At 42.0% G+C, this 57,671-nt stretch carries 41 protein-coding genes, 3 tRNA genes, 2 pseudogenes and 1 riboswitch (2 of these 47 running past the window's edge); of the genes and pseudogenes, 37 read left to right on the forward strand and 9 right to left on the reverse strand.

The window, feature by feature from the left end; translation table 11 throughout:
• The 5 genes from AXF23_RS10815 to AXF23_RS10835 all read left to right on the forward strand — a co-directional run.
• Nucleotides 1–62: the end of a patatin-like phospholipase family protein gene (locus AXF23_RS10815; RefSeq protein ID WP_107625306.1), read on the forward strand. It extends 931 nt beyond the left edge of the window; 62 of the gene's 993 nt are visible here — the last part of the coding sequence; its start codon lies off the left edge, out of view; its stop codon occupies nt 60–62.
• Nucleotides 63–704: 642 nt separating this feature from the next.
• Nucleotides 705–3,692 carry a SusC/RagA family TonB-linked outer membrane protein gene (locus tag AXF23_RS10820; RefSeq protein WP_107625307.1) on the forward strand — a complete coding sequence of 996 codons (2,988 nt, stop codon included), beginning with the start codon at nt 705–707 and terminating at the stop codon, nt 3,690–3,692.
• A gap of 34 nt (nt 3,693–3,726) precedes the next feature.
• Nucleotides 3,727–5,472, forward strand: a complete 1,746-nt coding sequence (locus tag AXF23_RS10825; RefSeq protein ID WP_107625308.1) for a RagB/SusD family nutrient uptake outer membrane protein — start codon at nt 3,727–3,729, stop codon at nt 5,470–5,472.
• Between the two features lie 30 nt (nt 5,473–5,502).
• Nucleotides 5,503–6,738 (forward strand): SusF/SusE family carbohydrate-binding protein, encoded by a 1,236-nt coding sequence (locus tag AXF23_RS10830; RefSeq protein WP_107625309.1) that lies wholly within the window; start codon nt 5,503–5,505, stop codon nt 6,736–6,738.
• A 132-nt stretch (nt 6,739–6,870) separates the two neighbouring features.
• Nucleotides 6,871–8,319 carry an alpha-galactosidase gene (locus tag AXF23_RS10835; protein ID WP_107625310.1) on the forward strand — a complete coding sequence of 483 codons (1,449 nt, stop codon included), beginning with the start codon at nt 6,871–6,873 and terminating at the stop codon, nt 8,317–8,319.
• A 428-nt stretch (nt 8,320–8,747) separates the two neighbouring features.
• Here AXF23_RS10835 and AXF23_RS10840 read toward each other — a convergent pair whose 3' ends face one another.
• Nucleotides 8,748–11,213 carry a TonB-dependent receptor gene (locus AXF23_RS10840; RefSeq protein WP_107625311.1) on the reverse strand — a complete coding sequence of 822 codons (2,466 nt, stop codon included), beginning with the start codon at nt 11,211–11,213 and terminating at the stop codon, nt 8,748–8,750.
• Nucleotides 11,214–11,438: 225 nt separating this feature from the next.
• Between AXF23_RS10840 and AXF23_RS10845 the strand changes: the two genes are divergently transcribed.
• The 3 genes from AXF23_RS10845 (at nt 11,439) to pdxT (ending at nt 14,875) form a co-directional block, all read left to right on the forward strand.
• Nucleotides 11,439–12,392 (forward strand): hydroxymethylpyrimidine/phosphomethylpyrimidine kinase, encoded by a 954-nt coding sequence (locus AXF23_RS10845; protein ID WP_107625312.1) that lies wholly within the window; start codon nt 11,439–11,441, stop codon nt 12,390–12,392.
• A 1,026-nt stretch (nt 12,393–13,418) separates the two neighbouring features.
• Nucleotides 13,419–14,291, forward strand: a complete 873-nt coding sequence (gene pdxS / locus AXF23_RS10850) for a pyridoxal 5'-phosphate synthase lyase subunit PdxS (RefSeq protein WP_089365448.1) — start codon at nt 13,419–13,421, stop codon at nt 14,289–14,291.
• A complete protein-coding gene (gene pdxT, locus AXF23_RS10855) occupies nt 14,288–14,875 on the forward strand; it encodes a pyridoxal 5'-phosphate synthase glutaminase subunit PdxT (protein WP_107625313.1) in 588 nt (195 codons plus the stop codon). Before pdxS ends, pdxT begins: the two co-directional genes overlap by 4 nt.
• 1,159 nt (nt 14,876–16,034) lie before the next feature.
• Here pdxT and AXF23_RS10860 read toward each other — a convergent pair.
• The 3 genes from AXF23_RS10860 to AXF23_RS10870 all read right to left on the reverse strand — a co-directional run bounded on the left by AXF23_RS10860 (nt 16,035) and on the right by AXF23_RS10870 (nt 18,715).
• On the reverse strand, nt 16,035–16,838 hold the full coding sequence (locus AXF23_RS10860) for an ADP-ribosylglycohydrolase family protein (RefSeq protein ID WP_107625314.1): 804 nt from the start codon (nt 16,836–16,838) through the stop codon (nt 16,035–16,037).
• Between the two features lie 153 nt (nt 16,839–16,991).
• Nucleotides 16,992–17,063, reverse strand: a tRNA-Arg gene (locus AXF23_RS10865).
• Between the two features lie 224 nt (nt 17,064–17,287).
• Nucleotides 17,288–18,715, reverse strand: coding sequence for a C69 family dipeptidase (locus AXF23_RS10870; RefSeq protein WP_370445515.1), 1,428 nt, complete (start codon nt 18,713–18,715; stop codon nt 17,288–17,290).
• A 796-nt stretch (nt 18,716–19,511) separates the two neighbouring features.
• On the opposite strand from AXF23_RS10870, the gene AXF23_RS10875 reads away from it, so the two are divergent.
• The 7 genes from AXF23_RS10875 to AXF23_RS10905 all read left to right on the forward strand — a co-directional run bounded on the left by AXF23_RS10875 (nt 19,512) and on the right by AXF23_RS10905 (nt 27,103).
• Complete coding sequence (locus tag AXF23_RS10875; RefSeq protein ID WP_233251293.1) at nt 19,512–20,159, forward strand: hypothetical protein; 648 nt, start codon at nt 19,512–19,514, stop codon at nt 20,157–20,159.
• A gap of 318 nt (nt 20,160–20,477) precedes the next feature.
• Entirely contained in the window at nt 20,478–21,023 is a 546-nt protein-coding gene (locus AXF23_RS10880) for a hypothetical protein (protein ID WP_146156740.1), read from the forward strand.
• A 384-nt stretch (nt 21,024–21,407) separates the two neighbouring features.
• Entirely contained in the window at nt 21,408–22,160 is a 753-nt protein-coding gene (locus AXF23_RS10885; RefSeq protein WP_107625317.1) for an FG-GAP repeat protein, read from the forward strand.
• A gap of 110 nt (nt 22,161–22,270) precedes the next feature.
• A complete protein-coding gene (locus tag AXF23_RS10890; protein ID WP_107625318.1) occupies nt 22,271–23,023 on the forward strand; it encodes a hypothetical protein in 753 nt (250 codons plus the stop codon).
• Nucleotides 23,024–23,199: 176 nt separating this feature from the next.
• Nucleotides 23,200–25,170, forward strand: a complete 1,971-nt coding sequence (locus AXF23_RS10895; RefSeq protein ID WP_107625319.1) for an AAA domain-containing protein — start codon at nt 23,200–23,202, stop codon at nt 25,168–25,170.
• A 155-nt stretch (nt 25,171–25,325) separates the two neighbouring features.
• Nucleotides 25,326–25,739: a hypothetical protein gene (locus AXF23_RS10900; RefSeq protein WP_107625320.1), complete on the forward strand. Its 414-nt coding sequence runs from the start codon at nt 25,326–25,328 to the stop codon at nt 25,737–25,739.
• 74 nt (nt 25,740–25,813) lie between these two features.
• Nucleotides 25,814–27,103, forward strand: coding sequence for an L-cysteine desulfidase family protein (locus AXF23_RS10905; protein ID WP_107625321.1), 1,290 nt, complete (start codon nt 25,814–25,816; stop codon nt 27,101–27,103).
• 165 nt (nt 27,104–27,268) lie between these two features.
• On the opposite strand, the gene ribD is transcribed toward AXF23_RS10905, so the two are convergent.
• Nucleotides 27,269–28,411, reverse strand: a complete 1,143-nt coding sequence (ribD, locus tag AXF23_RS10910; protein WP_107625322.1) for a bifunctional diaminohydroxyphosphoribosylaminopyrimidine deaminase/5-amino-6-(5-phosphoribosylamino)uracil reductase RibD — start codon at nt 28,409–28,411, stop codon at nt 27,269–27,271.
• A 27-nt stretch (nt 28,412–28,438) separates the two neighbouring features.
• Here ribD and prmC point away from each other — a divergent pair, with 27 nt between their 5' ends.
• The 18 genes from prmC to AXF23_RS11035 all read left to right on the forward strand — a co-directional run bounded on the left by prmC (nt 28,439) and on the right by AXF23_RS11035 (nt 50,571).
• Nucleotides 28,439–29,302 carry a peptide chain release factor N(5)-glutamine methyltransferase gene (prmC, locus tag AXF23_RS10915; RefSeq protein WP_107625323.1) on the forward strand — a complete coding sequence of 288 codons (864 nt, stop codon included), beginning with the start codon at nt 28,439–28,441 and terminating at the stop codon, nt 29,300–29,302.
• Complete coding sequence (locus AXF23_RS10920) at nt 29,299–29,817, forward strand: regulatory protein RecX (RefSeq protein ID WP_107625324.1); 519 nt, start codon at nt 29,299–29,301, stop codon at nt 29,815–29,817. The genes prmC and AXF23_RS10920 overlap by 4 nt, the downstream gene beginning before the upstream one ends.
• Complete coding sequence (locus AXF23_RS10925; RefSeq protein ID WP_089365436.1) at nt 29,801–30,508, forward strand: ComF family protein; 708 nt, start codon at nt 29,801–29,803, stop codon at nt 30,506–30,508. Before AXF23_RS10920 ends, AXF23_RS10925 begins: the two co-directional genes overlap by 17 nt.
• Nucleotides 30,509–30,969: 461 nt before the next feature.
• Complete coding sequence (locus AXF23_RS10930; protein WP_107625325.1) at nt 30,970–34,161, forward strand: SusC/RagA family TonB-linked outer membrane protein; 3,192 nt, start codon at nt 30,970–30,972, stop codon at nt 34,159–34,161.
• A 9-nt stretch (nt 34,162–34,170) separates the two neighbouring features.
• On the forward strand, nt 34,171–35,730 hold the full coding sequence (locus AXF23_RS10935; RefSeq protein ID WP_107625326.1) for a RagB/SusD family nutrient uptake outer membrane protein: 1,560 nt from the start codon (nt 34,171–34,173) through the stop codon (nt 35,728–35,730).
• 82 nt (nt 35,731–35,812) lie between these two features.
• On the forward strand, nt 35,813–36,850 hold the full coding sequence (locus AXF23_RS10940) for a glycoside hydrolase family 18 (RefSeq protein ID WP_107625327.1): 1,038 nt from the start codon (nt 35,813–35,815) through the stop codon (nt 36,848–36,850).
• Between the two features lie 5 nt (nt 36,851–36,855).
• Nucleotides 36,856–38,001: a DUF1735 and LamG domain-containing protein gene (locus AXF23_RS10945; protein ID WP_107625328.1), complete on the forward strand. Its 1,146-nt coding sequence runs from the start codon at nt 36,856–36,858 to the stop codon at nt 37,999–38,001.
• 29 nt (nt 38,002–38,030) lie between these two features.
• Nucleotides 38,031–39,389, forward strand: a complete 1,359-nt coding sequence (locus AXF23_RS10950) for a BT_3987 domain-containing protein (protein WP_107625329.1) — start codon at nt 38,031–38,033, stop codon at nt 39,387–39,389.
• Nucleotides 39,390–39,409: 20 nt separating this feature from the next.
• On the forward strand, nt 39,410–40,387 hold the full coding sequence (locus AXF23_RS10955; RefSeq protein WP_107625330.1) for a hypothetical protein: 978 nt from the start codon (nt 39,410–39,412) through the stop codon (nt 40,385–40,387).
• Between the two features lie 3,026 nt (nt 40,388–43,413).
• Entirely contained in the window at nt 43,414–44,046 is a 633-nt protein-coding gene (gene pyrE, locus AXF23_RS10995; RefSeq protein ID WP_107625332.1) for an orotate phosphoribosyltransferase, read from the forward strand.
• A gap of 176 nt (nt 44,047–44,222) precedes the next feature.
• Nucleotides 44,223–44,672, forward strand: coding sequence for an SRPBCC family protein (locus tag AXF23_RS11000; RefSeq protein ID WP_107625333.1), 450 nt, complete (start codon nt 44,223–44,225; stop codon nt 44,670–44,672).
• Nucleotides 44,673–44,701: 29 nt separating this feature from the next.
• Nucleotides 44,702–45,286, forward strand: a complete 585-nt coding sequence (locus tag AXF23_RS11005; protein ID WP_107625875.1) for a hypothetical protein — start codon at nt 44,702–44,704, stop codon at nt 45,284–45,286.
• 319 nt (nt 45,287–45,605) lie between these two features.
• Nucleotides 45,606–45,691, forward strand: a tRNA-Leu gene (locus AXF23_RS11010).
• Between the two features lie 18 nt (nt 45,692–45,709).
• Nucleotides 45,710–46,705 carry a TlpA disulfide reductase family protein gene (locus AXF23_RS11015; protein WP_107625334.1) on the forward strand — a complete coding sequence of 332 codons (996 nt, stop codon included), beginning with the start codon at nt 45,710–45,712 and terminating at the stop codon, nt 46,703–46,705.
• Between the two features lie 11 nt (nt 46,706–46,716).
• Nucleotides 46,717–48,258: a YifB family Mg chelatase-like AAA ATPase gene (locus tag AXF23_RS11020; RefSeq protein ID WP_089365427.1), complete on the forward strand. Its 1,542-nt coding sequence runs from the start codon at nt 46,717–46,719 to the stop codon at nt 48,256–48,258.
• 80 nt (nt 48,259–48,338) lie between these two features.
• Nucleotides 48,339–49,028, forward strand: coding sequence for a DUF4919 domain-containing protein (locus AXF23_RS11025; RefSeq protein ID WP_107625335.1), 690 nt, complete (start codon nt 48,339–48,341; stop codon nt 49,026–49,028).
• 650 nt (nt 49,029–49,678) lie between these two features.
• The gene (gene greA, locus AXF23_RS11030; RefSeq protein WP_009012608.1) at nt 49,679–50,149 is read left to right on the forward strand and encodes a transcription elongation factor GreA; all 471 of its coding nucleotides are present in this window, start codon (nt 49,679–49,681) and stop codon (nt 50,147–50,149) included.
• Nucleotides 50,150–50,172: 23 nt separating this feature from the next.
• Entirely contained in the window at nt 50,173–50,571 is a 399-nt protein-coding gene (locus tag AXF23_RS11035) for an HIT family protein (RefSeq protein ID WP_107625336.1), read from the forward strand.
• A 167-nt stretch (nt 50,572–50,738) separates the two neighbouring features.
• Here AXF23_RS11035 and AXF23_RS11040 read toward each other — a convergent pair whose 3' ends face one another.
• Nucleotides 50,739–51,830, reverse strand: coding sequence for a mannose-1-phosphate guanylyltransferase (locus tag AXF23_RS11040; protein ID WP_107625337.1), 1,092 nt, complete (start codon nt 51,828–51,830; stop codon nt 50,739–50,741).
• A gap of 188 nt (nt 51,831–52,018) precedes the next feature.
• Between AXF23_RS11040 and AXF23_RS11045 the strand changes: the two genes are divergently transcribed.
• From AXF23_RS11045 to erm, 3 genes and pseudogenes are all read left to right on the forward strand, one after another.
• Nucleotides 52,019–52,103: transfer RNA gene (locus AXF23_RS11045), tRNA-Leu, on the forward strand.
• 121 nt (nt 52,104–52,224) lie between these two features.
• Nucleotides 52,225–52,656 (forward strand): hypothetical protein, encoded by a 432-nt coding sequence (locus tag AXF23_RS11050; RefSeq protein ID WP_004342667.1) that lies wholly within the window; start codon nt 52,225–52,227, stop codon nt 52,654–52,656.
• A gap of 142 nt (nt 52,657–52,798) precedes the next feature.
• Nucleotides 52,799–52,919, forward strand: a riboswitch (FMN riboswitch).
• An 87-nt stretch (nt 52,920–53,006) separates the two neighbouring features.
• Nucleotides 53,007–53,806: pseudogene (gene erm, locus AXF23_RS11055) on the forward strand (23S ribosomal RNA methyltransferase Erm).
• Between the two features lie 104 nt (nt 53,807–53,910).
• Here the strand turns inward: erm and AXF23_RS11060 are convergent.
• Nucleotides 53,911–54,663, reverse strand: a complete 753-nt coding sequence (locus tag AXF23_RS11060; protein WP_225883635.1) for a nitroreductase family protein — start codon at nt 54,661–54,663, stop codon at nt 53,911–53,913.
• Between the two features lie 139 nt (nt 54,664–54,802).
• On the opposite strand from AXF23_RS11060, the pseudogene ribA reads away from it, so the two are divergent.
• Nucleotides 54,803–55,432: pseudogene (ribA, locus tag AXF23_RS11065) on the forward strand (GTP cyclohydrolase II); the annotation flags it as partial.
• A gap of 98 nt (nt 55,433–55,530) precedes the next feature.
• Here ribA and mobV read toward each other — a convergent pair.
• Nucleotides 55,531–56,871: a MobV family relaxase gene (mobV, locus tag AXF23_RS11070; protein ID WP_004342660.1), complete on the reverse strand. Its 1,341-nt coding sequence runs from the start codon at nt 56,869–56,871 to the stop codon at nt 55,531–55,533.
• A gap of 182 nt (nt 56,872–57,053) precedes the next feature.
• On the reverse strand, nt 57,054–57,671 hold the 3' portion of the coding sequence (locus AXF23_RS11075; RefSeq protein ID WP_004342659.1) for a toprim domain-containing protein. It continues 318 nt past the right edge of the window; the window shows 618 of its 936 coding nt (coding positions 319–936); its start codon lies off the right edge, out of view; the stop codon is at nt 57,054–57,056.

Below are 57,671 nucleotides of genomic sequence, written 5' to 3' on the forward strand. Positions count from 1 at the left end.
AGACTGCTTTGAAGCATCGGACGCAGATTAGTTCGGTGTTGAAAGGTATCGGTGTGCGATAGAACTGTTTCCCTATAAGTAAGGCGTTAGTGCTTTACGATATATTAACTAACGCCTTTCTTCATCGTTCCAAACTATCTTCTCTTATGGTACGGTTACTCCGCACAAACTGTCCGGAGGCCCCGGACAAAGTGTCCGAGTACTCCGGACAATCTGTCCGAAGGCTCCGGACAAAGTGTCCGGACGCTCCGGACAACTGAAGAGGACCATCCTCTTGGTTTCAATCTACCCTTGTGAGGCCTTAAAAACATCAATTTCTTCCCATTTCATCGATAGTTTTGGTCTTCGAAAGGGTGTGAAATATAGACAGAGAACAAGCGATTTATGGTTTTATTTGAGCAAGTTTTTGCTTACAAAGAAAGGAGGGGAGGAGTCGACTTCATTGTAAAAAATGTGTCTATTGCGCTTTTGTTAGTTGTTGAAATATGTTCTCTGCGCTTATAACTCATATTGTATTTTTTTGTATAATACGGTTTGTAAGTTGCTGATAGTCAGTGAAGAGTATTTGTAATTTCATTTATTTACCCTTTTATCCTTACCATATAGTCTAATTTTCGTGTATCTTTGCATACACCTTTTAAGATAAGGAGTTTCCGTTATAACGACAGGGAATAATTTTAAAAACATAAATCAAATTAACAATCATGAAACCATTGCAAACTGAGAGCAGTTCATGGCGTAAGGTACTTGCCCTATTGGTGGGTCTAATATGCACCTTGAACGTAGCGGCTCAAAAACTCAATGTTAAGGGATCGGTAACCGATCAGAATGGAGAACCAGTCATTGGTGCAACCATTATGGAGGAAGGTACCAAGAATGGTGTGGTGACGGATATTGATGGTAACTTCTCTCTATCTGTTGCAAGTCCTAAATCTCGACTCCGTGTGACCTACATCGGTTACAAGACACAGGATTTACCAGTAAACAATCAGACTGATTTTAAGATTAAGTTGCAGGAAGATGCTGCTAATCTTGATGAGGTTGTTGTAGTTGGTTATGGTACGATGGATAAGAAGGAACTTACTTCTGCTGTGTCTCACGTATCTTCTAAGAACTTCACACAGGTAGCAAGTGTAGACCCATCTATGATGATTCAAGGTAAGGTGGCTGGTGTTAGTATTACCAATACTGGTGCTGGTGACCCTAACAATCAGGCAAGTATCCAGGTGCGTGGTGTCTCATCTCGTGCTGCAGGACTTGGTCCATTGATTGTCATCGATGGTGTACCTGGTGGTAACTTAACCAACCTCAATCCTAATGACATTGAGAGTTATGATGTCTTGAAGGATGGTGCTGCATCAGCAATCTACGGTACTCGTGGTTCTAACGGTGTTATTCTCGTAACGACAAAGAAGGGAGCTCGTGACGGAAACCTGCATACCTCTTATAGTGGCTCTATCGCTTTAGATGTCATTAAGAAGGACCTTGATATGCTCTCAGCTGATGAGTATCGTGCCAACCGATTGGCTTCTGGTACTGGTTATGACCTTGGTGGTTCAACAGACTGGATGAAGGAAGTGAGCCGTGTTGGTGTTCGCACTGTTCATACATTGACACTTAGTGGTGGTAATATCAAGTCAAATTACCGTGCATCGGTAGACTATCGTGATGCAAAGGGTATTGATAAGTACTCTGGTCGTCAGGAGTATGGTGCTCGTATCAGCTTGAACCATACAACCAACAACGGTTTGATAACCTTCGGTTTGAATATTGCTCCACGTGTTGCCTATCGTAAGAACGCAACTTGGGATGTGTTCCGTAATGCTTTAGAGGCTAACCCTACGACTCCTATTTGGGACCCACAGAATCCTGCGCTGTACTATAACTTTAAGGGACAGCCTGCTGAGTGGAACCCTATTGAGCAGGAGAAGAGACGTAAAGATACTGGTACAACAAAGTTGATTGACTGGGATGGTACCGTTAAGTTGAATCTCTTCCCATTGTTATTGACCAATCCTGGAAAGCAGGTGTTGACAACACAGTTGACATTCGCTGACCATCAGTATGATAACTATAACCAGTGGTTTAGCCCATCAACCAACACCCGTACGATTAATGCAGGTCGTGATGGTGAAGCTTCACAGAGTTATGGCAAGGAGTCTCTCCATAGTTTGGAGTGGATTAACAACTATAGCAACTCTTTTGGTAATCACAACTTAAAGGCTATGTTTGGTTACTCTTATCAAGAGGCTCTCTACTCAGGTTTTAATGCAGAGAACAAGGACTTCCCTAACGATGCTCTTGAGGACAACAACTTAGGAACAGGTAAGTTCATGAAGAAGAAGGACGAGCTTGGTATGGGTTCTTATAAGAATGGTTACAAGCTGATTGCATTCTTCGGACGTGTAAGCTATGACTGGAAGGGACGTTATATGTTGACAGCTTCTTTGCGTCATGAGGGTTCAACAAAGTTCGGTGAGCATTATAAGTGGGGTAACTTCCCAGCTGTGTCTGCTGGTTGGCGTATCTCTGACGAGGCCTTTATGGCAGGAACAAAGAGTTGGTTGACCGACTTGAAGCTCCGTGCTGACTTCGGTGTGACAGGTAATCAGGACTTCGGTTCATACAAGTCACTTGACACAATGACTGGCTTTGGTTATTATATGTATAATGGCAAGTCTTATCAAGTATGGGGTCCTGGTAAGAATCCAAACGATGACTTGCACTGGGAGAAGGGTAAGAACTGGAACGTCGGACTTGATTGGGCGTTGTTCAATGGTAACCTCTTCGGTTCTTTCAACTACTTCAATCGTACACAGCAAGACCTCTTGGGTGATTATAATGTGACAGTTCCACCATATTTGTTTACGACAACTTTCGTGAACGTAGGTACTATGCGTAACAGTGGTTTCGAGTTTGATGTAACTTGGAATGCTATTAAGAAGAAGGACTTCACCTATACGCTCAATGTCGTAGGAGCAACAATGGGTAATGAGTTCGTTAAGTTCAGCAACAGTAAGTTTGTTGGTCAGGACTTCTATTACATGGTTGATACACAGGATCCATACCCATTCCATACATTACAGCGTATCGAGAAGGGACGCCGTATTGGTAGCTTCTATATGTGGAAGTATGCTGGTATCACTTCTGATGGTAAGTGGATTGTATATGACAAGGATGGTGATAAGATCTTAGCAGACAATGCTACAGATAATGATCGTCAGTTTGTTGGCAATGGTCTTCCTAAGTTCACGGGTTCTATGACACATAGTTTCCGTTATAAGAACTTAGATGCTTCATTGTTCTTCCAGACAGCTTTGGGCTTTGATATCTTCAATATCCATGACTTCTATTATGGTATTAAGAACTTCCAAGGTAATGTAATGGATAAAGCATACAGTAAGAACCTTGCAGTAACACAGAACCCTATTGTCTCAGACTACTTCCTTGAGCCTGGTGACTACTTGAAGCTCTCTTCTGTAAGTCTTGGTTATACCTTAGATATGAAGAAGAAGTATCTTAGCTCTGTTCGTATCTATGCAACAGCAACCAACCTCTTTACGATTACGAAGTTCTCTGGTGTAGACCCTTCTACCTATCAGTTGAATGGCTTGACACCAGGTGCTACGGGTTCACGTACATACTATCCATCAACACGCCAGTTCATGTTAGGATTGCAAGTTGACTTCTAAAACAATCGTTCAATCATTTAGATAATGAAAAGCAATGAATAAGTTATATAAATACGCAGCATTGTTAGCAGTGTCTGCGGCTCTTATGACAGCCTCAAGTTGTACTGATCTTAGTGAGACACTGTACGACCAAGTGGCATCAAGCAACTATTATAATACGAAGGATGACGTTATCCGCGCAGTACTTCGTCCATTCGAACATGGCTTCTGGAGTATCCAGAGTCGCCATGTATTGAATGAAGAAACAGCCGACCAATTGATTACTCCTACCCGTGAAGACTGGTGGGATGATGGTGGTCGTTGGGCTCGTATGCACCGACATAAGTGGATTAACACGAATGGTGAGGCTCAGTCTGAGTTCAATGGTTGCTATCAAGGTATCGGACAGGCTAATAAGGTAATTGAAGACCTTAATACACTCTCTGCGTCAAAGTTTGGTTTTTCAGAAGCAGAGTTCGCTAACCTTCGCGCACAGAACCACGTTCTCCGTGCATGGTATTATCTTCGTCTGTTAGATGCGTTCCGTAATGTATACTACTCTGTTGGCTTCAAAGACCTATCACAGAACTCTAAAGGCCAGGTTCCACCACGTCAGATTTTCGACTTTATAGAGAAAGAATTGAAGGATGCCCTGCCTGATTTGGTTAAGAAGGCTTCCCTTGGTGGTAATGGTAACATTGAAGGTCAGTGGACACAAGCTGGTGCAGCTGCGCTGTTGGTTCGCTTGTATATGAATGCACAGGTTTATGTTGGTGAAGACCGCTATGCTGATGCAGAGAAGTATGCACAGGACATTCTTGATGGTAAGTATGGTACATACGCTGTAGCTGACCGTTGGGACGCTGCTTTCGATTGGGATAATGACAAGTGTGATGAGGTTATCTTCGCATTCCCAAGCTCTCAGGGCGAGACACATTGGCACTACAAGGGTGATGTTTATTGGTGGACTACTCCATCTAAGGCTAATGACTGGCTGAAGGATAAGAAGTGCAAGGAAGGTTCACACAACCTCAAGTACTCTGCTTCACCATCTTATAACCCTAAGGGAGAGAAGTATAACTTCGAGTTAGGTATGCCTATTGCTCAATTCAAGAAGTATCCATCAGACGTTCGACTAAAGATGTACAAGAACTTAAACAATGGTCGACGTGAGGGTATGTTCATCTTCGGTAAGATTCAATATATTGATGATGACGGACATCCACAGTATTTGAAGGATCACAACGGTAGATATGTTCTTGACATACGTGATGCTGTTGGTAAGTTCGGTGCTACTGATGGTAGCAAGTGGCTCAATAAGACTGAAAGTAGACTTGAGGATGGTGACGACAACTCTGGTTGGATGTTCGCTAAGTATCCTCTCTATCCAGATACCGAAGAGGACCTTCAGCTTGAAGCAGACTACTGTGAGGTACGTCTCCCAGAGATTATCTATAGCCTTGCAGAGTGTAAGCTGCGCAAGGGAGATGCTACTACAGCAGGTAAACTCTTGAACATGGTACGCAAACGTAACTATCCTTCTTCTGATTGGAGCACTGTTCTCTATGCCCCAGAAGGTACAGCAACCCTCGATATGAAGGAGATGCTGGCAGAGTGGGGACGTGAGTTCTTCGCAGAGGGACGTCGCCGTATCGACTTGATTCGCTTTGGTAAGTTCGAAGATGCATGGTGGGATAAGGAGGCAGATGCCGATAAGCACATCGAAATCTTCCCATTCCACCCAGACATCATGGGTGCTCATAAGGACATGAAGCAGAACCCTGGTTATGATGGCAACTAATTTATTAAATGATTAAAACCTATTCGTAAGATGAAATCAATAGTTAAATATGGTATGGCGCTATTGGCTCTTTTAGCGCCAATAACCTTCCAATCATGTCATGATGATAAGGATATCGTGGTCATCACAGAAGAGCTTCCATTGAAGGTCGACCATCTCTATATGGTGGGTGATGCTACCCCTGCTGGGTGGAGCATTGACAATCCATACGAGATGACACGTGATGAGAATAATAAGTACCTCTTTACTTATCACGGTAAGCTAAGGACGGGTGAGATTAAGTTGCCACTCTCTAAGGGTGATTGGGGTGCCACATTTGTTTACGCACCTGCTGCTAATACTGAGATCAATGATAAGGGCGTAGCCAGTGATGCGATAGATATTCGCAAAGGTGGTGCTGATAATAAGTGGAAGGTGACTAAAGCTGGTATTTATACCTTCGCTGTCGATCTCCGTACACGTAAGCTTACAGTTACTTATGAGGGCGAAGAACCAGCTGGTCCAATCGTTCCTATCGAGACAGAGTGGTTGTCATTTATCGGTAATGCAACGCCCTACGGTTGGGATATTGATGGGTTGAAAGCAAAGGTACAGGACGGTTCTGCTAAGTTTGCTAAGACCTCTTCTAATCCTTTACAGTTCACTTATGAGGGTCATCTCAACGTAGGTGAGTTCAAGTTGTCATTTGACAAATCAGATGGATGGAACAATTTGATTCAAGCACCTGTAGCCGATTGTGAGTTCAACCATGATGGTCCTGCAAAGCAAGGCATGGTTGTTGGTGGCGAAGACAATAAGTGGAAGGTAACGGAAGCTGGTACTTATACGATAGTATTCGACCTCACAAAGCACGAGATTAAGGTAACGAAGTTCGAGGCTGATGCTCCTGCTCCAGCTGCACCATCACCTTGGGATACTGAGAATGTATATATGATTGGTAGCGCAACTCCTGCTGGTTGGGTAACTGATAATGGTGTTGCTTTCACTAAGTCAGGCGATCATCTCTTCTCTGTTGAGGTTCAGTTGGCTGAAGGTGAGATGAAGTTCATGCTTGATAAGTCTGGTTTCTCTGATGAAAAGCCTTACTTCTTTGCGCCAGCAGAGAATACTGAAGTGAACGAACAGGGTGTTGCTAACGATGCTCTTGCCTACGGTACGGAGAAGAGCTATGGTGACAAGAAGTGGAAGGTGACCAAGGCTGGTAAGTATAAGTTGACACTCGACTTAAAGAATAAGAAGTTTAAGGCAGAGTACTTAGGTGCATAACTCCACTAATATAATAAGGTAGCTGCAAGATTATAGGCTTACACTCCTGATACAAGAGTGTTAATAGAGATACGACAAATGTCGACTCTTGCAGTTACCATTTAATAACTACTTATGACAGAATAAACAACAATGAAGAAATATATATTTGCAAGTTTAGCATTCGCAGCTTTGCTATCCAGTTGTAATAGTAATGAGTGGGATGTCACCAGCGACTTGAGTGTCGATAAGCAGGACCCTACTGTTGGCCTTACACCTGTTGCAGAAAAGGAAGGTATGGATTATGCTCCTCTTTATTGGAGTGTATATGGTAACCTTCGAGCACAGGAAAAGGCGGGCTCATTCCCAAATATCTTCACAGAGAACGACTGGGATGAGACAATCGATTATGTAGTCACTAACCTCAAGTCACATGGCTATGATATGCTTGTTACTGATGGCTTCGCTGCCATGGGCGGTGATGATGGTTACATGACACGTTACAGTCACTCTACAAAGGATGAAGGTTCTCCAGAGATACCTTTGACTACTATCGTTGCAAAGCTGAAAGCGAAGGGTCTGAAGTTAGGTGTGTATGACAGTCCATTCTGGTTACACTATTCTAACCCTAATGCTATCATTCCAGGAACAGACTCTATCACAGTGAGCAGTCTTGGTTATGACCCAGCAAAGGACAAGGATGTGAAGTATCCTACGGCTAAAGAGCAGTTCGGTTGGGTAATGACTGACCACCCAGGTGCCGAACAGTTCTTTGAAGGTTTCTTCAAACACTATGCTGACTTAGGCGTGAAATTCGTGCGTATGGACTTCCTCTCTTGGTATGAGGATGGAATGAATTATACCGACGTTATCGATAAAGGCTTTGGTCGTGAGCGTTACGTGAAGGGTATGCAATGGATCAACAAATATGCACAGAAGTATGGTGTGTATGTTTCTCTTGTAATGCCACACTTGCGCAATGACGCTATCATTGAAAAGTACGCTGGTAACATGGTACGTATTGATGCCGATGCACTTGAAGGTAGTTGGTATCGTTTCTCAGATAACAACCGTGGTAGCCTGCGTGGTGGGTGGCCTAATTCAGAGAACGCATTTGATGGTTTTATCAACTGGTCAAAGATCTCTGGTCGTAAGAAGATACGTCTTGATGGCGACTTTATTCGTATTGGAAGCTATGCAGACGACAATGAGAAGATGTCAGTTATCTCTCTTCCTTTGATGGCAGGTGGTCCTATCTCTATCACAGATATGCCAACTGGTAATGATTTGACCTTCTTCCAGAATGACGAGTTACTCGCTTTGCAGAAGGACGGCTTTGTCGGTAAGCCATTGGAGCGTAACCTTTGGAACACAGATGGTGAGGTATGGTACGGACAGATGAAGGATGGCTCTTGGGTTATCGGTCTCTTCAACCGTGATCAGGCAGCTGCAACTCGTTCTATCGACTTGACAAAGGTAGGTATTACTGGTACTTGGTCTGCACGTGACCTTTGGAAGCATGCTGATGAAGGTACTGTAAGCGATAAGATTGAGGCAGTCATCCCTGCACATGGCTGTAAAATTATTAAGCTGACAAAATAATTTTCCTCATTACTGATTGCTTAGGTCAGGAGAAGAAAGTACACAATTGGGCCAAACGGAGCTATCTGTTTGGCCCAATTTTTTATTGTTGTGGCTATTGAGGTTATAGGATTATTGGGCCTATAAGCCCTATAGGCCTAATAAGCCTAATATTCAAGGCCAGGCAGGGCGTTATCATTATTGGGCTTATAGGGCCTATTGGCCTAATTAGCCTAATATTCAAGGCCAGGCTGGGCATTATCATTATTGGGCCTATAAGCCCTATAGGCCTGATAAGCCTAATATCCAAGGCAAGGCAGGGCATTATCATTATTGGGCTTATGGGGCCTATTGGCCTAATAAGCCTAATGTCAAAGCCAAAGCAGCCGCATTACCATTCGGAGCAATGCGGCTACGACCAAATATTCAAAAAAACAATTCAGAGAGTGTTAAAGTTTAACGCTAAGACCCACATACCATGTTGCACCGTATACTGGAGCATACATGAAGGCTGCGTCATCTGTATGCTTTTCGTCTTGAATGTAGCTAAAGATGTTCTTAGCACCTGCATAAACAGTACACATACCGAAGCGTTTTGCAGCACGACAGTTGAAGAGCATGAAGGTATTTGTCTTCTTAATCTTTGACGTTGCACCATCGTCTTCAGAGTTGTAGTCGATGTACATTCGTCCTTGCAATGAGCTTGTGAGAGAGAAACTCCATGTACCAGGGGTATAATCGAGGTCGATATCGCCAGTCATTGCAGGGAAACGAGAGATGTTACGACTATCCTTAGCATATTGCAAGCGCTGTGGGAACTCCTTTACAGTCTCATCGTTAGGGTCCGACCAGTCTGCACGCTCATGCTTGAACTTACCTTGATTGAAGGTCCAGTTGACGCCAGCATTAAAGTTGCGGAAGAGGTTTGCTTTTGCACCTAACTCCACTCCCTGTACGTAAGCATCGTCGACATTCTCCCACTGATAGGAATAACCGAACTTCTTAACCTCATCGTCTGCAGGAGAGAACTGAATCTTATCTTTCAAGTTGGTACGGAAGATGTTAATGCTGAACTGATACTTCTTTGCATAATAGTCTGCAGAGAGGTTATAGCTAATAGCCCGTTCGCCCTTGAGGTTAGATGATTTCCACACACGTGGTGAACCACTACATAGATGAAGGTCCTCAGAGAATCCGTAAGGAGCACGGAACCCTGTTCCTATATTAGCACGAAGAACGAGGGAAGGAGTAACTTCATATTTAATAGCAATACGAGGATTGACAGTTGTCTTACTGAATTTCGTTGTTGGGAAAGCACTATCAGAAACCTTTACACTGGTAGCATACTCCTCACCAGAGCTATGAGAGTCGACACGGATACCCGGTACAACGGTCAACTTTGGTGTCACGTTCCACTCATCCTGTATGAAGAAACCAACCTCGTTAGCGTGCTTCTTACCGATAGAAGTGTAAGGAACGCCATAGTAAGGACTTGTCTTCTCGTCCTCAGCAGAGATGACATAGAGTCCGGTCTCACGTAAACGAGTGAAATAACCCTGTACACCACCAAGCAATGTATGGTTGCCAAGGATAGAAGTGAAGGTGATAGATGGTGTTACCGTATTCTCTTTAGCGATGTATGGACGCATCATAGAAACGTCAGGTTCCGCACCGTCCTCGTCAGGATGTGCTGGATCCTTGTGAGAATCCATATAGTCATGGAGGAAGGTATCGTTAGTTGCCTGTCGTTTATGGTACACGTAAGCTGTCGTAAGGTTCAGTTCTGAATGCTTACCGATAGGCAAGGTATAAGCAAGGTCAGCTGAAAGGCGGTTGGTGCGGATGTCTTCTGTACCGTCAGTATATGGGTTCAAGTATTGATCATTCGTCATGACACCACCGAAACGGTGCTCATCAATCGCCTTACCACGCAGTACGAGCTTATCGTTCTTAGCGAAAGGCTGGTAGACATAAAGGCTGAAACCAAGGTTATTCATCGTCTCGTCCACACGGTCAGAGATACCATCCTTATGCTTTACTTCCTTACGTGTAAGACCATTCTGTGTGCGGTCGATAGCATCCATCTGTGTACGCTGTGCGAAAACACTCAGTCCGATGTTGTTATAACGCATAGATCCAGAACCCTTATAGCTCTTGAAGCCAAAGTTTCCGAACTGAATATCACCATTAACAGATGGCTCGAAGGTTGGTTCCTTTGATATAATGTTGATAGCACCAGCAACGGCACTACTTCCATAGAGGGCTGAACCAGCCCCTTTCACTACCTCAAGACGGTCGATGTCATTGGTTCCAATCTGTTGTAAGCCGTAGACGCCAGCCAAACCAGAGTAGATTGGCTCACCATCAATGAGTACTTGTGTGTGCTCAGCACCCAATCCCTGCATACGAACCTCTGAGAAATTACAGAACTGGCACTGCTGTTCTACACGAATACCAGGAACACCTTCAAGTGCTTCGTATAGGTTCTGCGCATTCTTCTTAGTGATAGCTTGTGATGTCAAAACCTCCGTACGGATAGGCACATCCTTTACGAAGTGGCTGGTGCGAGTACCTGTTACAACGACCTGGCTCAACTCCAAAGGGTCTTTCTCCAGTTCAAAGTAGACCTCAGTACCTTTATTATTAACCATGTCTACCTCTTTTTCCTGCTGCTGATAACCATCCAGTGTGGCAATGATAACCTGCTTACCCAGTGGAAGATTACTCAGTTTGAAATGTCCTGTAGCATCGCACTGAGTCTTGAGGTTGGTACCTTTTACTCTAATTACAGCATGCGGAAGATGCTTCCCACCTTCTTTAGCTTTTACATCACCGAAGAGCATTGCATCGGTATTTTGTGCCATGGCCACTATAGAACAAAACATGGCCGTTAAGATTAGTAAATACTTTTTCATTAGTAATTATTTGGTTTGTAAATAACATCGCAAAGTTATGCGATTATTATTAATGTGTCAATACCTAATAGTAGGTAGTTTGACTACTATAAGACTAATAAGTCTAATGGAGATGATGAGCCTGATAAAAGTCAGAAGGGTAGTTTTTCTTGTCAATTTAGGAATAACTCTTGGTGAATTCAATATTTTCAATTTACTTTGTAGGCAAATAATAATCCGAAGCTATTGAAGACAATCCTCACAATAACAGGTTCAGATAGCACTGGTGGGTCTGGTGTACAAGCTGATATCAGGACGATAGCGGCCTTAGGGGGCTATGCCGTGTCGGCTGTTACATCTGTCACAGTGCAGAACACCTTAGGTATTCAGGCCTTCTACGACCTCCCTGCGGAGATTGTAAGGGGTCAGATCGAGGCTATTATCAATGATATGCAACCCGACACAGTAAAGGTTGGAATGATAAGAACTACTGAGACGTTAGCTGTTGTGGTAGATGTACTGTTGAAGTATCGTCCTCATCATATTATCTACGACCCTATTGTCACAGCGAGTAATGGTGACCGACTGTTGTCAGATGATGTGATAACGCAGATACGCTGCCGACTACTACCTTTGTGTTCACTTGTCATCCTACGAGAGGGGGAGACGGAGAAAATCTTTAACAGTCCTTCGTTGAAGGGAAAGAAAGAGACAGATGTTTGCACCTACGTGCTCGACGACCCTTTACAACACGGTCTTGCCAATAGTTTCTCGTCGTCTCTTGCTGTCTATCTAAGCCAAGACGAGCCGATGGAGCAAGCTATAAAGCATGCACGAGAATATGTCCGCACACTTATAACAAGGAAGAGTGACATCAGTGGACGCAGTAGTCAGCTGTATTATGAATTCTTAGAAGCAGTGCAATTACACTACCGTACGAATCGTGATGTAGCTTTCTATGCTGATTGTCTGAATGTCTCTCCACGTTATCTATCGCAGGTAGCACATCGGATATCGTGTAAGTCGCCTAAAAATATTATCGATCATACACTTGCAGACGCACTTGCTTGTCAGCTTCGGACGACACAAAAGACGATTCAAGAGATAGCTTACGAGCATGGATTTGCCTCACAAGCACAGTTCTCTAAGTTCTTTAAGAAGCTGATGGGGCAGAGTCCGAGCGAATGGAGACGGACGTAGGAGGGGGGACCTCCCCCAGCCCCTCCGAGGGAGGGGAGAGCCTAACGGGATATAGTAGGGGATAGATATCGAACTCCCCAACCTATTTCTCTTAAGTAGGGGAGAGCCTAACGGGATATAGTAGGGGCAAGTCTATAATTCCCCAACCTATTTCTCTTAAGTAGGGGAGAGCCTAACGGGATATAGTAGGGGATAGATATCGAACTCCCCAACCTATTTCTCTTAAGTAGGGGAGAGCCTAACGGGATATAGTAGGGGCAGGTCTATAATTTTCCAACCTATTTCTCTTAAGTAGGGGAGAGCTTAACGGGATATAGTAGGGAATAGATATAGAATTACCTAACCAGTTTCTCTTAAGTAGGGGAGAGCCTAACGGGATATAGTAGGGGCAGGTCTATAATTTCCCAACCTATTTCTCTTAAGTAGGGGAGAGCCTAACGGGATATAGTAGGGGCAACTCTATAATTCCCCAACCTATTTCTCTTAAGTAGGGGAGAGCCTAACGGGATATAGTAGGGGATAGATATCGAACTCCCCAACCTATTTCTCTTAAGTAGGGGAGAGCCTAACGGGATATAGTAGGGGCAGGTCTATAATTTTCCAACCTATTTCTCTTAAGTAGGGGAGAGCTTAACGGGATATAGTAGGGAATAGATATAGAATTACCTAACCAGTTTCTCTTAAGTAGGGGAGAGCCTAACGGGATATAGTAGGGGCAGGTCTATAATTTCCCAACCTATTTCTCTTAAGTAGGGGAGAGCCTAACGGGATATAGTAGGGGCAACTCTATAATTACCCTACCTTATTATATTAAGGAGGGAAGGGCTTTATCAAAGTAGAGGAGAGCCTAACGAGGCAGAGTTGAGGACAGCATGAAGGCTTTTGAAGCAGGTAAATGCGAGTATTGTCCTTACGATTCTCTGCTCGTTCCAAAGTGAATTTCTATTATTAACTAATACATGTATTTCCTCATGCACATTCATTTATGAGAGTAGCAAGGTAGGAGAACTAAAAAATTAAACTATTATGGCGAATAGACAAGAACTAAACCGCAACCTTGCCCAGATGTTGAAGGGCGGTGTAATCATGGACGTAACCACACCAGAGCAGGCTCGTATCGCTGAGGCTGCAGGTGCTTGTGCAGTAATGGCCTTAGAGCGTATCCCTGCTGATATACGTGCTGCTGGCGGTGTGTCACGTATGAGTGACCCTAAGATGATCAAAGGTATTCAAGAGGCAGTGACTATCCCTGTGATGGCAAAGTGCCGTATTGGTCATATTGCTGAGGCTCAGATACTACAGGCAATAGAGATTGATTACATTGATGAGAGCGAGGTTCTCTCTCCTGCGGATAATATCTATCATATCGACAAGACCCAGTTTGAGGTGCCATTCGTCTGTGGTGCACGTAATCTGAGCGAGGCCCTGCGTCGTATAGCAGAAGGTGCAACGATGATACGTACCAAGGGCGAGCCTGGTACTGGTGATGTTGTACAGGCTGTTAGTCACATGCGTCTGATGCAGAGTCAGATTCGTGAGCTCGTTGGTAAGCGTGAGGACGAACTCTTTGAGGCTGCTAAGCAGTTGCAAGCACCTTACGACCTCGTGAAGTATGTACATGATAATGGTAAGCTTCCTGTGGTTAACTTTGCTGCAGGTGGCGTGGCTACTCCTGCTGATGCGGCATTGATGATGCAGTTAGGAGCCGAGGGTGTGTTCGTTGGGTCTGGTATCTTTAAGAGTGGCGACCCTGCTAAGCGTGCAGCAGCCATCGTTAAGGCGGTTACAAACTATAATGACCCTAAGGAGTTGGCAGCATTGTCAGAAGACTTAGGTGAGGCTATGGTTGGTATCAACGAGCATGAGATTGAAGTGCTCATGGCCGAGCGTGGACAATGAGAATAGCAGTTCTTGCCCTGCAGGGGGCGTTCTTAGAGCATGAGATGATGCTCAGAAAACTGGGTGTCGACTGCTTTGAGGTACGCCAATTGGATGATTGGGAGCAGGAGAAAGATGGGTTGATAATCCCAGGGGGCGAGAGTACCACCCAAGGTAAACTCCTTCGCGACCTTGGTTTGCTTACTCCTATTCGTGAGGCGATTGAGGGAGGACTACCTGTCTTTGGTACTTGTGCGGGTTTGATACTCCTTGCTCGTGAGGTAGAGGGGAATAGTCCGTCTGCTCCTGTCCCTCCTCGTTTGGCTACAATGCACACGACTGCTGCCCGTAATGCTTACGGTAGGCAGTTAGGAAGTTTCCATACGGAGGCTTGCTTTAAGGGGATTGAGGGCGACATACCAATGACCTTCATTCGTGCACCTTATATTAAGGAGGCAAGCGAAGAGGTGGAAGTACTCTCAGAGGTCGATGGTCATATCGTTGCCGCTCGTCAAGGAAGCCAACTTGTTACTGCTTTTCATCCCGAGTTAGACGATGACATGCGTGTGCATGAATACTTCTTGAAGATGGTGAAGAGTAGATAATCCTTAGTTCCAAAGTGTTTCTTTGGAATGAAAAAGGGACATAGATTAGATGTGTATAGGCTATTATGGATGCTCATGAGTGTCTGTAATGGCCTATATCTGTATCTGTAAGTTGCTTTAATGTCCCTCTTCTTATTGTTTGGTTTGCGTTTAATAGTGATAGAGTCTATCATTCACACTATAGGTTTTTGGGATACCCACTATAATATTATAAGGTGAGGAAGGTATATGAAAGGCGTCATGATAATGGATGAAATTTCTTTTGGGGGATGGTGTGATGCGTGAACTTATCCCTACAAGAATACTGATAGAGAGAGAAAGAATACTAACCATACGTATAGGAATTGTTGATATTTTTCGTTAATCATTTCCCCTTTCATTCGAGAAGAGGCTGATGACAGGGCAAGAAGAGGCTCTTCTACACTCAAGAACATGCCCTTCTTGGGTGTTGAAGACGCCCTTCTTGAAGCAAGAAAGGCGTCTTCTTTAACGCAGTTTGTAACCTGTTGATTTCTTGTTGGTTATAAATTCGATAATAGGAGACGTTATGCACTTATTGAGAGAGTTTTTGGTTTGTTCTTGTGTAAAGATATTTTACGCTCTTGTAGTGGTCTTCGAAGGGTGAACTGCTTATCGAGGTAGTTCATATAAAAAGACTATCAAATATGATAGGGTACGTACGTTTGGCACAAAAGAACAAATGCTAAGGCTATAAGAAACATTCGAAAGCATAATCGGAAAGACGGATGAAGCGAGTAAGATATGAAGGGGTAAGTGTTATGAAGATTGTTTTTCGGACAGCATAAAACAGTAGGGTAGAGTCGTGTTTATTGTTAGAAAGCTTATAGTACGAAACTTATAGGCATAAAAAAAGGACTACCGCTGTAGTCCAACCTTTGTTAACCTTAAATCTAATACTATGAAAAACACGATGCAAAGATATGGAGTTTATTTCATATTTGCAACTTTTTCAATAGTTATTTTAGGTTTATGTGTTATTATTGATTTATATCAAGTAAATAATATGACAATGTGATAGTTTGTAATCAATAAGCTTCAAAAAGCGTAGTAGGCCTGTTGATGCCTCAAGAACTGTTTCTCAGACAATTAAGCGACCACTTTTTCTTGTTGAAAGCTAACGTATCGACGTAGGATGAGTCTATCGCTTTTTAGGGCCACAGCTATCTTGTATGCGCTCATAGAACTGTCCGAGGATGTTGAGCATATCGTCGGGCAAGTAGCTGATAGCCTTTTCTATCATCCATTCTGGTACAGGATAATAGGCTTCAGCAACCGAACCAGCGATGCAAGCCTTCGTGTCGGTATCGCCATCACACAGTACTGCAAGGCGGATAGTATCCTCAAAACTATTAGCATCCATGAAGCAGCGCAGTGCCATCGGTACTGTTTCTTGGCAGGTACCATCGAAGTGTCCCTCTGAGCCAATCTTCTTTATGTTGCGCATAGGAGGCAATTCGTATCCAAAGAATTTCTCAACTTTGCGCTCGACATCCGACTTTGAGAAACGCATCAGTCGTAGCCAGCAGATGGTTTCAGCAATACATTGTGCACCCTTGATGCCTTCTGGGTGGTTATGAGTTACCATTGCACTCTTCTTAGCCTCCTCAATCACATCCTCCCACTCGTCGAATAGCCAGCCAATCGGGCTAACACGCATAGCTGAACCATTACCGAAAGAGTTCGTCGGCAGCGGGTTGTCTGAGTTAATCCATTGATAGAATCGATTGCCATAGCCGCCCATTGGGTCTGGATAACGCCGACACCAATCGAGTAGACTCTCCTGATAGTCACGTTCGTTCAGCACCGCATCGGCAATAGCCATGGTGCATATCGTATCATCAGTGTAAGCACAATCGGGGGTGAAAAGCTCAAAGTCTTTCTGTGGGACAGCTCTAAATTCGAAGCGTGAGCCTACAATATCTCCTATAATAGCACCAATCATAAAGTTTCGTATTTAATCTCTCTATAGTGTGAGAGGGGATTGAAAAACACTATGGGGTATATGTTTCCTGTTAGGTTGTTAGTAGTAAATCCGTATAAAAAGGATAGTTGGCCCCTTGTCTCCTGTCGATAAGAGAAGAAAAGCAGCTGTTTGTACTCCGACCGGGAATCGAACCCGGATCAAAGGTTTAGGAAACCTACGTTCTATCCATTGAACTATCAGAGCGAGCCTGTCGAGTATTACTTTACTTCTGTTAGGAGGCTGTGGAATAACTCTCGGTTGCAAAGATAGGAAAAAAAAGTAATATATAAGGTGAAATGATAGTTTTTTTACCTTTCTATGGTTGTCCTACCTTATTAATAAGCCATAAGAAGGGCTGTATCAAGTGTGTTCATACAAGTTGATACAGCCCAATGTGTGATAGAATTATCTATAATCCCTTCTCGATATTATGCTCCGTGGAAGAGATATTCCTGCTGTATGTCTTGTGTCATCAGCGTGAAGAGACGTTCTTGCAGACGGTCGGCAAGGTCGAGTGCACTGTTAAGAACCTTGTCAGAGAACGCCTGTAACAGGTCTTGTGCATGGAGAGGTTGCGTCTTATAGATGCGCAGATATTCCTCTTCCATCTCACGTTGGCGCTGGTCGGTCTCGGCTTCAAACTTCGCATACGCCTCCTTGATGACAGGAGCATACTTGTTGTAGTTGGTCATACCCAATACCATTATCTTGCGGAATTTCCAATAAGCCGAGTCAGCACTTGACTCTCCATTACCCTTTGTATAGGCTTCAGGATAAGAAGTGATACCCTGATAGAGTGGTAGGAACACACCGAGGTCGGCCATACCCATAGCAACATAGTTGATACAACCGATAGCCTGTGGCAGTTCTGGGCGTACCTGTAGGAGGTGAGTCTGGGTGGTACGGAAGATAGAGACAGGACGATAAGGTTCCTTTGGATTACTATTAAGATATGGATCGTGCTCTGTATTGTCGTAGTGGAAGCGGAACGCCGTGCGAAGCTCGGTCAGTGTGATTTTATGCGCAGGCTTAGCAAAGACAGGGAAGGTGTTTCTTGTTACGTCATTCTTAATCTCTGGAGAAAATAACTGCTGTAGACCCCATACACGTGGGTAGTTATAAGTAGTGTCAAGGACGACATCACGTGCATAGGCAACGTGGAAGTCGAATGCACCCTGTGCTGGGTTATAGAGTCCATGCTTCTCGGCAAATTCAATCAAGTCGGCTGATGCGAGGTAATTCTCCTTGTCATTAGGGTCGTAAGTACGGAAGCGACTTTGGTTGCCAGTGACGAAATATTGGTCTTTTGGCATACGACAAGCCAACCAACGATGGCCGCAAGCAGTCTCTAAGTACCATATCTCCTTGCTATCTACAAAGCCAATGCCGAAGCCCTCAGCAATACCATATTTCTCGATGAGCATACCCAATCGCTCAACACCTTCACGAGCGGTGCGTACGTAAGGTAGGGTTATGTTGAAGACAGAGTTCTCTGCCACGCCATTCTCTACTAATGGGTCGTGTTCCAACACCTCGTCACTACTGAAGATACTCTCCGTAGCGCTCATTCCCACACCTGCAGTGTTGAAACCAGCACTACCCCAATGGCCGTGAAGATTATACGGAGAGAGGGCAGTATAGCCCAAAGCCTTCTCTGGGAGTTCGCAACGGAAAGGGCTGTCCTTTGCCACGAACTCACGTGGACCATTGTCTGTATCCTCGAATATCTCGTAGTTCTTAGCTTCCATAGCGTCCCAGTCCTCTGAACGCGCTACTATCATAGAACCATCAGCAGTCTGTTCTTTCCCGATGATGATGGTTGTACACTCTGAAGGGAGGTTGTGTTCAATTTGCATTTTGTCTGTTTTCATAAGCTTAAATGTCTTAGTTCTTGTTGTTAATTACTGATGACAAAAATAGTAAATAATCGTGGAAGTGGTGTAAGAAGTTAGGATAAAAATGATAAATAAGGGCTGTGAAGAGGCAAAATACCCACTTATAGTTATGCTTCCGATGAGATAGGAGGTGATAGTACTAACTGTAATCGTAGACAAAAGGTCGGCAAGACTAAAATAGCACATCAGCGATGGGCGTGCTGACAGAAAAGTTATGGATTAAAGCAAAAGACTTTCACGACTTGATTCAACCAAAAATAAATTTGCTGTCATATCTGTCATGGGTTGTAGGTGTGCAACTGATTAATCTACAAAGGGTTGTATGAAATGTTAAAAATGACAGCAAATTAAAATTAAAAAAATGTAGTATAATAGGCTTAGAGATTTATGCTTTGGAGGTAGATGCTATGGGTGTCTTTGTAATGATATACCTCCCTTTGGTGGTGAGGGTACTTTGTGGTGCTCTCTTTTCAAGTGAATCAAGGTTGTTAACTGTATTATTTAATACATTTAGGACGAATTTCAGATGGAAAATGCTATATTTGTAGCGTGTTATATATAATATGGTCGTTTGTTGAAAGGCATTAATTATGTGATTATGAAGAAAGTTAAGCCCCTGTTCTTTTTGTTGACTCTTTGTATGATACTTTTTTCTTGTACAGAAAAGAGTTCTGTCAAGGCGGTTAGAGAAAGTGAGATTCTTAGTAAAGATAATATGTCTGAGGTGCAGAAGAAGGGGAAGGATAGCATAAAGGATATGTCGGTAAAAGATTCGAAGATAGAAAACCGTCCGTATAAAATACTTATCCCTTTCGATTATCGTCAATGTAAGGTTGATACATTGATTGATGATACTTGGGTGGAACTGTATAAGAAAGGTCAGAAATACTATCTTTCTAAGACACAATATACAATCGGTAAAGAGTGGGATGGGATTATAGGAGACTCTGTATCAACACTGACAAGCGAGAGAGACGTTATTCTATATGTTAATCATTTGCCCTCTAAAATGGGAAAAGTGAATAGTGTAGACCTTCATATTGCCCCTAATTCTTTCTTGGATTCCTTTTATTTAGAGCCAGGAACTCCGTTACGTTTTACTTTTGAGGGTAAGCATTATGAATTGATAACTAAGGAAAAGGTTTTCACGAAACATGGTAATCAATCTTATGAGGGAGTCATTCTCTTAAATGGAAAGCAGATTGTCAGAAGGACAAACTTGGATAAAGTTGACTTCACTCTTATGTTTGCAGGTGATATTGATGGTGATAGAAAGTTAGATTTAGTATTTAATTTGTCAGGTGTGTTTGGTGAAGTTCATGTTGCTTTATACTTATCCTCCTGTGCTTTACCTGGTCAACTGGTAAGAAAGGTAGCGGAAGTTGTTGATGATTTTGGGTGTTAGAACTTTCAGTAGTTGGTTCTCTATAGTATTATAAAGTCAGTATTCATACATAGAAATTAATTTTTAAATTTATAAATGAGAATTGCGTTACTTATCTTTCCTTTGTTAGTATTCTCGTTATTGTTCTCTTGTTCGGACATGAAATCAGCTAAATCTGATCATGAAATATCTGTTTCATCAAAAGATAATGCTGATTCTGTGGAAACAGATACCATGGAATCCAACAGGAATCATTTACATGTATCATCCCAAAACAGTAAGTCTCTCAATTACAAATTCCTTGTTCCGGCTCATTATCATTATATAAATCCAGGCAGGATGATTGACAGTAGTTGGGTGGAGATTTACCAAAAGGGGAAGATGTTCTATTGTGCAAAGGCACAATATACCCTTAAGAGAAGGTGGTCTGACTATATAGGTGATACCGCAAATGTATTATATGGAAAAAGGAAAGCATTCCTTTTTGTCAATCATCTACCTGCAAAGTTAGGAGAAATAGAGGCTGCAAACCTTAATTTTGATGAATATATTACCTTACGACCTAATGAAGTTTGCAGCTTTATGTTTGGTGGAAAACGTTATAATTTGGAGATAAAAAAAGAAAAGAAGAAGGATGATTCAGTACCCTTTACGTGTTTTGCCTTATTGAATGGTAAACAGATAGCAAAGCGAACGAAAGTATTTGAAGCTGCTTTTGAACTCTTATTTGCAGGTGATATTGATGGTGATGGCAAGTTAGATTTGGTGATTGACTTTAGAAGTGACACAGGTGAGTTCAAAGTTGTCTTGTTCTTATCGTCCTGTGCGTTGCCTGGTCAGTCAGTTCGACAAGTGGGAGAGATAGATGATCTATACGATTCTTAGGTCACTTTGATACTTGTGTTAAGCAGAGGAAAGGCTGATATGAAAACTTAAATATTAAATAACTCATTCAAAAATAAGGTGTCTAAGGAAACACTGCACCTTTGTTAGACCTTCAATCATTTTTTTGTTTGCTGGGAATTTGGATGAGAATTGTAAATAAGACCTTGTTATTTCAGCACCTTTAGATAATGAATATCTCAGAATCTTCTTGTTCGCCTCTGGTTTATAAATGGAAAAAGCAGGAGAGACAGTGGATGACCTCAGTTGTTAGTAGGGTTTTATACTTGTCAAAGTATAATATAAGGAATGTATTGAGTAGTATTCATCTGTAGGATGTAATGTGCTAAGTTATGTATGTCGAAAGGCAATTAATATATATTTATTATGAGATTAAAGTATGCTTTTTTATTATCAATTTTTTGTGTCATAATACTTTCTTGTACCGACAAGAAGCCTGTTAGTCAGTCGCAGGGAGCATCGGTACCGCAGGAAGATAGTGTGCCTGTGAAGAAAGTAGATAGTGTTAAGGTTGCAAAGAAGCAGCCACTAACGTATAAGATCCTTGTTCCCAGTCCTTATCGTTACTGTAATCCTGACACGATGATAAGTAAGAATTGGGTTGAATTATATAAGGTAGGGAAGGAATATTACGTTGGAAAGGCACGTTATAGTATTGAAATAATACCCGATGAATGTGGGTCTGGGACAGCACCTCAGTTGTCGGGAAAAAGAAATACTATCTTGTTTGTAAATCAGTTACCTATTCGTATGGGGAAAATACAGGTTGCTAATATAGAAATGTCAGATTCTTCTTACTTGTTTCCAGGTACTGCATATAGTTTTACTTTCTTAGGAAAACGCTATAAGTTAGAAGCAAAGGCGCATGGTGAGGATGTCTTTCAAAACTATGTTTTATTGCTGAATGGAGAACGAGTCTTTAGAGAAGTGGAAGCAGGTGATGCTTACTTTGCCCTTTTGTTTGCTGGTGATTTGGATGGTGATAGTAAATTAGATCTTGTTGTTTCAGTACCTTTAGATAATGAAAGTCTAAGAGTTTTCTTGTTCTTATCTACTTGTGCTCCCCCTGGTTTACAAATAGGTAAAGCCGCAGAGATAGTGGATGACTTCAGTTGTTAGTTGAGGTTTATATTTGTCAAAATATAAGGGATGTGCTGAGTAGTATTCACCTATAGGGCGCAATGCGCTAAGTTATGTATGCTGAAAGGCAATTAATATATATATTTATTATGAGATTAAAGTATGCTTTTTTCCTATCGTTTTTTTGTGTCATAATACTTTCTTGTACCGATAAGAAGCCTGTAAGTCAGGCACAGGAGTCGTCTGTACAACAGGAGGATAGTGTGCCTGTGAAGAAAGTAGATAGTATTAAGGTTGCGAAGAAGCAGCCACTAACGTATAAGATTCTGGTCCCTTTTGCTTATCGTTTTTGTAACCCCGATACATTGATAAATAAGAATTGGGTTGAACTATATAAGGATGGGAAAGATTATTATGTAGGAAAGGCGCGTTATAGTATTCAGAAAAAGGAAGATGAATGTGTGGGAGGAATGACACCTCACTTGTCGGGGAAACGAAATACAATCTTATTCGTCAATCAGTTGCCTGTCAATCTGGGGAAGGTAAAGACTGCTGATGTAGAGATTTCTGATACTACTTTCCTTGCGCCGGGCACTACAAGTCGCTTTGCTTTTGCAGGAAAACGCTACGAGTTAGTGGCAAAGGCACAAGGTGAGGATGTCTATAAGAACTATACCCTGTTACTGAATGGAGAGCGAATCTGCAGAGAAGCGGAGGTGGATGGGGCTTATTTCCGTCTTCTATTTGCTGGCGATTTGGATGGAGATGGAAAGTTAGACCTTGTTCTTTCTTTGCCATTGCATTATGAAAACCTCAGAGTTGTCTTGTTCTTATCTTCTTGTGCGCCCCCAGGTTTACAAATAGGAAAAGCTGCTGAGATTGTTGATGACTTCAGTTGTTAGCCGTTTTCTGTGTTTTATTCATAAGAATGAAGGATATTAGATAATAAAGTATTATTTTTGTAACGTGTTTGAAACAGAGATAAAGTAATTAACTCGTCAACTTGTAACCTCGTTAACTATAAAAAGATATAACTTGTTTACTCGTCTACTCGTTAACTTGTCAACTACAAAAAGATATGCTTCAGGAAAGTCCAATACAACTCTTACAACGTCAACGTTTACTGCTTCAAATGGAGTATTATGCCGAGAAAGAAGCCTTTAGAAAGCAGACTGAGGCTGCTGGTATGCAGCGGAAAGTGAAGCGAGGTGACGCTTGGTTCCCATTAAGAGTGGGTAAACGGTTTTATAATGGACTCAATCAACTGTGCATTGAGGTGTTTCGTACACAGGATGGGGATATCGAGCATAACTTTGAATGTGGTCGTCCGCTCCTTTTCTTTAAGTTTATTGCGAAAGAGGAAGATACTCCGAATAAGAAAGTTCAGCTGAAATACTATGGCTTTACAGGTACGGTATCGTATGTAGAAGGCGACAGAATGGTTGTTGCTGTCCCTGATTCTGCACCCTTATTAGACCTCCAATCAGCTTCAGAACAGATTGGGTGCCAGTTAGGTTTTGATGAAACGAGCTATCAAATGATGTTCGATGCGTTAGACCGTACCATGAAAGCAAAGGGAAATAGGCTGGCTTATCTTCGCGACTTATTCTATTCACGACAGAAGGCAGAGAGGTTCTCCTTTGCTCCTATTCGATTACCTTGGCTGAATCCGACGCAAGAAAAGGCTGTTAACGAGGTGTTATGGGCAAAGGATGTGGCGGTAGTTCATGGTCCACCGGGAACAGGTAAGACAACAACATTGGTCGAAGCAATCAACGAAACACTGATGAGAGAAAGCCAAGTGATGGTCTGTGCTCAGAGTAATATGGCTGTTGATTGGATTTGTGAGAAGCTTGTCGACCGTGGTATCAATGTTCTTCGCATTGGTAATCCTACCCGAGTGAACGATAAGATGTTAGGTTTTACATACGAAAGAAAGTTTGAAGCGCATCCAGACTACCCACAGTTATGGTCGATTCGAAAGGCTATACGAGAATTGAGGAACAACAGAAAGAAAGGTTCTGAAAGCTATCATCAGAAGATGGACAGGCTGAAGAGCCGTGCAACAGAACTTGAGATACGTATCAATGCCGAGCTGTTTGGGGAGGCACGTGTCGTTGCTTCTACTCTCGTTGGTGCTAACAGTAGGATAATGGAGGGTCAGAAGTTTACTACTTTGTTCATTGATGAGGCTGCACAAGCCCTCGAAGCAGCCTGCTGGATAGCCATTCGTAGAGCGTCGAGAGTCATCTTTGCGGGTGATCATTGTCAACTTCCACCAACAGTAAAAAGCATTGCTGCGCTGCGTGGAGGCTTAGGTAAGACCCTGATGGAACGTATCGTAGAGAATAAACCAGAGGTTGTAACGCTGTTGAAGGTGCAGTATCGAATGAACGAAGAGATTATGCGCTTCTCATCCGATTGGTTCTATGGAGGGCAGGTGGAGACCGCTCCGCAGATTAAATATCGTGGCATCCTCGATTATGACAACCCAATGGTATGGATTGATACGTCTGATGAGGCTGTCGTTGCATCGTATGATTTAACGGAAAGTGAGGCTAATTCTGTCCCTTCCCAATTGAATAATGACAAGAAAAATGCCTTTCATGAGCAGTTTGTTGGTTCTTCTTTTGGGCGTATAAATAAAGGAGAAGCAGAGCTAACACTCAAGACTTTAGGCGATTACTTTACTAAGATAGGTAAAGACCGTGTGTTAGAAGAGCGGATAGATGTGGGGGTTATCTCCCCTTATCGTGCTCAAGTGCAGTATCTCCGTAGCCTAATAAAGAAGCGAGCGTTCTTCAAACCCTATCGAAGTCTTATCAGTGTGAACACCGTTGACGGCTTCCAAGGACAGGAACGTGATGTGATTCTCATCTCTCTTGTGCGTTCCAATGATGATGGTCAGATAGGTTTCTTGCGTGATTTACGCCGTATGAACGTTGCCATAACACGTGCCAGAATGAAGTTGATAATCCTTGGTAATGTCCAAACAATGACCAAACACGAATTTTACAAGAAGCTATGGGAGAGCCTCCCACAGTCTTGAAAGTGGCTGTTCTATTAGCCCAATAGGCCTTATTAGGCTAATTAGGCTAATTCTTTATAAACCCAATTCTACAATGTTTTTTGTTTAATTACACACAGAAAAGTGGATTTATATCAATTTTTTACTTACTTTTGTGTCATAAAAGGAAATCTACTATGTTACAACGAGATTATTTTATTCGATTAATAGAGGAATTCAATGCTGCTATCTCACGCTTTCTTACGAAGAAAGATGATGACCTGAAGCGAGATAAGGAGTTGAAAGACCTTTATAGACAGTATGTTGGAGAGTATGACGACTTGCGTAATCTCTCCGTTGACGAGTTGTTGACGTATGCCAAGGAGCAGTGGGATGAGGAAGAACGGATAGACAAAATCAATATGGTTGCAGAGTTACTTTATGCCGAAGGAAGCTACAAAGTGCAGCCTTTGCGCCAAATACTGTTGGAAAAAGCATACGCTTTATTTGATTATGTTGAGGCGAATGGCTCTACATTCTCTATCGACCGACGTCAGAAGATGGAGGCTATGCGACAAGAGTTAGGCAATAAGCTCTCTCAAATAGATTGATGTTTGAGCGGGTAAAGACGAAGAGAATTATTTAATATCATAATCATATCAGGCTAAACCTAAACCAATCAATTATGCTTGAGAAGAACATTAGAGAACAGATTAACGAATTGATACACCAGCAGGTAGTACCTGCTGTGGGTTGTACAGAGCCTATGGCGGTGGCATTATGTACTGCACGGGCCACGGAGTTATTAGGTAGAAGACCAGAGCATATTAGTGTGTTACTCTCTGCTAATATCTTAAAGAATGCGATGGGAGTTGGTATTCCTGGCACGGGAATGATAGGCTTGCCTATTGCTATAGCTCTCGGAGCTTTGATAGGTAAGTCGGAGTATCAGTTGGAGGTTATCAAAGACCTCACACCTGACACCTTAGAAGCTGGCAAGACATTTATCAGTGAGAATCGTATTGACGTCAAGTTAAAGGAAGGTATCACAGAGAAACTATACATCGAAATCACTTGTGAGGCTGAAGGACATCGTGCTACAGCTATCATCTCTTGTGCTCATACGAATATTGTATTTGAAGAGAAAGACGGAAAAGTATTGCTTGATAAGATGCAACCCAGCACTGCTACGGAAGAGAAAGTGCCGCTTTGTCTGAGTCTGAAGAGGGTCTGGGAGTTTGCAACGACCTCCCCTGTCGAAGAAATAGACTTTATCCTTGAGGCGAAGCGATATAACCTCCGTGCTGCAGCCGAGGCTTTGAAAGGGAATTACGGACATTGTTTGGGTAAGATAATGGACCGTCCTTTGAGTCGTGGTATCTTTGGTAATAGTATCTTCTCACACGTCATTGCAAAGACAGCCTCTGCCTGTGATGCCCGCATGGGGGGTGCTTTAATCCCTGTGATGAGCAATAGTGGTTCTGGTAATCAAGGTATCTGTGCAACGAACCCAGTAGCCGTTTTTGCCAAGGAGAATGAGAATACGCGCGAAGAACTTATCCGTGCACTAATCTTAAGTCATCTCACTGCCATCTACATCAAGCAGAGTCTCGGTGCACTGTCAGCCCTTTGCGGTTGCGTTGTAGCAAGTATTGGTTCCAGCTGTGGTATTACTTATCTGATGGGAGGCGATTATGTCAATGTTTGTCATTCAGTGAAGAACATGATAGCCAACCTTACAGGCATGATTTGTGACGGTGCTAAACCAAGTTGTTCACTAAAGATATCATCGGGTGTATCGACTGCCATCCTCTCTGCCACGCTCTCCATGGAGGGCAAGCACGTGACGGCTGCAGAGGGAATCATCGATGAAGACGTTGATAAGTCTATCCGTAACCTAACAAGCATAGGGAAGGAAGCGATGTGTAACACCGACGATATGGTGCTTAACATCATGACTCATAAGTGTAATTAAAAGGCTGTTATACCCTAACTCAGCCTTTTTTTCGAATTATTTTCATGAAGATAATTATTTCTTTTCATGAAAAAAAATATTTATCTTCATGAAAGAAAATTCTTCTTTTCATGAAGATAAATTGTTTGTAGATGTTTTGTTGTATCGAAGGGAGACTATTTTAGCCTATTCTCGTTCGTAAGTAATAATCGTGTTAACATACTTCTCTATCTTCGCAACACGTAGGTTCTTAGGCAGTTTAGGTGCTTCTACACCCTTGCCGACCGTGAAGGTCGCTTCTTCTATTCGTATCTCGTCCCATAGCCCAGCGTTAAGAAAACTCTGTAAAGTCTTTGCACCGCCCTCCACGATGAGGCTTTGCTTCTTTTCAGCATAGAGATGCGACAGCACATCGGCTGGGGTTGCAAATTCATTAGCCCTTGTTGGTCGACTTGTTAGTATTATTTTCTCAGGATTAGGACCGCTCCATTCCCTCACTGTCAGCTGTGGATGCTCCAGTTCTTCCGATGTCTTACCAACGAGAATCGCATCATTCTCAGCCCTCATCTTGTGTACTAACATTTTTGTGAAGGGGGTAGAGATAATTAGTGGTTGATAGTCTTTACCCGGCAAGTTGCCAATGCAAGCCACAGGAGATTTTTCCTTACAAGTATTTTCACCCCCTTTACTACCATTTATAACACGTGCATTGTTAGCAGAATATTGGTGATTACTTTCCTCTCCGTGGGTGTTCGGTGAAGAGGAGGAGATAGTTGTAGTGTTGAGTGGTGTGTCAGTCGGTGTACAGCTTAGTGCGTTCTCCTCTCTACATTTAGCCTCGGCCCACTTCAAAATGACGTACGGGCGGTGGTGAGTATTATATGTTATAAATCGTTTGTTCAGCTCTAAACACTCCTTCTCTAAGACACCCACTGTCACTTCTATCCCTGCTTTGCGCAGTTTCTCAACCCCTCTTCCATGCACTTCGGCAAAGGGGTCGATGCAACCACATACGACACGGCGCACTCCCTTACTGATGATAAGGTCGGCACAAGGAGGAGTCTTGCCATAATGAGAGCATGGTTCAAGACTAACGTAGACTGTTGCTTCATGGAGCAAAGCCTCATCCTCATTCTTAACTGACGCAAAGGCATTCACTTCAGCGTGTCCCTCGCCACAACGAACATGGTAGCCTTCACCGATAATCCTCCCCTCCTTGCTCACAATGACAGCCCCAACCATAGGGTTAGGTTTAGCCAATAGCTGACCATTGCGTGCTAATTGCAAGCAACGACGCATGTATTTTTCGTCAATATCTTCTTGTTTCATATCATTAAAATTCCTATCTTTGCAGCTATGACATACCAAGATTTATGGCACAGGCTCACTCCCTTGTATGATGACAAAGAGGCACAGGCTATCGTTCGGCTTGTGCTGGAGGTGCAGTTTGGCATTACGCTGACCGATATATATACTGGCAAAGTTAATGAATTATCCCGAAATGAGGTGGAGGAATTAGATAAAATCATCTCTCGTTTGGAGCGTTCAGAACCCGTACAGTATGTTCTCGGACGTGAAACCTTTTGTGGACATACATTCCATGTGGCACCAGGAGTACTGATACCGCGCCCAGAGACAGAGATACTTTGCCGTTGGGTAGAAGAAGATTACAACCGTCCTTATTGTACTTTGCAGCCTCCTGTGCCCCTACAGGTGCTGGATGTGGGTACTGGTAGCGGTTGTATTGCTGTTACCTTGGCTTCCGATTTACGCAATTCGGCTGTTACAGCGTGGGATATATCGGGTGATGCTCTACTCATAGCACGTGAGAATGTACATCAGTGGCAGGTTCGTGTTGAACTAAAGATGGAGGATGTATTTCATCCTTCAGCATCGGCTATGCAACAGCAGTTTGACGTTATCGTCAGTAACCCACCTTATATCTGCGAAAAAGAACGAACAGCGATGGCGAAGAATGTACTTGCGTATGAGCCAGCAACGGCACTCTTCGTACCAGATGATGACCCACTGCGCTTCTATCGAGCAATAGCCGAATACGGTCTGCAGGTTTTCTCGGAGGAAGGTACACTTTATTTTGAAACCAATCCTATATATATAAATAAGGTGAAGGAAATGTTAAGCAGCTTAGGTTACAAGCAGATAGAACAGAGAGAAGACCAGTTTGGTAAGCTCCGTTTCATTAAAGCCATCCGACCATGATACAGAAACGACCCATGATGGAGCCACAGGCCCTGAAGAAACTTGCCGATTTATGTGCGAAAGGCGAACATTGCTCTGGCGAGATGTTAGAGAAGATGCGTAAATGGGGACTGTCAGAAGATGCGCAAGCACGTATTATGGAGAAGCTGATAACGCTGCATTACGTTGACGATAGCCGTTACACGGAGTCTTTCGTACATGATAAAATCCGCTATAACAAGTGGGGTAGGAGGAAGATTGAGCAGGCCTTGTGGATGAAAAAGGTAGATAGTGCTATCTCTTCGCCCATCCTCGATGCCGTAGAAGACGAGGAGTACCTCGAAGTCTTACGCCCGCTGTTAGCAAGTAAGTATCGCACTATTAAGGCAGAGAGCGATTACGAACGTTCAATGAAGCTGATAAAGTTTGCGATGGGACGTGGATTTACGATGGAACTAATCCGTAGGTGTATAGATGAAGGAGTCGTTGATGCGGATGGCGATGTAGACTTTGTAGACGATGACACAGACGATTAGTTTATTGGCTCGCCTGATAGACACCCTTGCCCCTCGTTCGTGTACGATGTGTGGTGGGCGTTTAACGGTTACGGAGGAGGTGATGTGTGCTTGTTGTAACCATCGTCTCCCACGTACCTATTATTCTAAATCGGCTTATGACAATAAGCTTGTGCGCCTCTTTTGGGGTAGGATACCGATAGAGAAAGGTGCTGCATTCTTTTTCTATAAAGCCCATTCAGATACCAGTCGACTGATTTATAGCCTCAAATACGATAAGCACCCCGAGATAGGCGAGACTCTTGGGCGTCTTGTCGCAGCCGAGTTTGGCCAAGATAGTTTCTTTGATGGAATCACCGCAGTGGTCCCTGTGCCCCTTGCTCGGCAGCGTGAGCGTGAAAGAGGGTATAATCAGAGTGAAGAGTTAGCACGTGGCATCAGTTCAGAAACTGGTCTACCCGTCTTAGAGAAAGTGTTAGAACGTATCAGTTTCCATGGTAGTCAGACGCAGAAAGGGCGTTGGGAACGTAATGAAAACGTAGAGAAAGCCTTCCGACTCATTGACTCCTCCGCTCTTAACAACCAACACATCTTATTAGTTGATGACGTGATTACGTCGGGTGCCACCCTTGTTGCTGCAGCAAAAGAGCTTCTTAAAGCAACGAATGTCAAGATTAGTGTACTCTCACTTGGTTTTGCTAATAATGAATAAATGCCTTAATTTTTTTGTAGTTTGTTTTTTTTTCTTACTTTTGTAGGTGCATACCAAATAGCAAAAAATAACTAAAAACAATTTACTTTATGATTGTCTACGGACAAATACATAAGAGTATAACCTAAACAAAAGCCTTAACCAATGCGAAGCAAGAACCTTAATGTTATGAAAAAGTTATCAGATGGAACCTTTGTTGGGTAATAGAAAGAGAGACTTTGACGTCTAATTAAAATCTAATAAGATGGTCTCTATCAGTCTGATAAGTCGCAATTTACTTTAATCAACTCGATGTTTAAGAACTAAAGGTGACTTGGAAACATACACAAAAAGGATGCTTCTGTAGTACATTCGTATATAAGTAAAAATCTAAACAAGAAACTGCTCTTAAGTAGAAAAGTACTTGTGGGGCAGAAGGATATTGATAATAGAAATATTAACCTTTAAACACTAAATCAGAAATGAGTAACAAGAGTAATGGTCTTTACCTGGCCGCATTCCTGTTATGTCTGAATCTAAACATGCAAGCTCATGATGTTGCGGCGAATAAGAAAGGCGTAACATTAGATGATGTCATGGCTACATTGAGACAAAGGAATGGGGATGTTGTTTCTGTCTCGTCAACAAAAGCTGCTCAAAAGGCGGTGAATGAGGGCGAGAAGAAGAAAGTTGTCGGAGTCGTAAAGGATGAGAATGGAGAGCCAGTAATCGGTGCAACCATCCGTCTGAAGGGTACCCAAGGAGGTGCAGTGACTGATATTGATGGTCGGTTTACGCTGATGGCAGTAGAAGGTGATGAACTTGAAGTCTCCTACATAGGCTATACTACCAAGTCGGTACGTATCGGTAAGGCTGATAACTACGACATCAGTCTGTCTATGGCAAATGCAAAAGAGTTGAACGAAGTCGTTGTCACGGCTCTTGGTATTAAACGCGAACAAAAGGCCTTGAGCTATAATGTACAGCAGGTGAGCAGTGATGCGTTGGGAACCAACAAAGATGCTAACTTTATCAATTCGCTCAGTGGTAAGGTAGCCGGTGTGAATATCAATGCAAGTTCGTCTGGTGCTGGTGGCGCATCGAAGGTTGTGATGCGTGGAACACGTAGTATCGAGCAGTCAAGTAATGTCTTGTATGTTATTGACGGTGTACCAATGTTCAACCTTGGTGGGACCGGTGATGCTATCTTCGGCTCTAATGGTACGACGGAGGCTATTGCCGATATCAACCCAGAAGACATCGAGAGCATGTCTGTCTTGACGGGTGCAGCAGCCGCAGCGTTATATGGTAACCGTGCTTCTAATGGTGCTATCGTTATCACAACGAAGAAGGGAAAGAAGGGACATACGGAGTTTACCGTCAGTCAGAGTACTGAGTTCTCTTCTGCTTTCCGCCTTCCAGAGTTCCAGAATCGTTATGGCACGGGTAGTAGTATGCGTGATGCTGGTGGCGATAGTTATAGTTGGGGACGTCTCCTGAATGATGCTAACTATATGGGATATGACCCAGCAAAGGACTATCTCAAGACAGGTGTTATGACGACGGAGGCTTTCACCCTCTCAACAGGTTCTGAAAAGAATCAGAGTTATTTCTCTGCCAGTGCATTGAACTCGGGTGGTATTATTCCTAATAACCGTTATAACCGTTATAACTTCACCTTCCGTAACACTTCCAGTATGCTGGGAGACAAGCTACTTTTGGATGTTGGCGCAAGTTATATCATACAGAATGACCGCAACATGACCAACCAAGGTGTGTATGCTAACCCATTAGTATCAGCTTATCTCTATCCACGTGGCAATGACTACAACGATATGGCGATGTTTGAATACTACGATACAACACGTGGTATATACACTCAGAATTGGAATAACTTGCTCAGTGAGTTTGTTGGTCAGAACCCTTATTGGATCAACTATCGTAACCTGCGTGTTAATAAGAAGTACCGCTATATGATGAATGCAGGACTTACTTATAAGGTGACAGACTGGTTGAATGTAGTAGGGCGTATCCGTATTGATAATGCAACGAATACTTTTGAGAAGAAATACTTTGCCAGTACGAACACGACAATAGCTGGTGCTAATGGTCAGTATGCCAAGATGAAGACTGATGATAAGCAGGTGTATGGTGATATAATGCTTAATGTTAACAAGCATTTCATGCAGAACAAGTTGTCATTGGTGGCTAACGTTGGTGCGTCAATCTCTGATATTAAGCAGGACCAGACCGGTCTTGATGGTCCTATAGCAGATAATCTTATTCCTAATGTATTCAATGAATACCAGGTAGATGCGGCCCGTGAGAAGCGTCTCCCTTATGGTTATCATGAACAGACAAAGTCTCTTCTTGGTAGTTTGGAGCTTGGATGGAAGAGTCAACTGTATCTTACTGTTACAGGACGTAATGACTGGCCATCTATGTTGGCAGGTCCTCATTCCAATAAGAGTTCTTTCTTCTACCCTTCAGTGGGTGGGTCATGGATTATCTCAGAGTCTGTTAAGATGCCAAAGGCTATTAACTATCTGAAAGTCCGCGGTTCTTTTGCATCTGTAGGTATTCCATTCCTTCGCAACATAGCGAACCCTAAGTATGAATGGGATAATACAACAAAGCAGTGGAAGAGCCAGACAATCTATCCAATATATGACTTGAAGCCTGAAACAACTAACTCTTGGGAGGTTGGTTTACAAGCTCGTTTCTTCAAACACTTCAACTTGGATGCTACACTCTATTGGACTAAGACATTCAATCAGACGTTTAATCCAGACATCTCTGTGTCATCTGGTTACTCAGCCCTTTATATCCAGACTGGTAATGTGTCAAACAATGGACTTGAGTTGGCCTTAGGTTATAGCAATAATTGGGGTGGCTTCGGCTGGTCAAGCAATTATACTTTAAGCTCTAACCGTAACCGTATTAATGAGTTAGTTCGTAATTACGTACATCCAGAGACTGGGGCTGTTATCAATAAAGACCGCCTCGACGTTGGAGGATTAGGTAATGCACACTTCATTCTCAAGGAGGGTGGTACCTTAGGTGACCTTTATTCATTGACAGATGTTAAGCGTGATGATAAAGGATATATCTATGTAGACAAAGACGGAAAGGTTTATCGCAACAATAATGTTGGTGACGTGAAGTTGGGTTCAGTGTTCCCTAAAGCGAATATGGCATGGCGCAACGATTTCTCTTACAAGGGTTTTAATCTTAGCGTAATGGTCAGTGCACGTTTTGGTGGTATTGTTTATTCAGCGACCCAAGCAGCGCTTGACCTTTATGGTGTGTCTGAGTCAAGTGCAAAGGCACGTGATAAGGGATATGTTGAAGTGAATGGTAATGATTATCTCACACCTGAATCATGGTACTCAACAGTAGGAGGTAGCGATGGAATCCCACAGTACTATACTTATAGTGCAACCAATGTGCGTCTGCAAGAGGCAAGTCTTAGCTACACCTTCAAGAAGAACCATTTCTTTGGATTGGGTGATCTGACACTTTCAGTGACAGGTCGTAATCTATTGATGTTCTATTGTAAGGCACCTTTTGACCCTGAGACAACAGCAACAACAAGCAACTATTATCAGGGTATAGATAAGTTCATGACACCAAGTACGAGAACTATTGGTTTCAATATCAAACTTAAATTCTAATTAAAAGTTATGAAACAAATAAGAAATATCATATTGTCAACGGTATCGGTAGGCTTGGCGATGAGCTTGGCTGGCTGTACCAATAGCTATGAGGACTATAATCAAGACCCCTATGGTGTATCGAAGAAGGAGACAGAACGTGATGCCTATTCTTTGGGTGCAGCTATGATAAACTTGCAGAGTTGGGTTGTTCCAACGGATGTCAATACTAATCAGTTCACAGAGTGTCTGTGTGGTGGTTCGTATGGTGGCTATCTTTCTGATTCAAATGCGGGTTTTGCTGGTAAGAACTTTGCACAGTATAGTCCTGAGAATGGCTGGAGTCGTGTTCTTTTCAGAGACTTCCTACCAAAGCTTTCTATCTATTTCAATGAAGTGAAGAGTGCTACAGACGAGCCTGTTCCATTAGCAGTAGCACAGATAGTAAAGGTAGCCGGTATCCATCGTGTTACTGATGCGTATGGTCCGATACCTTATTCTAAGGTGGGACAGAACGGTGAGATTACCGCTCCATACGATTCTCAAGAGGATGTCTACAAGTTAATGTTCAAGCAGTTGGACGAAGCCATTGCTACACTTACAGCCAATCGGACATTAAACTTCTCACCTAAGGCAGATAAGGTATATGCTGGTAATGTAGAAAAGTGGATTAAGTTTGGTAATTCTCTGCGTCTTCGTTTAGCGGTTCGTATATCGAAAGCCAACCCAGCATTAGCTAAGCAAGAGGCTGAAGCATCTATAAATAATGCGGTAGGTGTGATGACCTCCAATGATGACAATGCCTTTATGACTTTGTCGAACACTAATCCTTTCGAGGTAGTGATGTATGAGTATAATGGTGGTGACTCACGTGTTGGAGCAGATATAACCACTTATATGAATGGTTATAACGACCCTCGTAGAGAAGCCATGTTTACCCAGTCGACTTTAGAAAACGCTACTAATGGTTATTATGGATTACGTTCAGGTATTCAGATCCCTGGTGCTGAGATAGCTCATGCGTACAGTAACTATAAGGTAAAGACCGATTCAAAGCTCATGTGGATGAATGCTGCGGAGGTTGCTTTCCTACGTGCTGAGGGCGCATTGAGGAACTGGAACATGGGAGGTACGGCCAGTGATTTCTATAAGAAAGGTGTTGAATTGTCCTTCGAGCAGTGGGGTGTGAAGGGAGCAGCGGCTTATCTGGCTGACAATAGCCGTACCCCTGCAGTCTACACGGACCCTGCAGGCCTCAATACATATACTGGTCCTGTATCGACAATCACTGTTGCTTGGGATGATAATGACACACCCGACCACAAGTTAGAACGTATTATTACCCAGAAATGGTTGGCTATGTTCCCACTTGGTTTGGAGGCTTGGGCAGACTATCGACGCACAGGTTACCCAATGCTGATGCCTGTGAAGGTGAACAATAGCGGTGGTGTCGTAAGTAGTGAGCGTGGTGCTCGTCGTCTATCTTACCCACAGGAAGAGCGTCGTAACAACCTCGAAAACTACAACGCAGCTGTTGGCATGCTTGGTGGAGCTGATAACATGGCTACAGATGTGTGGTGGGCAAAGTAATGAATGGCTAATTAACAAGGATGAAGATGGGGCATGTCATAGATATGTTACCTATTCAACTGTTTAATAATAAAGAATAAAGATGAAAAATATCATTAAGTATATAGCATATTCAACAGTCTGTGCAGTAGCGTTACTTATGTCAAGCTGCGATACAGACGTTGAACCTGTTGATATCAATCAGCCTGGTATTGAGCGTCAGAACCCTGAACTCTACCAGCGCTATCTTGCAAGTATTCGAGCTTACAAGGCAAGTAATCATAAGATTATGATGGTATGGTTTGATAATAGTCAGGCTGTTCCATTTACGCAGGCACAGCACATCAACGCTATCCCTGACAGTGTAGATTACGTCGTACTGACACAGCCAAGCATGATAACTGAGCAGTTACTACAAGAAATCGATGAAGTAAGAAATCAAAAGGGCATGAAGGTTATGTTCCAAATAAGCTGTGATGACATCAAAGCAGCCTACGAAGCACAGAAGAAAGCGTTCATGGCAAAGAGCGAGAATGCGGGTAAGAAATTCCGTGACTTCAATGGTTTCCTCGTTGATTCAGTGAATACACAGCTCCATCTTGTGGACAAGTATAACTATGATGGTGTCATCATGGGATTTAATGCGAAGCTCACACACTATCTGAACGACCAAGAGAAGGCTGAAGCTATCGCTTTAGAAAATGTCTTCTTGGGTATTTCAAAAGACTGGAAGGCACGTCATCCGAACAAAGAGCTGATAATGATGGGTCGTCCACAGCATGTCGCAGACAAGAGCCTACTTGAACAAGCACGCTACCTCATCATTCCTTCACAGGATGAGAAGTCTGTCTCTGGTGTCGACTATTTGATTCGGAAGGCTGCTGTAGAGGGTGTTCCAACCGACAAGTTCATCATAATGGCCAATAATAAGTCTATTGATGAGACCGACACGAAGACTGGTTATTGGGGCAAGACGTTGGCTATGCACGGTATTGCTAAGTTTGTTGCTGCAGACCACACAGGCTATACATGTGCTGGAATGGGCTTATTGAATGCGAATGTTGATTATTATAACGCCTCATTCACCTATCCGAATTTGCGCAAAGTAATCTCAACTATTAATCCAACCGTTAAAGAGTAAAGGAAATGAAGAAGCTATTTAAATATGTTCCTATCCTGTTGGCTACTTGGTTGATAGTAGCTTGTCAGAACAATGATGAGGCCGACTTTAAGAATAAGGCATTCATTGATGGTAAGACATTTACGACAGAGACTATCATAAAAGGTGCTGGTAGTATGGTGAAGTCGTTGACACTCTCCACCTCTCGTCCAGCTGAAATGGACTTGAATGCGACTTTCAAGGCAGCCCCTCAGATGGTTGATACTTATAATAAAGCTTACTATAACAAGGCTGTCCTACTGCCAGATAGCTGTTACAGTATCCTTGTGGGTGATGTAAAAATCAATCAGGGAAGTGTGAAGAGCAACGCTGCTCAGTTTGAATTCTCTAAGCTCGGCGGTCTTGACCGCTCTACTACCTATGTCCTTCCAGTGACGGTTGAGTGCAATGATATAGAGTTGTTGCAGTCTGCTAAGAATTATTACTTCGTATTCCGGGCTGGTGCACTCATCAACGTTGTCGCTGATATGAGTAGGAACTATCTTCAAGTAGAGTGGAAGACACCAGAGCTTGTCACCGATATGAAGCAGATAACGATGGAAGCACTTATCTATCCACGTGAGTTCGGTAAGCTTATTTCTACCATAATGGGCATTGAGGGCAATTTCCTTATGCGTATCGGCGATGCAGGCTTCCCTGATAATCAGATACAGATAGCCACTGGTGCGGGTAATTTCCCTGACTATGACTCTAATAAGGGACTGCAGACAAAGCGCTGGCAGCATGTGGCCATGACCTATAATGCTGATACACGTGAGGTAAAGGTGTATGTAAATGGCATCTTACAGTCGCAGGGTACGCTTCGTCTTAGGTCTGTAACCATTAAGGGTAACTCGGCTGATCGCATGTTCCTCATCGGTAAGTCTTATGATGACGCACGCTGGTTTGAAGGTGATATGGCCGAAGTTCGTGTGTGGAATGTGGTTCGTACACAGGAGGAGATAGCCACTCACTTCTATAGTGTCGACCCTAAGACACCAGGCCTTGTGGGCTATTGGAAGATGGATGATAATACAAGTCCTAACATTGTGAAAGATGCTACGGGCAATGGTAATGACGCTAAAGCCAACAAACCATTATCATGGCATAATGTTTCATTACCAGAGAAATAATCTGTTAAACGCTTAATCAAATGATATTTATGAATATGAATAAAATAAAAACCATCGCTCTTTCGATAGCTGGTATGGCTTTAGCTCTATCCTGTTCAGAGGGTATTGACGTGCCTCTTGTTGATGAAGGCGGTTATAAAACATTGGAGAATAACCTTGCTTTCATCACCGATAAGTATGGATGTAGCAATGTTGACTCTCTCGTTTTCAATGAGAATGGGACAATAGATTTCTATGTCAACCTTACACAAGCACCTAAGGCGAATGAAGATTACACATTGGTCTATGATGCCAAAGTACTTGAAGACTATAATAAAACGAAGGGTACAGCTATCGAAGCTATGCCTGAAGCACTCGTTACTATTGATGGTACAGCTACCGTTGCAGCCGGTGCAACGAAGTCTTCTAAGGTGGCTGTTAAGTACTCTACGGCCCCAGAGCTGAAGGAGAATGGCGTATATGCAATTCCTTTGAAGGTGAAGGGTGCAAGTCAAACCTCAAAGGAAAAGGGCGAGTTCATACTCTTTGTGCGTGATATCAGTAAGATGCCTAATTGCCATAAAGACAATGGCTTGCAGGTAATCAGCTGTATGGAGGTGAATGATGCGAACCCACTTCACAACCTGTGTTACACATTAAAGGAATCAAAGAAGTATGTTTTCGATCAGGTTATCCTCTTCTCTGGAAACATTAACTACAATGCCGAGATAGGAGAAGTGTATAACTATAATAATGAGAACGTACAACATCTGCTCGACTACAAGGAGAAGTACTTGAAACCTTTGCAGGAGAAAGGGATGAAAGTCATTCTTGGTATTCTTGGAAACCATGACCGCTCTGGCGTTGCCAACCTCTCTAAGGAGGGCGCAATAAAGTTTGCACAGGAGTTGAAAGCTGTTGTTGAGGCTTACGACCTCGATGGTGTCTTCTTTGATGACGAGTATTCAAGCTACGGAAGTTACCCTGGCTTTGTCACACCATCAGTTGAAGCAGCGTCTCGCTTATGCTATGAATGTAAGCGCATCATGCCAGACAAACTCATTGAGGTTTATGTCTATGGGCGCACAAGTAGCTTGACAACCATTGATGGGCATAAGCCAGGCGAGTATATCGACTATGCTCTACAGGATTACGGACGCTATGGTGACCTTTCTCCTTATTATGAAGACTTGTCACCTAAGGGTATGATACAAGGTTCGTCAGAGTTTGGACAAGGCCGTATCATCTCTCTTAATACTGCACGCTCTATCAAGACAGATGGTTACGGAGGGACAATGGTATTCGGTTTGACCCCACGGAACGGGTATGTGACACGTCTGAACAATATCACACGTGCCTTCTATGGAGAAGAAACCGTACTGACGGGTAGTTATGCAAAAGATTGGTAACATACTTAAACAATGATACAATGAAACTGAAATATATCTATTCAGCCCTAATGGCGGCTGTTCTTATGCTTGGCTTCACAGCATGTAGCAGCGATGAAGATACTCCGACGACAAAGCCGGAACCAAAGGTTGAGACGGCACTTACGTTTGATACTGACACCGTGAGTGTGGGAGTCGGTGAGACAACTACGTTTAATGTGACGGCAGGAGGTGGTGATTACAAAGCTTTCTGCGAGAATCCAGATATTGCAACACTGTCTATTCAAGGCAATGCGATTACTATCTCTGCTGTTAAACATGGTTATACGGGTGTTGTTGTCTCTGATGCAGCGGGCAACTATAAGCGTTTAATCGTGAAGGCAATGTACAAGAAGATCCTTCTTGATAAGGAGGAAGTTAATGTGAGCATGAAGGTTGGACACACCGATGGCACTGCTGTGGTTACTGTTACGGGTGGTAATGGTGGCTATGAGGCTGTCAGTGATCATGAGGACATTGCTGAAGTGCACTCTATTGTTGATAGCATAATAACTATCAGAGGCGTTAGCAATGGTACGGCAATGGTTACTATCAAGGACAAGATGGGGCTTACCAAGACGGTGAAGGTGACGGTTACCACAACCGATATTCCTTTCACAGAGGAGGAGAAGGCTTCAATCATGGCTTCTACTGAGCCTATCATGGTCTTTGACAACGGCAGATCACGTCAGTATGGTAGTATGAGAATTGGCCAAGAAGATGGTAAAAGGATTGCTGAGTGGAACTATAGCGATTATCTTTACCTTAAATGCTGGTTCACTGGCGACCTTACTGTTGGTATGAAGGCAGAAGGTAAGGTTGGTGTCAAGACTGATTATTGGGGTGAATCAACCACGTATGAGGGGGTAAATGTCGAGATTATCAAAGTGTCTGATACGCAGGTATGGGGACTTATGTGGCTCTTGAAGGATAATTACCTCCACTATGGTTACTTCATCCTACCAATTGATAATGATTAATCTATTGTCTCCTTCTCTGTAAAGGGACACTAAACATGCAGACTGAAATAGTCAAGATATTTCGGTAATTATCTCCCTCTCCATTCGAAGCGATGTTTGGAGAGGGAGATTTTTTTTCTCACATGGAAGGGTGAGATTGCTGAGGTTACTCCTACTGGCCTACTTGCATAGGTCTTTGGAACTTCTTTCTCTCACAAAGGATATATTTTCTCTCACAGAACTCACAGATCTAACAGAGCGTTATTGCGCACAGTTTCGAACTCACAGAACGCCTCCGGCATACAGAATTCACAGAGGCCTTTCAACTAACATTAGCTGTAACGTTCTGTGAAATCGGTTGACTTAATGTCTCTGTGGAATGCTGTGTGTTCTGTTCTTCTGTGTTCTTCTGTGAGAAACAGAATATTGGAGACGTGTGGGGGGAGTTTTTTCTCTCACGCTGGGGATTTTTTTCTCTCACAGAGCACACAGAGTTCACGGAGCTTTTTGGCGCACAGTTTCGAGCCCACAGAAGGCCTTCGGCATACAGAGTTCACAGAACGTTATAGCTAAATGTGGGTGTAACGTTCTGTGAAATCGGTTGACTTAATGTCTCTGTGGAATGCTGTGTGTTCTGTTCTTCTGTGTTTTTCTGTGAGAGAAAGAACAATTGCGAGACTCGTTGAGGAGTTTTTTCTCTCACAGAACTCACAGATTTAACAGAACGTTTTGGCGCACTGTTTCGATTTCACAGAACGCCTCCGACATACAGATATCACAGAACGTTACAGCTAAAGGTGGGTGTTGGGTGTTGGTTGTTAGGTGTTGATGATTAGCTAACGTTGGCTGTAAGGTTCTGTGAAATCGGTTGACTTAATGTCTCTGTGGAATGCTGTGTGTTCTGTTCTTCTGTGTTTTTCTGTGAGAGAAAGAACAATTGCGAGACTCGTTGAGGAGTTTTTTCTCTCACAGAACTCACAGATTTAGCAGAACCTTTTTGCGCACTGTTTCGAACTCACAGAACGCCTCCGGCATACAGAACTCACAGAACGTTACAGCTAAAGGTGGGTGTTGGGTGTTGAGTGTTAGGTGTTGATGATTAGCTAACGTTGGCTGTAAGGTTCTGTGAAATCGGTTGACTTAATGTCTCTGTGCACCTTTGTGAAATCTGTTCATCTGTGTTTTTCTGTGAGAAATAGAATATCTTTTAGAGTCGCTGGAGAGTTCCTTCTCTCATAAAGGACATTTTTTTCTCTCACAGAACTCACAGATTTAACAGAACGTTTTGGCGCACTGTTTCGAACTCACAGAACGCCTCCGGCATACAGAACTCACAGAACGTTACAGCTAAAGGTGGGTGTTGGGTGTTGAGTGTTAGGTGCTGATGATTAGTTAACGTTGGCTGTAAGGTTCTGTGAAATCGGTTGACTTAATGTCTCTGTGGAATGCTGTGTGTTCTGTTCTTCTGTGTTTTTCTGTGAGAGAAAGAACAATTGCGAGACTCGTTGAGGAGTTTTTTCTCTCACAGAACTCACAGATTTAGCAGAACCTTTTTGCGCACAGTTTCGAACTCACAGAACGCCTCCGGCATACAGAATTCACAGAGGCCTTTCAACTAACATTAGCTGTAACGTTCTGTGAAATCGGTTGACTTAATGTCTCTGTGGAATGCTGTGTGTTCTGTTCTTCTGTGTTTTTCTGTGAGAGAAAGAACAATTGCGAGACTCGTTGAGGAGTTTTTTCTCTCACAGAACTCACAGATTTAACAGAACCTTTTGGCGCACTGTTTCGATTCCACAGAACGCCTCCGGCATACAGATATCACAGAACGTTACAGCTAAAGGTGGGTGTTGGGTGTTGGTTGTTAGGTGTTGATGATTAGCTAACGTTGGCTGTAAGGTTCTGTGAAATCGGTTGACTTAATGTCTCTGTGGAATGCTGTGTGTTCTGTTCTTCTGTGTTTTTCTGTGAGAGTAAGAACAATTGCGAGACTCGTTGAGGAGTTTTTTCTCTCACAGAACTCACAGATTTAACAGAACGTTTTGGCGCACTGTTTCGATTCCACAGAACGCCTCCGGCATACAGATATCACAGAACGTTACAGCTAAAGGTGAGTGTTGGGTGTTGGTTGTTAGGTGTTGATGATTAGCTAACGTTGGCTGTAAGGTTCTGTGAAATCGGTTGACTTAATGTCTCTGTGGAATGCTGTGTGTTCTGTTCATCTGTGAGTTCTGTGAGAAAAAGAATGTTCCTCCGTGAAAGTGAAAACTCTAAACATCCAAACAGGAATTGTCAGAATTTTTCAGTTGTCACGCCCTTCTTCGTTCGAGGAAAGGCCAAGCAGGATGCGAGAAGACGCCCTTCTGCGTTCAAGAACATGCCCTTCTTGCGTGTTAAAGACGCCCTTCTTGATGCAAGAAGGGCGTCTTCTTTAATGCTATGTGTAATAGGTTGATTTGTAGTGGGTTATAAAGTTGGCTGTTGGAGATATTATACTCCTGTCTTAAAGATGATTACTTTGATGTTGTGTAATGATTTTTCATAAGTTCGTTGATACTTCCGAAATGTGAGGTAGTTGCCGCTATATAACAAGTGGAAAGGTAGGTAAATGGAGTAGAGTAGGTTTATCCCGCATGGAGAGACATAACTGAAGGTGATAAGGGATGCTTGAAATATCACTTAAGAAGGCGGGTAGACGCTATTTATAAGTAGGTGATGTTTGTTTACATATAAGATATAACATAGAGGAGAAGCGTTGTTTGTGTGTTTGCGTATTCTCATTTTGTCTTCTTTTCTTCTTCTTCTTTTGTTGTGCTTTTGCGTGATAGCAATAGTGTAGAAGAGCAGTACGAGTGTAGAATATTGTCAAGTAAGTTGATGCGTAAAGTTGCAAGGAAGCGAGACAGAGATAAAAGCGAATGAAAGACAGTTTGTAGTAGATACGAGGAGTATCTGTTATCATTATCTTCTTTTATAGTCTTTTTATCCTTAGATATCAGAAAAATTGTGTAAGTTTGCACTTAGTATTATAACTATAAACTATCGAGATGGAAGATTTAAAGAAAGTCTTTGCAGGCAAACTGCTCGGAATTAAAGCCATTAAGTTGCAACCTAATGACCCTTTTACATGGGCAAGTGGTTGGAAGTCACCTTTCTACTGTGATAATCGCAAGACGTTGTCGTTCCACGATGTACGTTCGTTTGTGAAGCTCGAGTTGGTACATGCCATCCTTGAAAACTTCCCAGAGGCTACGGCTGTGGCTGGTGTTGCAACGGGAGCTATCGCTCAGGGTATGCTTGTTGCCGATGAGTTGGCCTTGCCCTACGCATACGTTCGCCCGAAGCCAAAGGACCATGGCATGAAAAACCAGATTGAAGGTGAATTGCCAACAGGCTCAAAGGTGGTCGTTGTAGAAGACCTTATCTCTACAGGTGGCTCTTCTCTGAAGGCCGTAGCAGCTCTGCGTGAGGCAGGCTTTGAGGTTGTGGGTATGGTAGCCTCTTATACTTACGGTTTTTCAGTAGCCGAGGAAGCCTTCCGAGAGGCTCATGTAAAGTTGGTGACCCTCACCGATTACGAGCATGTCGTTGAGAAGGCACTTGAGACAGGATATATTAAAGAAGACGAAGTCGCCATGTTGCATGATTGGCGTAAGGACCCAGCAAATTGGAAAAAGTAGTCTTTTAACATTCCGTATGGAGTAACATAATTTATTTCTTGCGGACTGTTTGTAAATGAGTGATAGTAGTGGGCGCCTTGTTAGTGCGTCCCTACCTTTGTTTGTCATCTTCTCTTACAATCAGTCTTGCTATCTTATAGCCCTCCACTCTATAACTCCTCTAATAAAGATAAGTAATGACAAAGTTTGAAAGTAGTGTAAAGCAGATTCCTCACTCTCAAGAGAGTGTATATAAAACGTTGAGTGACTTGAATAATGTACAGCGTCTGAAAGAGCGTCTCCCAGAAGGTTCAACAGGCGATGCTGATATGGATAAGGTGAAAGAAAGATTACAGAATATCACCTTTGACCAGGACTCTCTATCTGTGAATGTAGAGCCTGTTGGTCAGATTTCTATGCGTATCATAGAGCGTGAAGAGCCTAAGACGATTAAGTTTGAAAGTGATAATTCGCCATTATCCTTTAACTTCTGGATTCAGATACTCCCTGTTTCTGAGTCTTCCTCAAAGATGAAACTAACGATAGATGCCGATATTCCTTTCTTTGCAAAGGGCATGGTATCAAAGCCACTACAAGAGGGTATTGAGAAGATTGCCGATGCCTTGGCAATGATTCCGTTCGAATAATATCATTATATGTGGAGAGTAAAATTATGATGAGACGTTGTGTTCAATCTGTTCTCTTACTGTTTCTTATCCTATTATCATCATGTGGTGATAGGGTGGACTATGAATACAGTAGCCGTCGTATCTTTTTTACTTTCCATAACGATACGCATCAAGACCCTATCCTTGCCTCTGCGCTCAATTCAATGTCGCCAGGAGTATATTGTATCATACGATATTCATACGTTAGTGGGCGTCATAGCTTCTCTTTTGAGAATAATCAAGGACTGCGTTCGGGTTCTCCTGTGTGGTTTGATGGTATCGATCTTAGACTGGAGAGTTGGAAGCATGTGGGACAGAACAACGGACTTATAGTGGGGTATGGCAATCTTGACGTTCCTGCTCCGCTGTATGCATACGACCTACAATGTCCTAATTGCTTTCAGCCGAATGTACTTCCTTTGCGCTCTTATGAGTTGAAAGTGAGTAGTGATGGCTTTGCCACTTGTACTAACTGCCATCGAAAGTATAACCTTAATACTGGGGGTAATATCGTGAGTGGCGAGGGGGGTAAGAAGCTTATCCGTTATCGTGCTAATTGTACGGGACCAACTGGCGTTTTGGGCATTAATTAGTACTGTACTTTTATTGTCACTTTCATGGTAGCACACATGTTTTATGCATGTGTGATACGTTCACCTTCCATCGTAATTAACCCTTTAATCTATAGCTTGAAACGATGTTGAATAGCGAAGGAAATGCACCTTTTTGACTTAAACGATTTGTTGAAGCATAGAAAACGTAGGAAGTTTAGTACTATATTATATAGGTGTATTTTGATAGAGTCAAGTAGAGAAAAATCATAAATAGCGATACTAATCAACCTAATAAGTTCAAAAAAGCATGAAAAATTTTGTTAGTTCGAAGATTTAGCCTTATCTTTGCAAACGGTTTGCCGCAATGGTGGAATTGGTAGACACGAGGGACTTAAAATCCCTTGGCCAGTAATGGCTGTGCGGGTTCGAGTCCCGCTCGCGGCACTTTCTTCTTAAATCTCAATGCGCATGAGGCGAATAGCATATATACTCTTGTTCTCCCTGCTGTTAGTTTCTTGTGGTACTCGTAGCGGTTACTTCAAGATGGAGGGGCGTTTCTTGCACATGAATCAAGGTGAACTTTATGTTTATAGCCCAGATGGGGGTATCAATGGTTTAGATACTATCAAGATTGAGGCTGGACGTTTCTCTTATGAGAAACCTTGTAGTAAACTTTCTACATTAATTATAATCTTCCCTAATTATTCTTCGCAGCCTATCTTTGCCGAATCGGGTGAGGCGGTAGACGTAAAAGCTGATGCTTCCCACCTAAAAGAGATGGAGGTAGAAGGAACGAAGAATAATGAACTGATGACTAAGTTCCGCAAGCAGATAGCAAGTGTATCCCCTCCTGAGGAGATGAAATATGCGATAACGTTTATCAACGACCATCCAGAGTCGCCAGTAAGTGTGTATCTGCTCAATCGTTACTTTATTCAAACAGAGTCTCCTGACTATAAGCAGGCGGCGAAACTATTGCGGGTATTGATGAAGGAGCAGCCTGAAAATACAGATTTGGGTCGTCTTCAACGGCAATTAACCGAATTAGGCTCGTTGCCAGTCGGTAGTAAGATGCCTAAGTTTGTAGCCAAGGATATAAATGGAAAAGTCGTGAATAATTCGACTTTCCAAGGGAAGGATATTGTTATTATCAATACTTGGGCCGCATGGAGTTATGAGAGTCTTGACATTCAGCGTGCGCTGAGTGATGCTGTGAAGGCAGGGAAGATTGCTGCTATGGGTATCTGTATTGATGCCAATCCTAAGGAGGTAAGGCAGTCATTAGAGCGTGACGGCATAGAATTTCCTAATGTATGTGATGGAAAGCTACTTAATACTCCATTGCTCAAAACCTTTGGACTTAATACTGTACCAGATAATATTGTCATTCGCAACGGGAAGGTAACAGAAAGGAATATCACCGCTAATACTATCCGTCAGCGTTATGGCATAGACTAAAAACCAATAGTGTGCTTGTAAAAACATTCTGTGCAGCTGTCAACGGAATGGAAGTCACCACCGTGACAGTCGAAGTTAGTATCACGCGGGGCGTATTGTTCCACCTTACCGGGCTGGCAGATGGCGCGGTAAAGGAAAGTCATGACCGTATTGCAGCAGCACTCCTCAATAATGGGTATAAGTTCCCTGTAGCCGATATCACCGCTAATCTCGCTCCTGCCGACCTCAAGAAAGAAGGCTCCAGTTTTGACCTCCCATTAGCAATTGCTATTCTTGCTGCTAATGAGAAGATGAGTTATGACCGTTTGCGAGAGTTCATGCTTGTGGGAGAGTTGAGTCTCGATGGAACCTTGCAACCAGTAAAAGGTGTGCTTCCTATCGCTATCAAGGCACGTGCAGAGAAATTTAAGGGTATTATCGTACCCAAAGCGAATGAGCACGAAGCCGCTGTGGTAGATACGTTAGAGGTCTACGGAATGGAGAATATATTACAAGTTATTGATTTTCTTAATGGTAGCTCCAATCCAGAGCCCTGTTTCGTTGATACGCGAAAAGAATTCTATGAACATCAATATGCTTTTGATCTCGATTTTGCAGATGTTCGTGGACAGGAGAATGTAAAGCGAGCTTTAGAAGTGGCAGCCGCTGGCGGACATAATCTTATTATGGTTGGACCGCCAGGAAGTGGAAAGAGTATGATGGCAAAGCGTCTTCCTTCGATTCTTCCCCCTCTGTCTTTATCGGAGAGTTTAGAGACAACACAAATTCACTCTATTGCGGGAAAACTGAGTCGTGACACCGGATTAATAACGCAACGCCCCTTCCGTAGTCCTCACCATACTATCTCTGAAGTGGCACTCGTGGGTGGTGGTGCTAATCCAATGCCGGGCGAGATAACCCTTGCTCATAATGGAGTGCTCTTTTGTGATGAGTTGCCAGAGTTTAATAAACATACCTTAGAGGTTCTTCGACAGCCGTTAGAAGACCGCAAGATAACTATCTCTCGTGCCAAATATACCGTTACTTATCCTTGTAGTTTTATGTTCGTAGCAAGTATGAATCCATGTCCATGTGGCTATTTTGCCGACCCTACACATCATTGTGTATGTTCGCCAGGACAGATTCAGAAATATCTGGCCAAGATATCAGGACCGCTGATGGACAGAATAGATATTCAGTGTGAGATAGCTCCTCTTCCTTTTAAGGATATCTCACAGGCTACACCGGGCGAACCAAGTGCTACTATTCGTGAACGGGTTATCCGTGCACGTGCTATTCAGACTGAGCGTTTCAGTAGTTATCGTCATATTCATTGTAATGCGCAGATGAATGAACGTATGATTCATGAGTTTGCTGAACCTGATGAGGCCTCCATCAAACTTCTTCGTGATGCCATGGAACGACTGAAACTATCGGCACGTGCCTACAACAGAATTTTGAAAGTGGCTCGTTCTATAGCCGACTTGGAGGCATCGGAGACGGTGCAAGTGCAGCATATAGCTGAGGCTATTGGGTATAGGAACTTAGATAGGAGTGATTGGGCAGAACGATAATTTTCGTTTCTTATCTATTGCAATAAGAGAATTGATAAGGAATAAGAGAAAAAATAGTATTAAGCATAAAATAAAATGATATGAAAAAGCTGTTGATGTTTATGTTGTTGATGATGAGCTTAGCTGTGTCTGCCGAAACAGGTGACTCATTGATGACAGTAGATTGGAATAGTATAAAGGCTGAGGTGAGAGCTAATCCACAGCGTGTACAGAATTTGGTTGATGAGTTTATAAACGTAGACTCTGACTTAACGATGACTGCTAAAGATCGAATCTTAGCTGTCTACGGGCGCACTTACCTCAATAATGGTAGTGACATGAGTATTGAAATTGACATGATGAAGGTTAGACGTGACGGAAAGTTTGAAGAGGCAGCTACGATAGCCGACAGGGTTCTTACAAAAAATCCGCTTAATACGAATGCACTCATTTCTAAGATCTATTATTTCAGGAAACTCTCTGGTTCTGATCCTGACAAGGAGTGGATGACAAGCGATAGTCTTAAAGTTTATTCTGTTCGTCTTTCGCGTATCTTGGATACCATCTTTATGACGGGTGATGGGAGTAAAGAGCATCCTTTCTTTGTCACCTCCGTAGGTGATGAGTATAATTTTGTGAACTTCTTCCTTGGTATCCTCAAAATCAATGGACAGATGATGATAGAGAAGACCGACCGTCTTATCTTAGGTGATACCAGTGAAGTCTATACTTCGCCTGATATCTATTTTGATATTAAGCGTGTCCTCGAATTAGAGGCTGGATTATTTTGATTAGATGGGAAAGAGATAGGGTAGGGGGTGTCTGATGCTTTACATATAATTTACTACTTCAGATTTGTGGGGCGGAAGAGACTGTTTTATCAGTAGCGTCTATGGTCTTATCACTGTGTATTTGGCGTAAAGAGTTTTTCCAAAAAACAAAACTTGCTGTCATTACTGTCATGCAATAGAGGATATTAACTTGTTAACTTATAAGAAGATAGACGAAATGTTAAAAATGACAGCAAATTGATTTTAAACTTATTCAGGTAATTCTATGTAATAATTACTACTTGTTTTGTAGGTGTTATCACATCCATTTCTAAGGAATAGGAATAAGCAGGAGAGGGCAGTGACAATTATTGGTATTAGATATGGTTATCTGAGAGGTCAATAAATAAGGATAGAAACTCGTAAAAGATTTCTGTATTACTTGTTTTCATGAGAATATTCAAGATTCTATTCGTCGAAAAATGTTTTTATTGAACATTAATAGATTTTTATCCCATAAAACTTTGATATATCATTTTTTAGCATTATCTTTGCACTGAGGTAAATTAAACATTAAGGCTATAGAATTCCGACATTCATTGAATTGGTGTTGGAATTCTGTTTCTTTATATGTTTTTGAAAAACGGATTAATTATTTAAAACAAGATATTATGGCTTATATGTCACAGGAAGGCTACGATAAGCTCGTAGCTGAGTTGCAGTATTTAGAATCTGTTGAACGTCCCAAGGCATCAGCTGCTATTGCTGAAGCAGCCGATAAGGGCGATTTGAGTGAGAATTCAGAGTATGATGCTGCTAAAGAGGCGCAGCGTCATCTTGAGGCACGTATTGCTGAGATGAAGATGACCGTGGCACAAGCAAAGATTGTGGATTTGTCACGTTTGAGTACTGACGCTGTGCAGATTATGTCTACTGTTGAGATGACTAACGTGAAGACAAACGCTAAGATGAAGTACACGATTGTTAGTGAGACAGAAGCTAATCTGAAACAGAACAAGATTTCCATCAAGACTCCTATTGCACAAGGACTGTTGAATAAGAAAGTGGGCGACGAGGTTGAAATCACAATCCCTCGTGGTACGATTGTATTGCGCATAGACAAGATATCAATTGATGCTTAAGAACTAAACAAGAGGAGGTTAGTATGACAATATTTAGTAAGATTGCTGCTGGGGAGATTCCCAGTTATAAGTGTGCAGAGAATGAGCAGTTTTATGCGTTTCTTGATATCGATCCAGTAACAAAGGGGCATACACTTGTTGTGCCTCGTAAGGAGGTTGATTATATCTTTGATATGGATGATGATGAGCTTGCTGCCTTTGAAGTGTTTGCCAAGAAGGTGGCACGCGCTATAAAGACAGTCTTTCCATGTAAGAAGGTAGCACAGGTTGTGTTGGGACTGGAAGTCAATCATGCACATATTCATCTCTTGCCAATGAACAATGAGGCTGATGTTGATTTCAAGCATCACGTACAAGTTGAGGCAGAAGAGCAGAAAGAGATTGCTGCAAAGATTTTCAAGGCTTTCCAGGAATTGGAATAACACTTGGCTTTTCTGGAATAAGATATTATCAAGATGGGGATATACAGTCATTGCATATCCCCGTTTATTATTTTCCTTAATATAAGGAAGCTTCGCTTAGCAAAGTAATCCCACTTTTACCCAATTTGCTACTCCCCTCCTTTGGAGGGGTTGGGGGAGGTTTTTATTTATACAAACTCATCCCCCTTTTTTATCTGTACCTCATTCACATATTTCCTTACCAATGCTGAGGAATCTTCTTTCTTGCAGATAAGTAATACGTTGTCTTTTTCTGCAATGATATAGCCATCAAGACCGTTGATGACACCCAGTCTGTCTTTGGAGAGTTTTATGATATTATTGGTAGCATCTTCAAGGATAACATCAGAGTCTATGATGACATTATCTCCCTCTCGCTTGCTTAGTGACTCATAGACACCATGCCATGTTCCAAGGTCTGCCCATCCGAAATCGCATTTCATAACATAAACATTATCAGACTTCTCAAGAATACCATGATCTAAAGATATGTTTGGATAACGTGGGAAGTTCTCATGTATGAAAGCTTCCTCTTCTTCAATTGTAGTAATCTTCTCTCCGCTCTCCTCATCACGAATGACGGATGGAAGAAAACCATAAAGGCACTGGCGTAAGTAGTTGGTGTTAGAAAGGAACAGACCTGTGTTCCAGCACCATTCCTTACTATCCATGAACATCTGTGCAAATTGTCGGTCGGGCTTTTCTGTAAAAGCCTGCACCTTATATATATCACCATTGCCAGTGTAGACACCCTTTTGGATATACCCATAACCTGGCTCTGGTCGGGTCGGGCTAACGCCCATGGTTAGTATAGCGTCGTTGTTCTCAACAAACTGTAGTCCATCGGTAATATTACGAAAGAAAGCATTGTCGTTAACAATCGTCTGGTCAGAGGGAGATACAATGATGTTAGCTTTGGGATCGAACATCATGATACGATGTACTGCCCACGCAACGCTTGGTGCAGTATTACGGTGTATCGGCTCTGCCATGATACGGTCGGATGATACCTCTGGCAATTGTTCTCTAATCAAGTCGAGATAATCGCAACTTGTATTGATATAAATATTCTCTTTAGGAAGAACTTGAGCGAATCGATCGAAGGTTTGTTGAAGTTGAGTACGACCCACACCAAAGAAATCTATAAATTGCTTTGGGTGTTTATCTCTACTGCACGGCCATAGTCTTCGTCCCTTGCCACCGGCAAGAATCACGCAATAGTTGTTTTGTTTCGTAGTCATTATTTATTTAAGCTAACTAACATTTGTTTCCTCAAAGGTACCTTATATAACTCATACCTCCAAATCTTTTGATGTTAAATACCGCAAATACTAACGAATCACCGTATTGTCATTAAATAATCCCTCAAAAATTTGCCACATTCAGATTTTCTCTCTACCTTTGCACCCGTTGTTCAGACAACAGCCATGCCCAGATGGCGGAATAGGTAGACGCGCTGGTCTCAAACACCAGTGGGGTAACCCATCCCGGTTCGAGCCCGGGTCTGGGTACCAAGTAAAAAGCTAAGTTGTTTATAATCAAACACTTAGCTTTTTCTTATTTTATAAATGTTCCCAAAATGTTCCCAATCAGAATATTATGGGATTAAATAATAACCTAATATAAACCTATAAAATGGAAAAAGTAGAAAAATTCAAGAGTCTCTGTCAAGAATTACAGAAAAGAAAATTAGATTTAGACAAAGAAGTTAACAACTATGTTAATATTGCTACAAATCTTAATAAGATTGGCATATATGTAATACAGAACGGAATTGTTGATATAAATAGCCAATTAAATGATGAAACAAAGCTGAAAATAGAGGATTATCTTCATGAAGTTGAGGGTAAGGTAAAAGAGCAAGCGGACTGGATCAAAGAAAGACAAAATGCCTTTAATGAAGCACTTACGGAAATTAAGGGTGTACTACAGAAATACCTTCCACAATCGTTTCTTGATTACTCTATCAAGGAAATACAGAATATTGCTATGTATAATGATTTATTAGCTATTGAACGTGGAGAATCCATTATAAATGATATAAAATCATCTCTTAAAACTGATTAAGATAAAGACACGAAAATGGTAATATGTCAAAACACTGTTTAGAACAAAATGCACTATCACTTGTATAGCTCAACTTCAACACACATTAAATGAAAAAGGTGCAAACAATCCTCTAATAAGAATTAATTTTGTACTTTTGTGCCGTATTCTTCGGGGCAGGGTGAAATTCCCTATCGGCGGTATAGTCCGCAACTCCTTTTTATAGGACTGAATTGGTGTAATTCCAATACCGACAGTTATAGTCTGGATGGTAGAAGAAACTGTGATGCTTAACTTTCCGTTAGGCATTTCTTTGGCTATTTATTTTCCCGAACATACATAATTGACACTATTAATTAAAGAAATAAGTAATGATAAAAAATAAACTGCCCGTAAGATACACGGGACAGCATTTTACTATAGATAAAGTGCTGATAGATGATGCAATTAAAATTGCGAAAATAAATGAATCCGACACTGTTATAGATATTGGTGCCGGAAAAGGATTTTTGACTGTTCATTTAGTTCGTCAATGCACAAATATAATTGCAATAGAGAATGATAAATCGCTATTGTCCATTCTAAAAAACAAGTTTTCTAACAACACGAATGTCAAAATTATTGATTGTGATTTTAGATGTTACACCATACCAAAAAGAAATTTTAAAGTTGTGTCTAATATCCCTTTCAGAATAACTTCTGAAATTTTAAAATCCTTGATGTTTGATAGTGTTGAGCATTTTATGGGTGGTTCATTGATAATGCAACTTGAACCTGCCCAAAAGTTATTTTCAAAAAAAGTTTTCAATCCATATATTGTGTTTTATCATACTTTTTTTGATTTAAAACTTATGTATGAAATATCTCATGAGAGTTTTTTGCCACCACCAAAAGTCAAGTCAGCACTTTTAAAGATTGAAAGAAAAAAATGTCAATAAGTTATGAATTGAAAAGAAAATATCTGAATTTTCTCACTTTCTTGTTGCAAAAACCCGATTTGCCAGCCAGAACTGTATTAAAGACAATATTCAGAAAAAGTCAAGTCAGAGTTATTGCTGATAAATATGGAATAAATCTTAATTGTCAAATTGTTAGTTTGGCTGCAAAACAATGGGAATGTTGTTTTTTGGAAATGTTGGAGAGAGTTCCTGAAAAAAACCATCCCTCTTAATTGTTAGTTGATTAGAGTCTGATTCAGTAAAACAAAATTATTTTTTTTACTGAATCAAGATTAACTGTTTAATACACCATTTTAGTCATTAAGTAACTTCTATTTTACTTCCATGTAATATCCACAGGATTGCGTCTCGGAATAGAAGTTATTTTATAACTTGAATATCCAAATAGCATTGGACAAGCCGCTTTACGTTCTTCTGGTATTGATAACAAATCCTTTAATGGTTTATAATTGTCTATAGCCAACTTTACGAATCCAGCCCAACATGTACCGATACCAAAAGCGGGCGCAGCAATATCAAAATGAGTCAAAGCAATAATTGCTTCGGTAGGGTCATCAATTGGCTCAATAGGAACATGTGCAAAAAGTAAATGGGGAGCATTATGGCAAATCAAATCCAAACCACTATCCCAAGTTGAAATTATTGCAGGTACATAATCTGCTAGAGGATGTGATGTGTTTTGAATAGTTCGCATCCAATCAACGGTTAAACTTGCAACACGATTTACCTCTGATGGTTTATGAATAACAATCCATTTTACTGGTTGTCCATTCCCTCCAGATGGAGCATAACGGGCTATATCAATAACTTTAGCAATTAACTCTTTATTAACTGTCTTTGAAGAATAATGTCTCACAGAACGTCGACTTTTTATATACAATGCTATATTCTGTGGTTCAATCTGACTATCCAAAAAAGACGTATTAATTTTTTCGTCAAGAAGGAAATCTAAGGTAAGAGCCTTCTGTGCACAAAAAGACTCACAATGACCACATTTTAAACAATAATCCAATTTTTCTTCAGGTATGGTTGGATAATTTAAGGCTGTCGATTTATCAATGATTCCCATTACACATACAGTTGCGCAAGTATTGCATTTAGAACATGTTTTTCTGTCTATAAGAATTTGTGGCATTTTTGTCTCCTTTAAATTTTATTCAGTTATGATTATGGCGAAAGTAAATTTCAAGAATCTTACAAAGTTAAAATTAGCCCTTAACTTCATAAGGGACAAGATTAAAAGAACTTCCTCTATAAAACGAGGGGTTGAAGTCCAAATGCCTACTTCCTATGGTAAATTTAAATTAATTCCTTTCTTGCAGATTGGGACAAAGAAAGAGCACGTTGTACTTTTTAAGGGCAATTTGACAGATGATAGCCCGCTCCTCGTTAGAATGCACTCAAGCTGCGCTACGGGAGATATTTTTTCATCGATGCGCTGTGATTGCGGAGAGCAATTGCATAAAGCAATGGAACTCATTGAAAAAGAGGGAAGAGGTCTAATTCTTTACCTCAATCAAGAAGGAAGAGGTATTGGATTAATGGAAAAAATGAGAGCATACAAACTTCAAGAAGAAGGTTTTGATACAATTGAGGCAAACTTAAAGTTGGGACATAACGCAGATGAGCGTGATTATAGTATAGGTGCTGAAATATTAAAACAATTAGGGGTTACAAAAATCCGCTTATTGACCAATAATCCAGATAAGTCAATAAGCTTGTCACGTTGTGGAATAATAGTTACTGATACTATTCCTTTAGAAATTGCTCCAAATAGCTACGATATAAAATATCTTATGACAAAGCGAGATAGAATGGGGCATAAATTACATTTATAGAAAAAATACCGTATAAGCAATATATAGAAATATTTCCTTATACGGTATAACTAACATTTACAATATAACTTTCAACCAAAAAGAGGAAGGAACACAATCTATCTCCTTATTCCTGAATGCTGTGTGGGTTGTTGCATAAGGTTTTGTTTCTCTTTCCATTGCTCATATTTCATTTTAAACCAATCTACCACCGGTAGTTCATCAATAAACAACTGCCATTTGTTCTTGCGCTCTGCACGAACTACATTCTTAATATAAGCAACAGATTGTTCGGTATCAAACTTGCGATTATGCTGCTTAGAATAAAGCGAGCCACTGAAACTGACCTTTTTGAAACATGCAATGGCTCGTATCAAGTGCGTAGCAAAACCCATTTGCAAACATTCACGCACGATAGCCTTAATATCAGCAAGGTAAGGGATAAGTTCTTCCAACTTTTTATCTTCCGATTGCTTGTTAGTAGCATATTGAGCTAACTTGTATTTTAGGGTCTCCACCTGCTGTTTATACACCATTTCTGAAGTTGTCATTTGCTTTTTGAGCGTAGAGATATTCCCTTCCAAAGTAGTCTTATCTGCTTTAAGCTGCTTATTTTCTTCTTCTAATCGCTTTACCTTATTACTTCCGAAAAGAGAAGATACGCTATCAGTAATGGCTGTTGTTGCATTTACGGCAGAGCTTTTGAGTTTTTCCATCTTAATATCCCGTTTTACCTCTTTGAGTTCCGACTGTAACTGTCCCTTGTTCGTTTCAAGTGTTTGTAGTTCGCTTTGCAGGTTCTCTGTTTCCCCAATGAGTGATTTATAATACTCTGAGGTAGAAATGTGTTTAGCTTCCGATCCGTCAATACCACGTTCTAAGCCATACTTATTCATCAGTTGAGCATAGCTATCTTGATAATTCTTTAATTTATTCCGTACCATCACATCATCAGCGCACAACCGAGTTGTACCAGCTTTCTTCTTTCGGTACTTCCGCTTACCGCTCTCTTCCTCTTTCTTGGCTTTCCTTCGCTCACAGGTAACAATAGGTACAATCGTAGCATGGATGTGTGGCGTGTGTTCATCCATATGCAGGACTGCCGACACCACATTATCTTTGCCGTATGTTTCCTGTAACCATTGTATATTGTCTTGACACCAACTATCAAGTTGCCCTTTATCCTCTATACGTTTCATATCCTCGAATGTACCTGTGAGTAACACACGGATAGCCCTTACTTGGTTCTTACCAATCTTGCGAGTGATGCCAGCCGTATTGATGCGATGGCTTATTGCTTCACTTCGGGAGTGGATTCCATCAGGAAACTCAATGAGTTCTTTGTTTAGATGAGTGCGACTTTCATCTGCATTCTTAGGATGAATAGTGCGCTCTATATGAGCAGACATACCCGTGTCGGCTCCTTTTGCTTTCTCTAAATGTAGTACTGCGTATCCCATAGTTGTCTTGAATTATTTGGTTTTAAGTTTAGGTTGATGATTCTCTTCGGGGTTTCAAAAGGGGCTTCCCCTTTGCTCATTGGTCATTTTTAGCAGAGGAGTGTAACGGCTGCGTAAAGAAAATGCCCTAATGAGCTATGGTATTTCGCTTGTGAAATATCCATAGGGCAGTAAGCGAGGAGTTATAGCCCTTTTCCCTTTCGTTGTTGTTGAGTGGTAATAGGCTTGTCACAAAGTAGGTCGTTAATGTCCTTATACTTTGAGTAAGCCACGGAGCCATCTTCTACCTTTGCACCTAACTCTTTAGAGAGTTCAACGTAGGCTGTTTGACCAGCCCTATCGTTGTCGAAAAGACAAACGATGTGTGCGTAGGAGGCTAAAAAGCTCTTTACCTTTTGCAAGTTGGTGACAGAGTTAAGGATAATAATGTCCGAAACTCCAGCTGGCTTGCCATCATTAAGGGTTAAGATACCCTTGCCTTGCTTTTGCAAGGTCATATAAGAAAGGTAGTCCATAAAACCCTCAAATATCAAACAGATGTTGGCTTGCTCTTGTGCCTTGACAATTGTAAATGATTTAGGTGCTATGCAGCCTTTGAAGAAAGAGTTGCGCAGTTCGTAGCCACCAATCTTGTTAGCAAAGCCTATAGCAAAGTAGGTTTTATCCTTATAGGTAAAATGTAGTTCTACACATTCCTTTTGAGCTATCGCAATATCCACTTTGCGCTCCGCGAGGTAACGAAGTAAGGCAGGGTGAGATAGTTCGCAGACTTCTATGTTCTTAAAAGCAGGTTCTTCTGG

Origin of the sequence: Prevotella sp. oral taxon 313, assembly GCF_003043935.1 — a bacterium.
In the GTDB taxonomy this organism is placed as follows: Bacteria; Bacteroidota; Bacteroidia; order Bacteroidales; family Bacteroidaceae; genus Prevotella; species Prevotella jejuni.

Coding starts and splice junctions, on each gene's coding strand:
- AXF23_RS10820 (WP_107625307.1), top strand. CDS start 705: ATGAAACCATTGCAAACTGAGAGCAGTTCATGGCGTAAGGTACTTGCC.
- AXF23_RS10825 (WP_107625308.1), top strand. CDS start 3,727: ATGAATAAGTTATATAAATACGCAGCATTGTTAGCAGTGTCTGCGGCT.
- AXF23_RS10830 (WP_107625309.1), top strand. CDS start 5,503: ATGAAATCAATAGTTAAATATGGTATGGCGCTATTGGCTCTTTTAGCG.
- AXF23_RS10835 (WP_107625310.1), top strand. CDS start 6,871: ATGAAGAAATATATATTTGCAAGTTTAGCATTCGCAGCTTTGCTATCC.
- AXF23_RS10840 (WP_107625311.1), bottom strand. CDS start 11,213: ATGAAAAAGTATTTACTAATCTTAACGGCCATGTTTTGTTCTATAGTG.
- pdxS (WP_089365448.1), top strand. CDS start 13,419: ATGGCGAATAGACAAGAACTAAACCGCAACCTTGCCCAGATGTTGAAG.
- pdxT (WP_107625313.1), top strand. CDS start 14,288: ATGAGAATAGCAGTTCTTGCCCTGCAGGGGGCGTTCTTAGAGCATGAG.
- AXF23_RS10860 (WP_107625314.1), bottom strand. CDS start 16,838: ATGATTGGTGCTATTATAGGAGATATTGTAGGCTCACGCTTCGAATTT.
- AXF23_RS10870 (WP_370445515.1), bottom strand. CDS start 18,715: ATGCAAATTGAACACAACCTCCCTTCAGAGTGTACAACCATCATCATC.
- AXF23_RS10875 (WP_233251293.1), top strand. CDS start 19,512: ATGTCGGTAAAAGATTCGAAGATAGAAAACCGTCCGTATAAAATACTT.
- AXF23_RS10880 (WP_146156740.1), top strand. CDS start 20,478: ATGATTGACAGTAGTTGGGTGGAGATTTACCAAAAGGGGAAGATGTTC.
- AXF23_RS10885 (WP_107625317.1), top strand. CDS start 21,408: ATGAGATTAAAGTATGCTTTTTTATTATCAATTTTTTGTGTCATAATA.
- AXF23_RS10890 (WP_107625318.1), top strand. CDS start 22,271: ATGAGATTAAAGTATGCTTTTTTCCTATCGTTTTTTTGTGTCATAATA.
- AXF23_RS10895 (WP_107625319.1), top strand. CDS start 23,200: ATGCTTCAGGAAAGTCCAATACAACTCTTACAACGTCAACGTTTACTG.
- AXF23_RS10900 (WP_107625320.1), top strand. CDS start 25,326: ATGTTACAACGAGATTATTTTATTCGATTAATAGAGGAATTCAATGCT.
- AXF23_RS10905 (WP_107625321.1), top strand. CDS start 25,814: ATGCTTGAGAAGAACATTAGAGAACAGATTAACGAATTGATACACCAG.
- ribD (WP_107625322.1), bottom strand. CDS start 28,411: ATGAAACAAGAAGATATTGACGAAAAATACATGCGTCGTTGCTTGCAA.
- prmC (WP_107625323.1), top strand. CDS start 28,439: ATGACATACCAAGATTTATGGCACAGGCTCACTCCCTTGTATGATGAC.
- AXF23_RS10920 (WP_107625324.1), top strand. CDS start 29,299: ATGATACAGAAACGACCCATGATGGAGCCACAGGCCCTGAAGAAACTT.
- AXF23_RS10925 (WP_089365436.1), top strand. CDS start 29,801: ATGACACAGACGATTAGTTTATTGGCTCGCCTGATAGACACCCTTGCC.
- AXF23_RS10930 (WP_107625325.1), top strand. CDS start 30,970: ATGAGTAACAAGAGTAATGGTCTTTACCTGGCCGCATTCCTGTTATGT.
- AXF23_RS10935 (WP_107625326.1), top strand. CDS start 34,171: ATGAAACAAATAAGAAATATCATATTGTCAACGGTATCGGTAGGCTTG.
- AXF23_RS10940 (WP_107625327.1), top strand. CDS start 35,813: ATGAAAAATATCATTAAGTATATAGCATATTCAACAGTCTGTGCAGTA.
- AXF23_RS10945 (WP_107625328.1), top strand. CDS start 36,856: ATGAAGAAGCTATTTAAATATGTTCCTATCCTGTTGGCTACTTGGTTG.
- AXF23_RS10950 (WP_107625329.1), top strand. CDS start 38,031: ATGAATATGAATAAAATAAAAACCATCGCTCTTTCGATAGCTGGTATG.
- AXF23_RS10955 (WP_107625330.1), top strand. CDS start 39,410: ATGAAACTGAAATATATCTATTCAGCCCTAATGGCGGCTGTTCTTATG.
- pyrE (WP_107625332.1), top strand. CDS start 43,414: ATGGAAGATTTAAAGAAAGTCTTTGCAGGCAAACTGCTCGGAATTAAA.
- AXF23_RS11000 (WP_107625333.1), top strand. CDS start 44,223: ATGACAAAGTTTGAAAGTAGTGTAAAGCAGATTCCTCACTCTCAAGAG.
- AXF23_RS11005 (WP_107625875.1), top strand. CDS start 44,702: ATGAGACGTTGTGTTCAATCTGTTCTCTTACTGTTTCTTATCCTATTA.
- AXF23_RS11015 (WP_107625334.1), top strand. CDS start 45,710: ATGCGCATGAGGCGAATAGCATATATACTCTTGTTCTCCCTGCTGTTA.
- AXF23_RS11025 (WP_107625335.1), top strand. CDS start 48,339: ATGAAAAAGCTGTTGATGTTTATGTTGTTGATGATGAGCTTAGCTGTG.
- greA (WP_009012608.1), top strand. CDS start 49,679: ATGGCTTATATGTCACAGGAAGGCTACGATAAGCTCGTAGCTGAGTTG.
- AXF23_RS11035 (WP_107625336.1), top strand. CDS start 50,173: ATGACAATATTTAGTAAGATTGCTGCTGGGGAGATTCCCAGTTATAAG.
- AXF23_RS11040 (WP_107625337.1), bottom strand. CDS start 51,830: ATGACTACGAAACAAAACAACTATTGCGTGATTCTTGCCGGTGGCAAG.
- AXF23_RS11050 (WP_004342667.1), top strand. CDS start 52,225: ATGGAAAAAGTAGAAAAATTCAAGAGTCTCTGTCAAGAATTACAGAAA.
- AXF23_RS11060 (WP_225883635.1), bottom strand. CDS start 54,663: ATGGGAATCATTGATAAATCGACAGCCTTAAATTATCCAACCATACCT.
- mobV (WP_004342660.1), bottom strand. CDS start 56,871: ATGGGATACGCAGTACTACATTTAGAGAAAGCAAAAGGAGCCGACACG.